The 56,514-nt window shown below is 60.5% G+C and carries 53 protein-coding genes and 1 pseudogene (1 of these 54 cut by a window edge); 24 read left to right on the top strand and 30 right to left on the bottom strand.

What is annotated here, in order from left to right; genetic code table 11:
* Positions 1-601 precede the first annotated feature (601 nt).
* Complete coding sequence (locus tag F8N80_RS32150) at positions 602-958, top strand: hypothetical protein (protein ID WP_150748262.1); 357 nt, start codon at positions 602-604, stop codon at positions 956-958.
* A 292-nt stretch (positions 959-1,250) separates the two neighbouring features.
* Here the strand turns inward: F8N80_RS32150 and F8N80_RS13015 are convergent, their stop codons facing one another.
* The 7 genes from F8N80_RS13015 to F8N80_RS12985 are packed head-to-tail and all read right to left on the bottom strand — an operon-like array spanning position 1,251 to position 9,708.
* Entirely contained in the window at positions 1,251-2,252 is a 1,002-nt protein-coding gene (locus F8N80_RS13015) for a response regulator (RefSeq protein ID WP_150783988.1), read from the bottom strand.
* A 48-nt stretch (positions 2,253-2,300) separates the two neighbouring features.
* A complete protein-coding gene (locus tag F8N80_RS13010) occupies positions 2,301-3,311 on the bottom strand; it encodes a chemotaxis response regulator protein-glutamate methylesterase (RefSeq protein ID WP_150783987.1) in 1,011 nt (336 codons plus the stop codon).
* A complete protein-coding gene (locus F8N80_RS13005; RefSeq protein WP_150783986.1) occupies positions 3,308-5,605 on the bottom strand; it encodes a hybrid sensor histidine kinase/response regulator in 2,298 nt (765 codons plus the stop codon). The genes F8N80_RS13010 and F8N80_RS13005 overlap by 4 nt, the downstream gene beginning before the upstream one ends.
* Complete coding sequence (locus F8N80_RS13000) at positions 5,602-6,285, bottom strand: chemotaxis protein CheW (RefSeq protein ID WP_150783985.1); 684 nt, start codon at positions 6,283-6,285, stop codon at positions 5,602-5,604. The genes F8N80_RS13005 and F8N80_RS13000 overlap by 4 nt, the downstream gene beginning before the upstream one ends.
* Positions 6,282-7,553, bottom strand: coding sequence for a CheR family methyltransferase (locus F8N80_RS12995; RefSeq protein WP_150783984.1), 1,272 nt, complete (start codon positions 7,551-7,553; stop codon positions 6,282-6,284). Before F8N80_RS12995 ends, F8N80_RS13000 begins: the two co-directional genes overlap by 4 nt.
* Positions 7,550-8,086 (bottom strand): chemotaxis protein CheW, encoded by a 537-nt coding sequence (locus F8N80_RS12990; RefSeq protein ID WP_150783983.1) that lies wholly within the window; start codon positions 8,084-8,086, stop codon positions 7,550-7,552. The genes F8N80_RS12995 and F8N80_RS12990 overlap by 4 nt, the downstream gene beginning before the upstream one ends.
* Entirely contained in the window at positions 8,086-9,708 is a 1,623-nt protein-coding gene (locus tag F8N80_RS12985; protein WP_150748255.1) for a methyl-accepting chemotaxis protein, read from the bottom strand. The genes F8N80_RS12990 and F8N80_RS12985 overlap by 1 nt, the downstream gene beginning before the upstream one ends.
* An 88-nt stretch (positions 9,709-9,796) precedes the next feature.
* On the opposite strand from F8N80_RS12985, the gene F8N80_RS31165 reads away from it, so the two are divergent.
* Complete coding sequence (locus F8N80_RS31165) at positions 9,797-9,970, top strand: hypothetical protein (RefSeq protein ID WP_191632911.1); 174 nt, start codon at positions 9,797-9,799, stop codon at positions 9,968-9,970.
* Here F8N80_RS31165 and F8N80_RS12980 read toward each other — a convergent pair.
* Entirely contained in the window at positions 9,955-10,677 is a 723-nt protein-coding gene (locus F8N80_RS12980; RefSeq protein ID WP_150748254.1) for a tellurite resistance TerB family protein, read from the bottom strand. The genes F8N80_RS31165 and F8N80_RS12980 overlap by 16 nt on opposite strands.
* A gap of 299 nt (positions 10,678-10,976) precedes the next feature.
* On the opposite strand from F8N80_RS12980, the gene ydcS reads away from it, so the two are divergent.
* The 6 genes from ydcS to F8N80_RS12950 all read left to right on the top strand — a co-directional run bounded on the left by ydcS (position 10,977) and on the right by F8N80_RS12950 (position 17,631).
* Positions 10,977-12,128 (top strand): putative ABC transporter substrate-binding protein YdcS, encoded by a 1,152-nt coding sequence (gene ydcS, locus F8N80_RS12975; protein WP_150748253.1) that lies wholly within the window; start codon positions 10,977-10,979, stop codon positions 12,126-12,128.
* Positions 12,129-12,248: 120 nt separating this feature from the next.
* Positions 12,249-13,286 (top strand): ABC transporter ATP-binding protein, encoded by a 1,038-nt coding sequence (locus tag F8N80_RS12970; RefSeq protein WP_150748252.1) that lies wholly within the window; start codon positions 12,249-12,251, stop codon positions 13,284-13,286.
* The gene (locus F8N80_RS12965) at positions 13,287-14,234 is read left to right on the top strand and encodes an ABC transporter permease (protein ID WP_150783982.1); all 948 of its coding nucleotides are present in this window, start codon (positions 13,287-13,289) and stop codon (positions 14,232-14,234) included.
* Positions 14,224-15,033, top strand: a complete 810-nt coding sequence (locus F8N80_RS12960) for an ABC transporter permease (protein ID WP_150748250.1) — start codon at positions 14,224-14,226, stop codon at positions 15,031-15,033. The genes F8N80_RS12965 and F8N80_RS12960 overlap by 11 nt, the downstream gene beginning before the upstream one ends.
* A gap of 168 nt (positions 15,034-15,201) precedes the next feature.
* Entirely contained in the window at positions 15,202-16,626 is a 1,425-nt protein-coding gene (locus F8N80_RS12955; RefSeq protein ID WP_150748249.1) for a gamma-aminobutyraldehyde dehydrogenase, read from the top strand.
* Between the two features lie 492 nt (positions 16,627-17,118).
* A complete protein-coding gene (locus F8N80_RS12950) occupies positions 17,119-17,631 on the top strand; it encodes a BRO-N domain-containing protein (protein ID WP_150783981.1) in 513 nt (170 codons plus the stop codon).
* 124 nt (positions 17,632-17,755) lie between these two features.
* On the opposite strand, the gene F8N80_RS12945 is transcribed toward F8N80_RS12950, so the two are convergent.
* Positions 17,756-18,157 carry a type II toxin-antitoxin system VapC family toxin gene (locus tag F8N80_RS12945; protein ID WP_150748247.1) on the bottom strand — a complete coding sequence of 134 codons (402 nt, stop codon included), beginning with the start codon at positions 18,155-18,157 and terminating at the stop codon, positions 17,756-17,758.
* A complete protein-coding gene (locus F8N80_RS12940) occupies positions 18,157-18,408 on the bottom strand; it encodes an AbrB/MazE/SpoVT family DNA-binding domain-containing protein (protein WP_150748246.1) in 252 nt (83 codons plus the stop codon). The genes F8N80_RS12945 and F8N80_RS12940 overlap by 1 nt, the downstream gene beginning before the upstream one ends.
* 220 nt (positions 18,409-18,628) lie before the next feature.
* Between F8N80_RS12940 and F8N80_RS12935 the strand changes: the two are divergent.
* The 3 genes and pseudogenes from F8N80_RS12935 to F8N80_RS12925 form a co-directional block, all read left to right on the top strand.
* Positions 18,629-19,246, top strand: a pseudogene (locus F8N80_RS12935) (aldehyde dehydrogenase family protein); the annotation flags it as partial.
* Between the two features lie 308 nt (positions 19,247-19,554).
* Positions 19,555-19,803 carry a CopG family ribbon-helix-helix protein gene (locus F8N80_RS12930; RefSeq protein ID WP_150748245.1) on the top strand — a complete coding sequence of 83 codons (249 nt, stop codon included), beginning with the start codon at positions 19,555-19,557 and terminating at the stop codon, positions 19,801-19,803.
* Positions 19,781-20,071, top strand: coding sequence for a type II toxin-antitoxin system RelE/ParE family toxin (locus tag F8N80_RS12925; protein WP_150748244.1), 291 nt, complete (start codon positions 19,781-19,783; stop codon positions 20,069-20,071). Before F8N80_RS12930 ends, F8N80_RS12925 begins: the two co-directional genes overlap by 23 nt.
* A gap of 48 nt (positions 20,072-20,119) precedes the next feature.
* Here F8N80_RS12925 and F8N80_RS12920 read toward each other — a convergent pair whose 3' ends face one another.
* Positions 20,120-20,305 (bottom strand): hypothetical protein, encoded by a 186-nt coding sequence (locus F8N80_RS12920; protein WP_150748243.1) that lies wholly within the window; start codon positions 20,303-20,305, stop codon positions 20,120-20,122.
* A 410-nt stretch (positions 20,306-20,715) separates the two neighbouring features.
* Here F8N80_RS12920 and F8N80_RS12915 point away from each other — a divergent pair, with 410 nt between their 5' ends.
* Positions 20,716-22,341, top strand: coding sequence for a glucan biosynthesis protein D (locus tag F8N80_RS12915; RefSeq protein WP_150748242.1), 1,626 nt, complete (start codon positions 20,716-20,718; stop codon positions 22,339-22,341).
* 214 nt (positions 22,342-22,555) lie between these two features.
* On the opposite strand, the gene F8N80_RS12910 is transcribed toward F8N80_RS12915, so the two are convergent.
* From F8N80_RS12910 to F8N80_RS12900, 3 genes are all read right to left on the bottom strand, one after another.
* Positions 22,556-23,662: an NADH:flavin oxidoreductase/NADH oxidase gene (locus F8N80_RS12910; RefSeq protein WP_150783980.1), complete on the bottom strand. Its 1,107-nt coding sequence runs from the start codon at positions 23,660-23,662 to the stop codon at positions 22,556-22,558.
* 235 nt (positions 23,663-23,897) lie between these two features.
* A complete protein-coding gene (gene recJ, locus F8N80_RS12905) occupies positions 23,898-25,607 on the bottom strand; it encodes a single-stranded-DNA-specific exonuclease RecJ (protein ID WP_150783979.1) in 1,710 nt (569 codons plus the stop codon).
* A gap of 66 nt (positions 25,608-25,673) precedes the next feature.
* Positions 25,674-26,216, bottom strand: a complete 543-nt coding sequence (locus F8N80_RS12900) for a YaeQ family protein (RefSeq protein ID WP_150783978.1) — start codon at positions 26,214-26,216, stop codon at positions 25,674-25,676.
* A gap of 147 nt (positions 26,217-26,363) precedes the next feature.
* Between F8N80_RS12900 and F8N80_RS12895 the strand changes: the two genes are divergently transcribed.
* Together F8N80_RS12895 and F8N80_RS12890 are read left to right on the top strand one after the other, a co-directional pair.
* Complete coding sequence (locus tag F8N80_RS12895; protein ID WP_150783977.1) at positions 26,364-27,563, top strand: CaiB/BaiF CoA transferase family protein; 1,200 nt, start codon at positions 26,364-26,366, stop codon at positions 27,561-27,563.
* A complete protein-coding gene (locus F8N80_RS12890; protein ID WP_150748237.1) occupies positions 27,544-28,485 on the top strand; it encodes a TIGR02285 family protein in 942 nt (313 codons plus the stop codon). Before F8N80_RS12895 ends, F8N80_RS12890 begins: the two co-directional genes overlap by 20 nt.
* Before the next feature lie 170 nt (positions 28,486-28,655).
* On the opposite strand, the gene F8N80_RS12885 is transcribed toward F8N80_RS12890, so the two are convergent.
* The 10 genes from F8N80_RS12885 to ffh all read right to left on the bottom strand — a co-directional run bounded on the left by F8N80_RS12885 (position 28,656) and on the right by ffh (position 37,829).
* The gene (locus tag F8N80_RS12885) at positions 28,656-28,943 is read right to left on the bottom strand and encodes a DUF3509 domain-containing protein (RefSeq protein ID WP_150748236.1); all 288 of its coding nucleotides are present in this window, start codon (positions 28,941-28,943) and stop codon (positions 28,656-28,658) included.
* A 254-nt stretch (positions 28,944-29,197) separates the two neighbouring features.
* Positions 29,198-30,607 carry a threonine synthase gene (thrC, locus tag F8N80_RS12880; RefSeq protein WP_150783976.1) on the bottom strand — a complete coding sequence of 470 codons (1,410 nt, stop codon included), beginning with the start codon at positions 30,605-30,607 and terminating at the stop codon, positions 29,198-29,200.
* Between the two features lie 64 nt (positions 30,608-30,671).
* On the bottom strand, positions 30,672-31,976 hold the full coding sequence (locus tag F8N80_RS12875; RefSeq protein ID WP_150748234.1) for a homoserine dehydrogenase: 1,305 nt from the start codon (positions 31,974-31,976) through the stop codon (positions 30,672-30,674).
* Positions 31,977-32,109: 133 nt separating this feature from the next.
* Complete coding sequence (gene dsbC, locus F8N80_RS12870) at positions 32,110-32,841, bottom strand: bifunctional protein-disulfide isomerase/oxidoreductase DsbC (protein WP_150748233.1); 732 nt, start codon at positions 32,839-32,841, stop codon at positions 32,110-32,112.
* Positions 32,842-33,097: 256 nt separating this feature from the next.
* Positions 33,098-33,994, bottom strand: a complete 897-nt coding sequence (gene xerD, locus F8N80_RS12860; protein WP_150746864.1) for a site-specific tyrosine recombinase XerD — start codon at positions 33,992-33,994, stop codon at positions 33,098-33,100.
* Between the two features lie 263 nt (positions 33,995-34,257).
* Positions 34,258-34,608 carry a 50S ribosomal protein L19 gene (gene rplS / locus F8N80_RS12855; protein WP_003175895.1) on the bottom strand — a complete coding sequence of 117 codons (351 nt, stop codon included), beginning with the start codon at positions 34,606-34,608 and terminating at the stop codon, positions 34,258-34,260.
* Positions 34,609-34,653: 45 nt separating this feature from the next.
* Complete coding sequence (gene trmD / locus F8N80_RS12850; protein WP_090188015.1) at positions 34,654-35,406, bottom strand: tRNA (guanosine(37)-N1)-methyltransferase TrmD; 753 nt, start codon at positions 35,404-35,406, stop codon at positions 34,654-34,656.
* A 2-nt stretch (positions 35,407-35,408) separates the two neighbouring features.
* The gene (gene rimM / locus F8N80_RS12845; RefSeq protein WP_007944873.1) at positions 35,409-35,945 is read right to left on the bottom strand and encodes a ribosome maturation factor RimM; all 537 of its coding nucleotides are present in this window, start codon (positions 35,943-35,945) and stop codon (positions 35,409-35,411) included.
* A 5-nt stretch (positions 35,946-35,950) separates the two neighbouring features.
* The gene (gene rpsP / locus F8N80_RS12840) at positions 35,951-36,202 is read right to left on the bottom strand and encodes a 30S ribosomal protein S16 (protein WP_003198088.1); all 252 of its coding nucleotides are present in this window, start codon (positions 36,200-36,202) and stop codon (positions 35,951-35,953) included.
* 250 nt (positions 36,203-36,452) lie between these two features.
* Positions 36,453-37,829 carry a signal recognition particle protein gene (gene ffh / locus F8N80_RS12835; RefSeq protein ID WP_150746865.1) on the bottom strand — a complete coding sequence of 459 codons (1,377 nt, stop codon included), beginning with the start codon at positions 37,827-37,829 and terminating at the stop codon, positions 36,453-36,455.
* Positions 37,830-38,039: 210 nt separating this feature from the next.
* On the opposite strand from ffh, the gene F8N80_RS12830 reads away from it, so the two are divergent.
* From F8N80_RS12830 to F8N80_RS12820, 3 genes are all read left to right on the top strand, one after another.
* Positions 38,040-38,852, top strand: coding sequence for a cytochrome C assembly family protein (locus tag F8N80_RS12830; protein ID WP_150746866.1), 813 nt, complete (start codon positions 38,040-38,042; stop codon positions 38,850-38,852).
* 12 nt (positions 38,853-38,864) lie between these two features.
* Positions 38,865-40,100 (top strand): transporter associated domain-containing protein, encoded by a 1,236-nt coding sequence (locus F8N80_RS12825; RefSeq protein WP_150783975.1) that lies wholly within the window; start codon positions 38,865-38,867, stop codon positions 40,098-40,100.
* 346 nt (positions 40,101-40,446) lie between these two features.
* Positions 40,447-41,763: an MFS transporter gene (locus F8N80_RS12820; protein WP_150746868.1), complete on the top strand. Its 1,317-nt coding sequence runs from the start codon at positions 40,447-40,449 to the stop codon at positions 41,761-41,763.
* A gap of 133 nt (positions 41,764-41,896) precedes the next feature.
* On the opposite strand, the gene purT is transcribed toward F8N80_RS12820, so the two are convergent.
* The 4 genes from purT to F8N80_RS12800 all read right to left on the bottom strand — a co-directional run bounded on the left by purT (position 41,897) and on the right by F8N80_RS12800 (position 44,580).
* Positions 41,897-43,078 (bottom strand): formate-dependent phosphoribosylglycinamide formyltransferase, encoded by a 1,182-nt coding sequence (gene purT, locus F8N80_RS12815; RefSeq protein ID WP_150746869.1) that lies wholly within the window; start codon positions 43,076-43,078, stop codon positions 41,897-41,899.
* A gap of 102 nt (positions 43,079-43,180) precedes the next feature.
* Positions 43,181-43,393 (bottom strand): DUF1289 domain-containing protein, encoded by a 213-nt coding sequence (locus F8N80_RS12810; RefSeq protein WP_150746870.1) that lies wholly within the window; start codon positions 43,391-43,393, stop codon positions 43,181-43,183.
* Positions 43,390-43,914 (bottom strand): gamma carbonic anhydrase family protein, encoded by a 525-nt coding sequence (locus tag F8N80_RS12805; protein ID WP_150746871.1) that lies wholly within the window; start codon positions 43,912-43,914, stop codon positions 43,390-43,392. The genes F8N80_RS12810 and F8N80_RS12805 overlap by 4 nt, the downstream gene beginning before the upstream one ends.
* A 66-nt stretch (positions 43,915-43,980) precedes the next feature.
* Positions 43,981-44,580, bottom strand: a complete 600-nt coding sequence (locus F8N80_RS12800) for a CoA pyrophosphatase (RefSeq protein ID WP_150746872.1) — start codon at positions 44,578-44,580, stop codon at positions 43,981-43,983.
* 146 nt (positions 44,581-44,726) lie between these two features.
* Here F8N80_RS12800 and F8N80_RS12795 point away from each other — a divergent pair, with 146 nt between their 5' ends.
* From F8N80_RS12795 to nagE, 7 genes are all read left to right on the top strand, one after another.
* Positions 44,727-45,278 (top strand): NUDIX hydrolase, encoded by a 552-nt coding sequence (locus tag F8N80_RS12795; RefSeq protein ID WP_150746873.1) that lies wholly within the window; start codon positions 44,727-44,729, stop codon positions 45,276-45,278.
* Between the two features lie 52 nt (positions 45,279-45,330).
* Entirely contained in the window at positions 45,331-45,834 is a 504-nt protein-coding gene (locus F8N80_RS12790) for a L,D-transpeptidase family protein (protein ID WP_150783974.1), read from the top strand.
* 293 nt (positions 45,835-46,127) lie between these two features.
* The gene (locus F8N80_RS12785) at positions 46,128-46,859 is read left to right on the top strand and encodes a GntR family transcriptional regulator (protein WP_150746875.1); all 732 of its coding nucleotides are present in this window, start codon (positions 46,128-46,130) and stop codon (positions 46,857-46,859) included.
* Positions 46,860-46,913: 54 nt separating this feature from the next.
* On the top strand, positions 46,914-48,020 hold the full coding sequence (gene nagA / locus F8N80_RS12780) for an N-acetylglucosamine-6-phosphate deacetylase (RefSeq protein ID WP_150783973.1): 1,107 nt from the start codon (positions 46,914-46,916) through the stop codon (positions 48,018-48,020).
* Positions 48,001-49,023 (top strand): SIS domain-containing protein, encoded by a 1,023-nt coding sequence (locus tag F8N80_RS12775; RefSeq protein ID WP_150746877.1) that lies wholly within the window; start codon positions 48,001-48,003, stop codon positions 49,021-49,023. Before nagA ends, F8N80_RS12775 begins: the two co-directional genes overlap by 20 nt.
* Positions 49,024-49,192: 169 nt before the next feature.
* The gene (ptsP, locus tag F8N80_RS12770) at positions 49,193-51,709 is read left to right on the top strand and encodes a phosphoenolpyruvate--protein phosphotransferase (RefSeq protein ID WP_150783972.1); all 2,517 of its coding nucleotides are present in this window, start codon (positions 49,193-49,195) and stop codon (positions 51,707-51,709) included.
* A 29-nt stretch (positions 51,710-51,738) separates the two neighbouring features.
* Positions 51,739-53,454, top strand: coding sequence for an N-acetylglucosamine-specific PTS transporter subunit IIBC (gene nagE, locus F8N80_RS12765; protein WP_150746879.1), 1,716 nt, complete (start codon positions 51,739-51,741; stop codon positions 53,452-53,454).
* Between the two features lie 197 nt (positions 53,455-53,651).
* Here nagE and F8N80_RS12760 read toward each other — a convergent pair whose 3' ends face one another.
* Both F8N80_RS12760 and purL read right to left on the bottom strand, forming a co-directional pair.
* Positions 53,652-53,963 carry a Nif3-like dinuclear metal center hexameric protein gene (locus F8N80_RS12760; protein ID WP_150746880.1) on the bottom strand — a complete coding sequence of 104 codons (312 nt, stop codon included), beginning with the start codon at positions 53,961-53,963 and terminating at the stop codon, positions 53,652-53,654.
* Positions 53,964-53,968: 5 nt separating this feature from the next.
* On the bottom strand, positions 53,969-56,514 hold the 3' portion of the coding sequence (gene purL, locus F8N80_RS12755) for a phosphoribosylformylglycinamidine synthase (RefSeq protein WP_150783971.1). 1,351 nt of this gene lie beyond the right edge of the window; the window shows 2,546 of its 3,897 coding nt (coding positions 1,352-3,897); the start codon falls outside the window, past its right edge; it ends in the stop codon at positions 53,969-53,971.

The following is a 56,514-nucleotide window of genomic DNA, read 5'->3' as shown; positions in this document are numbered from 1 at the left end:
GGTGCTGAAATGGCGGGCAAATTCACATATGGTTAACGCCAAGATATCAATCTGAAATATCCAACCATATATCTGAACACACGTCATCAACATGCAATGACGGGATTAGTTATAGACCCCGCAACACAATTGATCAATATATTTCCACGTAGTACCGAGACTATATATAAGAAGGAATATTCCTACATCACAGAGATAGTTATCAACAAGCCACAAACAAAACTCTTACCCCTAACGTATTCCTATAGCTCCTGGCGTCAGGATAATTTGTCGTCTCACCGAATTTTCCTGAAATTCATATGGGGTGCGGAAAGCGATTGATCGTGCCGTGTTTTTCACCTAAACGTAAAGCAGCATTGCTCAGGATGCTGCTTCCACGCGTAACCGGTCGAAGGCCGAGATTTCCCGACGCGAAGGGATCAGCGAAATTCTTTGTCCAAGTGGAGCAAGCAGCTCAGTTCTGAATGAAGTGCAGTGTTCGAAAACAAACCGTTGAACGAGAACTGGTCAGCCGAAACCAAGCTTACTGTCGTGCTTAAAGCCGCCGGCTTGTCCATGATCGATCTGAGCGAGTATTGCTGTCGCAAAGGCCTTTCTCTCGATGAATACGGCCTCGCGACCAGCCTTCATCACTGGCCAAAAATCGAAAAAAAACCGGCCAAATGAAGATCGGGAGCAGTCTCGCAAAGCTAAGAAACGTGTTCAGGAACTTGAGTGCGAATTGCGTCGCAAAGACAAGGCAATCGCTCAGATAGCCGCGTGGTTGGTGCGGCAGGAAAAGCGCAACGACTATTGGGGACCAACAAAGAGGACAAGTGACGTCTTTATGAAACGGCAGTTACTCGTGACATGTCGAGCGAAACCGTTGCAGCAAGGAGCAAAAAAACCGGGTCTGCCAGCAGGTCTGGCCTGTCACTCAAAACTTTGCAGCGATGGACTGAAAACAGATGTTATCTAGACCGATATCCGAACGACTGTTACACGAAACCGCAGCCTACCGCGTCAATGCCGCAACCAAGTTGCTGAAAAATCTCGCGATGCGCGAGGAAATCCGCAACGACGTGGTCGTCCTGCACGACTGCTCGTGTACTTACCATCCCGCTGCCAGACAGCTGCGATTGAAGGACGTCATTGGGCGGCGAACGCAGGCGCAGAGTCCGTAAAACATACGAATAGCTGACAGGTTTATTTTTACTCCATCAAAAATAAGCTTGTCAGCTATTTCTAATCAACCATAGGTGCGTTTGCCCCTACTCAATCCCCACCTGATTACGCCCATTGTTCTTCGCCAGGTACAACCCCTTGTCCGCCGCCAGGATCAATTGACGGCAGTCGCCGCCCGGCTGCGGGGTGATGGTCGACAGGCCGATGCTGATGGTCAGGCTCGAACCTTCGGCCGGGAAAATGTGCGCAATCTTCAGTGCGGCCACGGATTGGCGCAGTTTTTCCGCCACCAGCCGCGCGCCGCCCGGCGAGGTGTTGGGCAGGACCAGGGCGAACTCTTCGCCGCCGTAACGGGCCGGCAGGTCCGACGGCCGGGCGCCGGCGTCACGGATAGCCGTGGCCACCTTGCGCAGGGCTTCATCGCCGTCCAGGTGGCCAAAGCTGTCGTTGTAGGACTTGAAGTAGTCGACATCGATCATCAGCAATGACAGCTGACTCTGGTCGCGCAGGGAGCGGCGCCACTCCAGTTCCAGGTATTCATCGAAATGCCGGCGGTTCGACAGCCCGGTCAGGCCGTCGGAGTTCATCAACCGCTGCAGCACCAGGTTGGTGTCGAGCAACTGCTGCTGGCTGACCCGCAGCGCCCGGTACGCCGCGTCACGCTGCAGCAGGGTCATGTAGGAACGCGAGTGATAGCGGATGCGCGCCACCAGCTCGATGTTGTCCGGCAGCTTGACCAGGTAATCATTGGCCCCGGCCGCAAACGCCGCGCTCTTGATCAGCGGGTCTTCCTTGGTCGACAGGACGATGATCGGAATGTCCTTGGTCGCCGGATGATTGCGGTATTCGCGCACCAGGCTCAGCCCATCGAGACCGGGCATGACCAGGTCCTGCAGGATCACCGTCGGCTTGATGCGAATCGCCTGGGCGATGGCCTGGTGCGGGTCGGCGCAAAAGTGGAAGTCGATATTGCCTTCATTCGACAAGCCGCGGCGCACCGCCTCGCCGATCATTGCCTGGTCGTCTACCAATAACACCATGGCGGCGTTTTCGTCGGTTTTTGAGCCGTCGAGCTGTAAGTCATTCATGTACGGTCACCTGAGTACTGCTTGGGCCGGGATTGCTGCTAAAGAGGGTCATTGGCTGAAAATCTCCAGCAATCGCGGCGCGATCTTGTCCAGCGGACGAATTTCCACGGCAGCGTCGATGGCGACAGCCGCCTTCGGCATGCCATACACCGCACTGCTGAGTTGGTCTTGGGCGATGGTCAGGTAGCCCTGTTGGCGCATGAGTTTAAGTCCCTGCGCACCATCGCGCCCCATGCCGGTCAACAAAACACCCACGGCATCGCCGCTCCAGTAATGGGCAACGCTCTCGAAAAACACATCGATCGAGGGCCGATAGATCTCGTCGACCGGTTCGGCGGTGTAGGCCAGCGTGCCGTTTTTCAACAAGCGGATATGGTGGTTGGTGCCGGCCAGCAACACCGTACCGGGCTGCGGCGGCTCGCCTTCCCGGGCCAGGCGCACGTTCAGGCCGCTGGCGCTGCTCAGCCATTCGGCCATGCCGGCGGCGAATACCTGGTCGACATGCTGCACCAGCACGATAGCCGCCGAAAAATTCGGCGGCAGGCCCTTGAGCAATACTTCCAGCGCCGCCGGCCCGCCCGCGGACGAACCAATGGCGATCAGGCGCTGACGCGAAGCCGAGTTGCGCAAGGGGCTCGGGGTCGCCCGCTCTCGATTGCCCCGGTCACCGATCAGCCAACCGATATTGATGATCTTGCGCAGCAGCGGTGCGGCCGCATCCTGCGCGTTACCTGCACCCAGTGCCGGAGTGTCGACGACATCCAGCGCGCCGTAGCCCATGGCCTCGAACACTCGATGGACATTCTGCTGGCGGTCGACCGTGACGATGACGATCGCGCAAGGGGTCTCGGCCATGATTCGCCGGGTCGCTTCCACGCCGTCCATCACCGGCATGATCAGGTCCATAAGAATCAGGTCCGGGGTGAATTCGGCGCAACGTTGCACCGCCTCGGCCCCGTTGCCGGCGACCCAGACCACCTCGTGCGCCGGTTCGAACGCCAGGGCGCGGCGCAGGACCTCCACCGCCATGGGCATGTCGTTGACGATGGCTATCTTCATGCGCGCGCTCCTCCGATGAGCTCCACCACTGCATCGAGCAGGGCGTCGTCATGAAAACTGGCTTTGGCCAGATAATAGTCGGCTCCGGCGTCCAGTCCACGACGGCGGTCTTCTTCGCGATCCTTATAGGACACCACCATGACCGGCAGGGATTGCAGGCGATTGTCCCGGCGCAATAAAGACACCAATTCGATACCGTCCATGCGTGGCATATCGATGTCGGTGATCAGCAGATCGAAATCCTCCGAACGCAGGACGTTCCAGCCATCCATGCCGTCCACCGCCACGGCCACGTCATACCCGCGATTGCGCAACAACTTGCGTTGCAGCTCGCGCACGGTCAGTGAGTCGTCGACCACCAGAATCCGTTTGCGAGCCGCTCCGACCGCTTGGCTGCCCTGACGCGCGATACGCTCCAGGCGCCCGGTGTTGAGCAGTTTGTCCACCGAACGCAACATGTCTTCTACGTCGACGATCAGCACCACCGAACCGTCGTCGAGCAAGGCCCCGGCAGCAATGTCCTGCACCTTGCCCAGTCGTTCGTCCAGCGGCAATACCACCAGCGTCCGCTCGCCGATAAAACGCTCGACGGCCACACCGTAGATCGCCTCGCGCCCACGAATGATCACCACCTTGAGGGTCTGCTGACTGTTCTGACTCGCCGGGCGCTGCAATAACTGGCTGGCGGCGACCAGCCCGACGTGCCGGCCTTCGTGCCAGAAGTGCTGACGGCCTTCGACCTGCACAATGTCCGCCGGCTCCAGTTCGCGCATGCGCTCGATGTGAGCCAGTGAAAACGCATAGGCCTCGTCACCGACTTCCACCACCAGGCTGCGCACCACCGACAGGGTCAGCGGCACTTCGAGGTGGAAATGACTGCCCTCGCCCACCGCTTGTTCCAGCACGACCGCGCCGCGCAATTGCCGGACCATGTGTTGCACCGCGTCCAGCCCGACCCCGCGGCCGGACACTTCGGTGACCGTGTCCCGCAAGCTGAAACCCGGCAGGAACAAGAACGTCAGCAGTTCCTCTTCGCTCAATTGCGCGGCGGTATCAGCCGGGGACAATTGCCGCTCGATGATGCTGCGGCGGACCTTTTCCAGATCGACGCCATGGCCGTCATCGCTCAACTCCAGCACCAACAGTCCGGCCTGATGCGAGGCGCGCAGACGGATCAAGCCTTCAGCCGGTTTGCCGGCCAGCAGTCGTTGTTCCGGGGACTCGATGCCGTGGTCCACGGCATTGCGCAGCAGGTGCGTCAGCGGCGCTTCGAGTTTTTCCAGGACGTCGCGATCGACCTGGGTTTTCTCGCCCTCGATCTCCAGACGCACCTGCTTGCCCAGGCTACGGCCAAGGTCGCGGACCATCCGCACTTGCCCGGTCAACACATCGGCAAACGGGCGCATACGACACGCCAGCGCCGTGTCGTACAACACTTGCGCCCGTTGACTGGCCTGCCAGGCGAACTCATCCAGCTCGGCGTTCTTTTCCACCAGCAATTGCCGGGATTCGGCCAGCAGCCGACGGGCATCGTCGAGAGCCTCCCGGGCCTCCAGGCTCAAGGCATGCTCCTTGAGATGGACGTTGAGGTTTTCCAGGGCCCGCAGGCCGTTGTTCTGCAGGCGCTTGAGCCGCTGCATGGTGGCCAGGTGCGGTTTGAGCCGCAGGGTTTCCACCAGGGACTTGCTTGACAGGTCGAGCAGGCTGTTCAAGCGTTCGGCGGTGACCCGCAGGACGCGCTCACCGTTTTCGGTGCTGCGTCTGGCCTTGGCTGCTGGCTCGACGGATGCGTCGGGTTGCGGTTCGACCTCCAGCATCGGCATCGGCAGCACAGCCCTGGGGGTTTGCAGCAGATCCTCGGCCATGAGCGGCGCTGTGGGGGTGCTGATCGGGACGGCAAGCGCCAGCGGATCCAGCAATCGAGCCATCAACGCCACATAGGCTTCGATATCCGCAGGAACCGGATTGTTATCGGGCGTTGCGATGCGCACCAACAGATCGGTGCCCTGCAATAACGCATCGATGTGCTCGGGGCCCAGGTACAGGTGCCCTTCCTGCGCGCTGACCAGACAATCTTCCATCACATGAGCAACGCTGACGCCGGCATCGACACCGACGATCCGCGCGGCGCCCTTGAGCGAGTGCGCCGCGCGCATGCACGACTCGAGATGATCGGCCTGGGTCGGATCGCGCTCCAGCGCCAGCAGACCTGCGCTCAGCACTTGCGTCTGGGCTTCGGCTTCCAGGCTGAACAGTTCCAGCAAAGAGGCGTCGCGCATTTGCTCGGGGGTCATGTGAGGCTCCGGGTCACGGCGGACAGCAGCTGTTCTTCATCCAGCCAACGCAGGCTGCGACCTTTGAATGGCAACACACCACGGGTGTACCTCGCGCTGGCCTGGGTGCCGGAACGGGATGCCGCCTCGAGGATGCGCTCGTCGATGGCATGGATCCCGTCCACCTCGTCCACCGGCACCACCACCGGCCCGCCGTGGGCGGCGATGATCAGCATCCGCGGCATGACCCGCGCGCCGGATGCCACGCTACCCGCCCCATCGAGGCCGAGCAATTCGACCAGGGACAGGCATGCCACCAGGGCACCGCGCACGTTAGCCACGCCGAGCAAGGCCCGGGATCGCTGGTGCGGCAAGGAGTGAATCACTTGCAATGGCGCCACTTCCACCAGACTGCGGGTGGCCAGGCCCAACCATTCTTCGCCCAGACGGAACATCAACAGCGAACGGGTTTGCACATCGCTCTCGACCGCTGTCGACAGGTGCCCGCGATCTTCCTGCTGCAACGCATAACGGTCGAGCAGGCGCGTCGCGGCAGTCGAATACACCGCACAGTTGCGGCAGTGAATGTGTTCGCTCAGCAGCGGGCAGGACTTGTCGCCGTGGACACCGATGCGGTTCCAGCAGTCGTCGATGGCCTGGGCATCTCTATGGATGAGGCTAAAGTCGTCGGTGGCGATCATCGTTTACGCTCACTGTCAGCGGCGCGCTCGCCACGGGCGGCGCGGTCCTGCAATCGCCTGGCACCCGCGGTGTCGCCCAGAGATTGCAGCAAGGCGGCCAGGTGCATCAGCGCGTCCGGGTGTTGCGGTTCGAGGTACAACGCTTTGCGGTAATAACACTGGGCTTGGAGGGCACTGCCGGCGACGTCGCTGAGCAGCCCCAGCCAGTAGAAGACCTGGGCCACCGGTTCGTGGCTGCGCAAATAGCTTTCGCACGCGGTGCGGGCCTCAAAGCTTTTGCCTGCGTTGGCCAGCGCGGCGATGTTCGCCAGCAATGCAGCGGCGTCCGGGTTGGCCGATCGGGTCATGACAGGTCGTGGCGCCACCGTTGCAAACGGCCGGCTGCGAACCGGTGGTGGTGTCACGCTGCGCAGCGGTTGGCGCACGGGCAGCGATGCTGGAGCAAAAGTCCCCCATGACGCCGGCTCCGGCGCACGCTGACGACTGAACGCAAAGGACTGCGGGATGCCGATCGAGTGCATGCCAAAGCGCCCCAGCAGACTGCCCTCCGCGGGGCCGATGAACAGCAAGCCGTCAACATGGGTCAGACGCTTGAGCACTTCAAAAACCTGCTGTTGGGTCGGCAGGTCAAAATAGATCAACAGGTTGCGGCAGAACACGAAATCATAGGGTGGTTCATTGGCCAGCAAGGCCGGATCGAGCACGTTGCCGACCTGCAGGCGCACTTGCTCAAGCACTCGCTCGCCGAGGCGATAGCCGTCGCTGTCGGCGCTGAAATGCCGGTCGCGAAACTCGAGGTCCTGACCACGAAATGAGTTTTTGCCGTACAGCGCACGCTTGGCCTTTTCCACCGACATCGGACTGACGTCCATGCCCTCGACCTTGAACTGATGCGGCTTGAACCCGGCATCGAGCAGCGCCATGGCGATGGAATAGGGTTCTTCACCGGTGGAACACGGCAGGCTGAGAATCCGCAGGGCGCGCATGTGGTTGATATCGGCCAGGCGCTTGGCGGCCAGTTTCGCCAGGGTGACGAACGATTCCGGGTATCGGAAAAACCAGGTTTCGGGAACGATCACCGCTTCGATCAGCGCCTGCTGCTCATCCCGCGAGCCTTGCAGGGTGTGCCAGTACTCATCGGCCGTCTGTGCTCGGGAGGCTGCGCGGCGCTGGCGCACAGCACGCTCGATGATCGCCGGACCCACCGAGGTCACGTCCAGACCGATGCGTTCCTTGAGGAAATCGAAGAACCGTTGATCACTGCTCATGGGCGCGCCTCAAGCAGCGCCGGATCCAGCGGCGGTGACGGAAACAGCAGCGCGCGAACCGGCTCGCTCAACAGGTCGGCGACCCGGACCCATTGCAGCAGCCCTTGCGCGTCTTCACGAACAGGCCCGAGGTAGGGCGCCTGGCGATTATCCAGGCCATAGGGCTGAAAATCTGCCGGATTGCAGCGCAAGGTGTCGGTGGCCTGTTCCAGGATCAGTCCGAGCAATTGCGCCCGGGCGGTCTCATCCGGACGGTAATTGATCAGCACCAGGCGGGTGCTGGTGCGAGCCTGGGCAGGTGTACCGAACGTCAGCGCGCTGAGGTCGATCACCGGCACGACCGCGCCGCGATAGGCGAACACCCCGGCCACCCAGGCCGGTGCTTGGGCAATCGGCTTCAATGGCAGGCGCGGCAGCACCTCCGCCACCTCGATGGCCTGCAAGGCATAGCGCTCGTTACCGATGCGGAACACCAGGAACAACATGTGCAACGCCGGCTTCACAGGGGCGCGTTTGGCCGTGAGTTCGCTCATCAGACTTTGAATCGCGATACGCCGCTACGCAGCCCTACAGCGACCTGGCTCAGTTCGTCGATGGCGAAACTGGCCTGGCGCAGGGACTCGACGGTCTGGCTGCTGGCATCGCCCAGCTGCACCAGCGCATGGTTGATCTGCTCGGCACCGGTGGCCTGCGCCTGCATGCCTTCGTTGACCATCAACACCCGTGGCGCCAGCGCCTGGACCTGATGGATGATCTGCGACAGTTGTTCGCCGACCTGCTGCACCTCGGACATGCCGCGGCGTACTTCTTCGGAGAACTTGTCCATGCCCATGACCCCGGCCGACACCGCCGACTGGATCTCGCGCACCATCTGTTCGATGTCGTACGTGGCAACGGCGGTCTGGTCCGCCAGACGGCGCACTTCGGTCGCCACCACGGCGAACCCGCGGCCATATTCTCCGGCCTTTTCCGCCTCGATGGCGGCGTTCAGCGACAACAGGTTTGTCTGGTCTGCCACCTTGACGATGGTCACCACCACCTGGTTGATGTTGCCGGCCTTCTCGTTGAGGATCGCCAGTTTGGCGTTGACCAGATCCGCTGCGCCCATGACCGAGTGCATGGTCTCTTCCATCCGCGCCAGGCCCTGCTGTCCGGAACCGGCCAGCACCGAGGCCTGATCGGCGGCGGTGGAGACTTCGGTCATGGTGCGCACCAGGTCGCGGGAAGTGGCGGCGATTTCACGGGACGTTGCACCGATTTCCGTGGTGGTGGCGGCGGTTTCGGTGGCGGTGGCTTGCTGTTGCCTGGAGGTGGCGGCGATCTCGGTCACCGAGGTGGTGACCTGCACCGACGAGCGCTGGGCCTGGGACACCAGGGACGTCAGCTCGGCCATCATGTCATTGAAGCCGGTTTCCACCGCGCCGAATTCGTCCTTGCGGGCCAGGTCCAGGCGACGGCTGAGGTCGCCGGTACGCATGATTTCGAGTATTTCAACGATCCGGTTCATCGGCGCCATGATTGCGCGCATCAACAGCAGGCCGCAGAGGCCGGCGGCCAACACCGCGACCAGCAGGGAAATGCCCATGATGAATTTTGCTGTGAGCACCGCGTCATCAATCGCCATGATGCCCTGGTCCGCCACCGCTTTGTTTTCGCGCAGGATGTCATTGAGTTTCATGCGACCTGCGGTCCAGGCCGGGGTTAGCTGTTCGTTGAACAACTTGATGGCTTGCGCGTCCTCATTGCGCTGACGCAAGTCGAGCACCGCCGCCAGGACCTTGTGGTAATGCTCATTGTATTTTTCGAAGGTAGCGAATTCGACCTTGTCTTCATCCGTGGTGACGGTATCGCGATAGTTACCTATCTGCCCTTGCAGACGAGACTCGATGGATTTGAAGTCGGCGGCATCCTGAGTACTGAAGCCCTGCCCCTCCTTCAAGCCAAGCATTTCCTGGATCCGCAGATAGCTGTCGGACCAGGCACCGCGAATCATCGAGCTGTAATACACCCCGGGAAGTGCATCTTCACGAACGCTGGCTTCGCTTTCTTCGATCTTCAACAGCCGTGAGTACGAGACGACGACCATCAGCAGCATGATGGCGATAATTACCGCAAAGCTCGCCAAAATCCGTTGGCGCAACGTCCAGTTCTTCACAGTCAGTCCTCGAGGTGTTTCCAAATGCTGCGGAGTATAGCCGAGGGCGGTGTTTCATTTATAAGACGGTTGCGCGGCACGTCTCGCCATGGCAAATCGAGGATGTGACTGGACTGAAAATCCCCCTGTAGGAGCCAGGCTTGCCGGCGAAGACGTCTTCATGGGCGGTGCAGGACTCAAGGCCGCCTTCGCGGGCAAGTCGGATCGCCGCACCGCTCGCTCCTACAGCGAAGGCGGTTTGAAGGTTTACACCGAAGCCTGACGCACCTGCTTCTCCAGCTCGGCTTTCAACCCCGGCTCCAGCTTCAGCTGACGCGCCAGTTCATCCAGGTAGGACTTCTCCATGAAGTTCTCCTCGTCCACCAGCATCACACTGGCGATGTACATCTCGGCGGCCATTTCCGGGGTGCTGGCGGCACGAGCGACGTCGGCGGGGTCCAGGGGCTTGTTGAGTTCGGCGTGCAGCCAATGTTGCAGTTCCTGATCGTTGTCGAGCTTGCTGAACTCACCTTCGATCAATTCGCGCTCCCGTGCATCGACGTGGCCGTCAGCCTTGGCTGCCGCCACCAGTGCCTTGAGAATCGCCTGGCTGTGCTGCTCGACCTGGGTGGCCGGCAAGCGGTCGATGGTTTGTGGTTCGGTCGTCGGTGCAGCGCCCTGCTGAGCCTGCCAATTGCCATACGCCTTGTAGGCAATCACTCCCAGCGCTGCCAAGCCGCCGTAGATCGCGACCTTGCCGCCGACTTTGCGCACCTTTTTGTTGCCTAGCAGCAGGCCCATGGCCCCGGCTGCCAGGGCTCCACCGCCAGCGCCGGAGAGCATCCCTCCCAAGCCGCCCGAGCCACCGGCACCGCCGAGCAGACCGCCCAGCCCACCGGCAGACGATTTGTTCCGCGGCCCGCCGTTCTTGTTCTGCAACAGATCCTGGCCGGACTTGAGTAGCTGATCGAGCAATCCACGGGTGTTCATGTTCCGCCTCCAAAAGGGGTTATCCGGATCAATAAGGCCACCAGCCTAGATCGAAAGTGCCCGACAAACGTCCGCGAGAGTGCTTCCAGATGTTGCTTGATCCATCGCGGCGTCAAGCGCACCGGCTACGGCAAGGACATGCCCGGTGAGTCGCCGCAGGGCCACCGTGTTGTGCGGCAATCCGGCTCGCTACGGACAGCAATTATAAAAGCGCACTACGCTAACAATTAGCCGTACCGGTATTGGCTTCACCACGTTCAGAAACAGCCCCGACCATAATTAAAGAAGAGGGAAACACCATGTTCGTGCACAAGACCGCACTGCTCAGTGCAATCACCACCGCGCTGCTGACCAGTGCCAGCATCCAGGCGGCGGAACCGCTGAAGGCCGTCGGTGCCGGCGAAGGCCAGCTGGATATCGTGGCCTGGCCTGGCTACATCGAACGTGGCGAGAGCGACAAGGCCTACGACTGGGTGACCGGTTTCGAAAAGGAAACCGGCTGCAAGGTCAACGTCAAGACGGCCGCCACTTCCGACGAGATGGTCAGCTTGATGACCAAGGGCGGTTATGACCTGGTCACCGCGTCTGGTGATGCATCCCTGCGACTGGTCGCCGGCAAACGTGTGCAGCCGATCAACACGGCGTTGATTGCGAACTGGAAGAACATTGACCCTCGTCTCAAGGATGGCCCGTGGTATGTCGTCGATAAAAAGACCTACGGCACTCCGTACCAATGGGGTCCGAACGTGTTGATGTACAACACCAACGTATTCAAGACAGCCCCCGACAGTTGGGGGGTGGTATTCGAGGAACAGACGTTGCCGGACGGCAAGTCCAACAAGGGCCGGGTCCAGGCCTACGATGGTCCGATCTATATCGCCGACGCAGCGCTCTACCTCAAGGCGAAACGGCCGGAACTGGGGATCAAGGACCCGTACCAGCTCAACGAAGAGCAATACAAGGCGGCACTGGACCTGCTGCGCAAACAACAGCCATTGATCCACCGCTATTGGCATGACGCAACCGTGCAGATGAGCGACGTCAAGAACGAAGGCGTCGTGGCATCCAGCACCTGGGGCTACATGGTCAATGGGCTGGTGGCGGACAAGCAGCCGGTTGCCTCGGTCATTCCCAAGGAAGGTGCAACGGGCTGGGCCGACACCACCATGCTGCACGCCGAGGCCAAGCATCCCAATTGTGCCTACAAGTGGATGGACTGGTCGCTGCAACCGAAAGTCCAGGGCGACCTCGCGGCATGGTTCGGTTCGCTGCCGGCGGTTCCCACAGCGTGCCAGGAGAGCGAATTGCTCGGCGCCGAAGGTTGCAAGACCAACGGTTTCGACCAGTTCGAAAAGATCGCCTTCTGGAAAACCCCGCAGGCCGAAGGCGGCAAGTTCGTGCCGTACAGCCGCTGGACCCAGGATTACATCGCGATCATGGGCGGTCGTTAAGCCCTCTTCGCGAGCAGGTCGGATCGCCGCACCGTCGCTCCCACAGGTGATCGCACTCCAATGTGGGAGCGAGCCTGCTCGCGAAGCTTTTAAAGATTCTGTTCTTCGGAGCACCGCACCATGACGCTTGCCGTCCAGTTCACCAACGTTTCCCGTCAATTCGGCGAAGTTAAAGCCGTTGACCGGGTTTCCATCGATATCCAGGACGGCGAGTTCTTCTCCATGCTGGGCCCTTCCGGCTCGGGCAAAACCACCTGTCTGCGCCTGATCGCCGGTTTCGAACAGCCGAGCGCAGGCTCCATTCGTATTCATGGTGTCGAGGCCGCCGGGGTGCCGCCTTATCAGCGTGACGTCAACACCGTATTCCAGGATTACGCGCTGTTCCCGCACATGAACGTCCTCGACAACGTCGCTTATGGTTTGAAAGTCAAAGGTGTGGGCAAGGCCGAACGGCGCAAACGTGCCGAAGAAGCCCTCGACATGGTCGCCCTCGGCGGCTACGGCGAACGCAAGCCGGTGCAACTGTCCGGCGGACAACGCCAACGTGTGGCCCTGGCCCGCGCGCTGGTCAATCGCCCTCGGGTGCTGCTGCTCGACGAACCCCTGGGTGCACTCGACCTCAAGCTGCGCGAGCAAATGCAGGGCGAGTTGAAGAAGCTGCAACGCCAGCTCGGCATTACCTTCATCTTCGTCACCCATGATCAGACCGAAGCACTGTCGATGTCAGACCGCGTGGCCGTGTTCAACAAGGGTCGCATCGAGCAGGTCGACACGCCACGCCACCTGTACATGAAACCGGCGACCACTTTTGTCGCTGAATTCGTTGGCACCTCCAATGTGATTCGCGGTGATCTGGCGCGACAGTTGAGCGGCAATCCACAGCCGTTTTCGATTCGTCCGGAACACGTGCGTTTCGCCGAAGGCCCGCTGGCCAGCCACGAGATCGAAGTCAACGGTTTGCTGCACGATATCCAGTACCAGGGCAGCGCCACGCGCTATGAACTGAAGCTGGAAAACGGCCAGACCCTGAACATCAGCCAGGCCAACAACCAATGGCTGGATGTCAGCGCCCGGCACCAGACCGGGCAACGCGTCAGTGCCCGCTGGGCGCGAGAAGCCATGGTGGCGCTACACGACGACGTTGTCGGCGGGGTGTGAATGAACACCGTGACAGCTCCACAACCCCCAGCCAACGGTTCGCCATTGCGCAGGTTTTCCAACCTGCTGTATCGCCGGCCCAACCTGTATCTGTCGATGCTGCTGATACCGCCACTGCTGTGGTTCGGCGCGATCTACCTCGGTTCGCTGCTGGTGCTGCTGTGGCAAGGTTTCTACACGTTCGACGACTTCACCATGGCGGTCACGCCCGACCTGACCCTGGCGAACTTCGCAGCGCTGTTCCAGCCGTCGAACTTTGACATCATTGTGCGCACCCTGAGCATGGCCGTCGTCGTGTCGATCGCCAGCGCCGTCGTGGCCTTCCCGATTGCCTACTACATGGCGCGCTACACCACCGGCAAAACCAAGGCGTTTTTCTACATCGCGGTGATGATGCCCATGTGGGCCAGCTACATCGTCAAGGCGTATGCCTGGACCTTGTTGCTGGCCAAGGGCGGCGTCGCGCAGTGGTTCGTTCAACACTTGGGACTGGAGCCTGTGCTGCAGTGGGTGCTGGGCATTCCGGGGGTGGGCGGCAGCACCTTGTCGACCTCGCACCTGGGGCGCTTCATGGTCTTCGTCTACATCTGGCTGCCATTCATGATCCTGCCGATCCAGGCTTCACTTGAACGTCTGCCGCCGTCGCTGTTGCAAGCCTCGGCCGACCTCGGGGCGACGCCGCGCCAGACCTTCATGCAAGTGACATTGCCACTGTCGATTCCGGGCATTGCCGCCGGTTCCATCTTCACTTTTTCCCTGACCCTGGGCGATTTCATCGTGCCGCAATTGGTGGGCCCGCCGGGTTATTTCGTGGGCAGCATGGTTTACGCCCAGCAAGGCGCCATCGGCAACATGCCCATGGCCGCGGCGTTCACGCTGGTGCCGATCGTGCTGATCGCAATCTACCTGTCAATCGTCAAGCGACTGGGGGCTTTCGATGCGCTCTGAAAAAGCTTCCTTGGGACTACGCATCGCAGCCTGGGGCGGGTTGGTGTTCTTGCACTTCCCGATCCTGATCATCTTCCTGTACGCCTTCAACACCGAAGACGCGGCGTTCAGTTTTCCGCCCAGGGGCTTCACCTTGAAGTGGATCGGCGTGGCGTTCTCGCGGCCCGACGTGCTGGAAGCGATCAAGCTGTCATTGCAGATAGCAGCCGTTGCTACACTTATTGCACTGGTCCTTGGCACGTTGGCGTCGGCGGCGCTATACCGCCGGGATTTCTTCGGCAAGCAAGGCATCTCGCTGATGTTGATCCTGCCGATCGCCTTGCCGGGAATCATTACCGGTATCGCGCTGTTGGCGACGTTCAAGACGCTGGGCATCGAACCGGGGATGTTCACCATTATCGTCGGTCACGCGACCTTCTGCGTGGTGATCGTCTACAACAACGTCATCGCCCGGTTGCGCCGCACCTCGCACAGTTTGATCGAAGCCTCGATGGACCTCGGCGCCGACGGTTGGCAGACCTTTCGCTACATCATCCTGCCGAACCTCGGCTCGGCGTTGCTGGCCGGCGGCATGCTCGCCTTTGCGCTGTCGTTCGACGAGATCATCGTCACCACCTTTACCGCCGGCCATGAACGCACCCTGCCGCTGTGGCTGCTCAACCAGCTCAGCCGCCCACGGGACGTGCCGGTGACCAACGTCGTCGCGATGCTGGTGATGATGGTGACCATGCTGCCGATCCTGGGCGCCTATTACTTGACCCGTGGTGGAGAAAGCGTGGCCGGTAGCGGCGGGAAATAACTGACATCTCATTTCCCGAACCGAACTCCTGTAGGAGCGAGGCTTGCCCGCGAAGGCGGAGTGTCAGCCAACATCAATGTTGAATGTGGTGGCCTCTTCGCGGGCAAGCCTCGCTCCTACAGGAATCCGGTTCCGACAGAAAAACAATGATTCGAAGAGGACCATGCCATGCAAACCCAACTCTTGATCAACGGCCAGCTGCTCGACGGCGAAGGCCCGGCCCAGCCGGTGTTCAACCCGGCGCTGGGCCGCGTACTGGTGGAGATCAACGAAGCCAGCGAAGCCCAGGTCGATGCCGCCGTGCGCGCCGCCGACAGCGCCTTCGAAACCTGGTCGCAAACCACGCCGAAAGAGCGTTCGCTGCTGCTGCTCAAACTCGCCGACGCCATCGAAGCCCATGGCGAAGAACTGGCCAGACTCGAATCCGATAACTGCGGCAAACCCTACACTGCCGCGCTGAACGACGAGATTCCGGCGATTGCCGACGTGTTCCGTTTCTTCGCCGGCGCCAGCCGTTGCATGGGCGGTTCGGCCGGCGGTGAATACCTGCCCGGGCACACCTCGATGGTCCGTCGCGATCCAGTGGGCGTGATCGCCTCCATTGCACCGTGGAACTACCCACTGATGATGGTCGCCTGGAAAATCGCCCCGGCCCTGGGCGCCGGTAATACCGTGGTGCTCAAGCCGTCGGAACAAACCCCGCTGACCGCGATGCGTCTGGCACAACTGGCGTCGGAAATTTTACCGGCCGGCGTGCTTAATCTGGTGTTCGGCCGTGGCCCGACGGTTGGCAGCCCCCTGGTCACGCATCCGAAAGTGCGCATGGTGTCGCTGACCGGCTCGATCGCGACGGGCTCGAACATCATTTCCAGCACCGCCGAAAGCGTCAAACGCCTGCACATGGAACTGGGCGGCAAGGCGCCGGTGATCATCTTCGACGACGCCGACATCGACGCCGCCGTGGAAGGCATTCGCACCTTCGGCTTCTACAACGCCGGCCAGGACTGCACCGCCGCGTGCCGCATCTATGCGCAGGAAGGCATTTACGACAGGTTCGTCGACAAGCTCGGCGAAGCGGTCAGCACCCTCAAGTACGGCGTGCAGGATGATCCGTCGACCGAGCTGGGCCCGCTGATCACCGCGCAACACCGCGACCGTGTGGCCGGGTTCGTCGAGCGCGCCGTGGCGCAGCCGCATATTCGCTTGATCACCGGTGGCAAGGCGGTGGAAGGCGATGGCTACTTCTTCGAGCCGACGGTGCTGGCCGACGCGCAACAGGATGACGAAATCGTCCGCCGCGAAGTGTTCGGGCCGGTGGTGTCGGTGACCCGATTCACCGATGAGGCGCAAGTGCTGGCCTGGGCCAACGATTCGGACTACGGCCTGGCATCGTCGGTCTGGACCTCGGACGTCGGTCGCGCGCATCGCCTTTCGGCCCGCTTGCAGTACGGCTGCACCTGGGTCAACACGCACTTCATGCTGGTCAGCGAAATGCCCCATGGCGGGCAGAAACTGTCCGGGTATGGCAAGGACTTGTCTTTGTACGGGCTGGAGGACTACACCGTGGTGCGGCATGTGATGTTCAAGCATTAAAAGCTTCGCGGGCAAGTCGGATCGCCGCAGTCCCTGTGGGAGCGGCGGTGCGGCGGTCCGACTAACCCGCGATGGCGTCAACGCTGAATCAAGAAAGACACCGGCCAGATGCACCGTCAGGTCCAGCCCACAGAAGCCAAAACAAAACCCATTTCTACAGATCAAGCCTTCCGATAAAAACGCCGTTTCCTACAACAAACGTCCCCAGAGTAGACTTGGCGCCGCGAGCGCCTGAACGATAGGCTTTACCTCGTCGCTGCCAAATCAGCGACCCGGGGTCGAAGCCGGAATTTCATCAACATGGCGCATCCGCGCCCCCATATGAACTGGGGCATTTTTTTGCCTTTTAGTTTCGCTTTATGGTGGGCTGTGTGGCGCGGGCCTCTCGGCTTCCATGTTGATCGAGAATGTTCCGACTTCGAACGCCACACGGTCCGCCACCCAAATCTGTCGAAGGATTAGTGGCGGCTCTTTTCAACATGGAGTCGAAAAATGCTTGAACACTCGCTAAATCCGTCTGAAATCCAGCCTCATTTCACCCCAATCCTCTTCACCCGCCACAACCGCTTCCTCCATGCTTTCATGCAAGACAACCAAGCCTGGTTCTGCGTCCGCGATCTTGGTCGACTGATGGGACGCCCGATGGACCAACGACTCACCCTGAAACTCGATCCGGATCAGCGCCGTTACGTCTGGTTGCTCAAGAACGGTAAAACCATCGAGTCGCTGATGGTCAGCGAGTCAGGGATGTATGCCCTTCTCGTTCACCATTTCGTCCCGGAAAACCGAAACCTGCGCCAGTGGCTGAGCAACGAAGTCATACCAACGCTGCGCGATTCGAAAACCGCATCTGTGGAAAACCTACCAAGCCTGAGTTCGTTGCACTGGGCCGGGATCTCGGTGCCGCTATTGCACTGGCAGCATCAGGCGTGGATTAAGTGGCGAGACATGCCTGATCTGATGCAGGCACAGCGGCCGTTCACGATCGTAGGCACTTGCAGTTGAAGGAGGGTGAATAAATAAAAAAGGGGCAGACTTCACAGTCCGCCCCTTTTTGCCAGCCTCGCGCTCAAACCTCCACAAGTAACCATCTTGCTTGGAAGGCATATCCTCTGAATCACAAAAAATCTCAGGCAGGCACTATTAACTCGACTGAAGGAAAATAGTTGCGATAGCGTCTGGCATCCCGCGTCAGCAGCGGCAACTTTTTTACGGCGGCGTGAGCGCCGATGAAGAAGTCGGCCAAAACATTGCTTTTCCCGCCACCCACTTTCCGATAACGAACGAAGGCCTTGCCCGCCAGAAACAAAGCCGGCCTCGGGACTTCCTGCATGGCCAACCCGAGCTGGGTCACCACATCATCCAATGCTTCAAAAGTGGAAAACGTCTGAGAGAGTTCGGCGTAAATAATCGGATTGATGGCTAACTCATGAATCTGGGACTGAGCACGTAACTGTTGTATGGACCAATCAGCCCAAACGGGGTCATCTTCCAGAACATCAATCAACACATTCGTGTCGACCAATATCATCAGTCCTCACCTCGCAGTAACGCCATCAAATCGTCAGTTCGCCATTTGATATCAGCCTTACCACGCACCGCCTCGAATCGATCAGGGGTGACTGCCTTGCTGGTGTCGTCTTTTGCCTTTCGGCCATGCAACACTACCTCGCCTTGCGCGTTGACGCTGAACTCGATGGCCGAACCCGGTAACAGGTGCAGTGCATCACGAATAGGCTTGGGAATAGTGACCTGCCCTTTGCTGGTCATGGTTGTTGTCATGATTCTCTCCTCAAGTATTACTATTAATATGAAAGTAATACTTCACAGACAAGTTCGCAACCGCCGCTCATCGTAGGCATTTTCGTCTCAACCTGAAGGATCCGACCGTGACACCATGCCACGGCCAAATCCAATACCTCCTCAAAACCGCGAAACACTCCGCATCGCGTCCACCAGATAGCGCATGGCAATCCGGTCGCTCTCCGACAACTCGCGATAGCGCTCCACCAGCTTCTACAACGCCGGCCAGGACTGCACCGCCGCGTGCCGCATCTATGCGCAGGGTATTTACGACAAGTTCGTCGACAAGCTCGGCGAAGCGGTCAGCAGCATCAAGCACGGCGTGCAGGATGATCCGTCGACCGAGCTGGGCCCGCTGATCACCGCGCAACACCGCGACCGTGTGGCCGGGTTCGTCGAGCGCGCCGTGGCGCAGCCGCATATTCGCTTGATCACCGGTGGCAAGGCGGTGGAAGGCGATGGCTACTTCTTCGAGCCGACGGTGCTGGCCGACGCGCAACAGGATGACGAAATCGTCCGCCGCGAAGTGTTCGGGCCGGTGGTGTCGGTGACCCGATTCACCGATGAGGCGCAAGTGCTGGCCTGGGCCAACGATTCGGACTACGGCCTGGCATCGTCGGTCTGGACCTCGGACGTCGGTCGGGCGCATCGCCTTTCGGCCCGCTTGCAGTACGGCTGCACCTGGGTCAACACGCACTTCATGCTGGTCAGCGAAATGCCCCATGGAGGGCAGAAACTGTCCGGGTATGGCAAGGACTTGTCTTTGTACGGGCTGGAAGACTACAGCGTGGTGCGGCATGTGATGTTCAAGCATTAAAGCGCAAAGATCGTAGCCTGCGGCAGCTGGGGGGCTGCGGACTGTGCGATATCTAAGGTTCTTGCGATCGATGCAGGAGCTGTCACGGGTTGAAATCTTTTGACGAATCCATCGACAGGAGTGTTCGCCCCTGCGCAATCGACGGTATGGGGCATCTATGCATTTCGAAATACATCCAGGCTGTTTGTTTTGTTCTCGCCCGCTAGAGTTTCCTCAATCCAATGCACGCCATATTGGTTGACGAAAATGAGGGTTAGGCTTAGTGTGTTTACACAGTTTACAGTGTATACATCTTTAGGAGAGCCACCATGGCCTCGCCAGTTTTATCCTTTCGCGTTGAAGAGCTGCTGGCCCAACAACTGGATCAGTTGGCTGCAGCCACCGATCGTGACCGTCAGTACCATCTCAAGCGTGCGTTGGTTCGATATGTAGAAGCCGAGTCATGGCATCTGCAAGCCATAAGTGACGGCATAGCGGATGCCGACGCGGGAAAACTTACCGATCTTGACGCCGTGAAGGCTAAGTGGGCAAAACGTGCCGAGTGTAGTACTGACTGAAAAAGCTGAAAGCGACCTCGAGGCCATTCACGAGTACTACCAAGGTGTTATGGGTGCTGAGGCTGCGACAGAGATCATTTCGTCGATTTTGCAGTCTTTCCATCAGCTGGAACAATTCCCGGGATCGGGCAGGCCCTCTGTCATGCCTGATGTCCGTGAACTGGTATTGGGTCAGTATCCATTTATCGCTCCTTATCGATTGATGCATGGCCAAATCCAAGTGTTGCGGGTTCTACATCAGCGTGCAGAACGACCGCAGGATTGGTAGGCGCCATCCAGCCGCAGCACAATCACCACCGCTGGATGCCGCACCTCCTCAAAACCGCGAAACACTCCTCATCGCGTCCACCAGATAGCGCATGGCAATCCGGTCGCTCTCCGACAACTCACGATAGCGCTCCACCAGTTTCATTTCCTCGGAATTGAGCCGGCGCCTCCTTCGCCCGGTGACCAGGCACGGAAAGATTCCCAACAGTTCGGTGATGCCTTGTACTTTCGACATGGACGATGTCCTTCTATACGTCAGAGAAAACTTGAAAAGCCGCATCGCCCTACCCTTTTTCAGCGGTCACCTTGTGCCAACTGAATCCCACCGGCCTGAGGGCAGAAACCGGTCATGTCCATAGAATAGGAAGTTATTCAGGCTGAAAAGCAATTTTTAGAGTAATTAGTCGAAAAAAGCAGAAATGCCCTGTAAATCAGAAATCTCTGTCGGACATTTTTCCTGACATGTCTTGTTTCATTGCCACGCCATCGTCACGCCATCAATCATTTTTTCTCTGCGACCGAACGGTTTAAGCTATTTGGCATCTGTTTAAAGTCCGTTGCGTTTGGCCGAAGGCATGTCCGAACCTCCATTTTTGATCCAATGTGCCAGGAACGGTACGGGATTGTTCACGACAGGTTGTACTTATGCACCGCAGGAATTTGCTCAAAGCGTCCATGGCCATCGCGGCTTACACCGGTCTCTCGGCCTCCGGCCTGCTGGCCGCTCGAGCCTGGGCCGGTAATGGAGCGGCCGATGGCGAGGCTCAGGCGTTCGACTTCGAAGCCTTGAAGATCCAGGCCAGGCAACTGGCCGGTAACCGCTACCAGGACACCAAACAGCTGCTGCCGCCGACCCTGGCGACCATGACTCCGCAGAACTTCAACGCGATCCGCTACGACGGCAACCACTCCCTGTGGAAAGATCTGAACGGTCAACTGGATGTGCAGTTTTTCCACGTCGGCATGGGTTTCAAACAGCCGGTGCGCATGTACAGCGTCGACCCCAAGACGCGTCAGGCGCGCGAGGTGCATTTCCGCCCATCCCTGTTCAACTATGAAAAAACCACGGTCGACACCAAGCAACTCACCGGCGACCTGGGGTTTTCCGGGTTCAAGCTGTTCAAGGCCCCGGAGCTGGACAGGCACGACGTGTTGTCGTTCCTTGGGGCCAGTTATTTCCGCGCGGTAGACGCCACTGGCCAGTACGGTCTGTCGGCTCGCGGCCTGGCGATCGATACCTATGCCAAAAAGCGCGAGGAATTCCCGGACTTCACCAAGTTCTGGTTCGAGACGCCGGGCAAGGACAGTACTCGCTTCGTGGTCTACGCCCTGCTGGATTCGCCGAGCGCCACCGGCGCCTACCGTTTCGACATCGATTGCCAGGCCGAACGCGTGGTGATGGACATCGATGCTCACATCAATGCGCGCACCGCCATCGAACAGTTGGGCATCGCGCCGATGACCAGCATGTTCAGCTGCGGCACCCATGAGCGCCGCATGTGCGACACCATTCATCCGCAAATCCACGACTCCGATCGCCTGGCGATGTGGCGTGGCAATGGCGAGTGGATCTGCCGTCCCCTGAACAACCCGGCCACCCTGCAATTCAATGCCTTCGCCGACACCGATCCAAAAGGTTTCGGCCTGGTACAGACCGATCACGAGTTCGCCAATTATCAGGATACCGTCGACTGGTACAGCAAGCGCCCAAGCCTGTGGGTAGAACCTACGACTGCCTGGGGCGAAGGCTCGATCGATCTGTTGGAAATTCCTACGACCGGCGAAACCCTGGATAACATCGTTGCCTTCTGGACCCCGAAAAAACCGGTGGCGGCCGGTGACTCGCTGAACTACGGCTACAAGCTCTACTGGAGCGCGCTGCCACCGGTGAGTACACCGCTGGCGCGGGTCAATGCGACCCGTTCGGGCATGGGCGGCTTCATCGAAGGCTGGGCGCCTGGTGAGCATTACCCGCCCGTCTGGGCGCGACGGTTTGCCGTGGACTTCACGGGCGGCGGTCTTGATCGCTTGCCGGAGGGTGCGGGGATCGAGCCTGTGGTCACTTGCTCGAACGGTGAGGTGAAAGACTTCAACGTGTTGGTTCTGGATGCCATCAAGGGCTATCGGATCACGTTCGACTGGTACCCGACCAATGACAGCGTGGCGCCGGTGGAGCTGCGGTTGTTCATTCGCACCAATGACCGGACCTTGAGTGAAACCTGGTTGTACCAGTACTTCCCGCCGGCGCCGGAGAAGCGTAAGTACACCTGAAGGTAAGTGGCTGTCTGGGCGGGCCCCTTCGCGGGCAAGCCCGCTCCCACAGTTGACCTCGTTCATCCAGAAGGAATGCGATCAAGTGTGGGAGCGGCGGTGCGACGATTCGACTTGCCCGCGAAGACGGCCGAGCCGGCAACAAACATTCCGGCACAGATATGCAAAAGCCCCGATCAACTCGACCGGGGCTTTTTTGTTTTTACAGCCTCACTCAGTCCCGCAAATCCGACTCATGAATCGGCTGCTCCCGATGGGTGGCCCGCTGATACTGCGCCGGCCAGATGGCCTTGCGCCCACCCAGGTCGTCATCGGCATGCAATGGCCAGTACGGATCGCGCAACAGTTCCCGAGCCAGGAAGATGATGTCGGCCTGACAGGTGCGCAATATGTGCTCGGCCTGAGCGGGCTCGGTAATCATTCCTACAGTGCCGGTGGCAATGCCTGACTCCTTGCGCACACGTTCGGCGAAGCGGGTCTGATAACCCGGCCCTGTGGGAATCTCGGCGTTGACCGCCGTACCACCCGACGACACGTCGATCAGGTCCACGCCCAAAGCCTGAAGGCGCCGCGCCAGTTCGACGGTTTCATCGGGGTTCCAGCCGTCTTCCACCCAATCGGTGGCCGACACCCGCACAAACAGCGGCAACTCCTCGGGCCATACAGCACGCACCGCCTCGGTGACTTGCAGCACCAGCCGAATTCTATTTTCGAACGAACCGCCATATTGATCCCGTCGCTGATTACTCAGGGGCGACAGGAACTGGTGCAACAGATAACCGTGGGCGGCGTGTATTTCGACCACTTTGAAACCGGCGGTCAGCGCCCTCTTGGCCGAGTCGACAAAGGCCTGAATGATGTCGGCGATCTGGCCTTCATCAAGCTGTCTGGGTTGGGTGTGCTGTGGATCGAAAGCGATCGGCGAAGGACCGACCGGCGTCCAGCCACCGGCATCGGGCTTGACACTGCCATGCTTGCCCAGCCACGGCCGCCAGGTGCTGGCCTTGCGTCCGGCATGGGCCAACTGAATACCGGCCACGGCGCCTTGGGCGGTGATGAAGCGGGTGATACGTTGCAGGGGTTCGATCTGTTCGTCGTTCCACAGCCCGAGGTCATCGGCGGTGATCCGTCCGTCGGCAGTGACCGCCGTGGCTTCGGTAAACACCAGGCCGGCACCGCCGACAGCGCGGCTGCCAAGGTGGACCAGGTGCCAGTCATTGGCCAGGCCATCCACGCTCGAGTACTGGCACATCGGCGAGACCGCAATGCGGTTGAGCAGGGTCAATTGGCGAATGGTGTAGGGTTCAAGCAGCAGACTCATGGGGCACCTCTCGAATCAGTGGGCAGGCTCCAGGGTTCTGTTTGAAAGTCGACGAGTGACAGGAAAAAAGCTGCAGCACCCGCCCCCGCGGGCAAAAATTTCGACAAGACGTCACAAGGATTATCAAGCAGTGCTTAGAGCCTAGTCGACATCGGGGGACGGTGGAGGGTTCCGGGGATATTGGGCGTCAGGAAGATCGCCTTCGCGGGCAAGCCTCGCTCCTACAGCGAAGGGCTCAACGCGGTTCGATATGGACAATCATCAGCTGCACCGTCTCATTCCCGCGAAACTCGTTGAGATCGAGCTTGTAGGCCAGTTCCACCCATTTGATGGTCGGATTCGGCCAGATATCGCGGTCGATGCCAAAGGCGATGCCATCGAGTTTCACCGAGCCACATTCGCTTTTGAGCACCACCTTGAGGTGCCGCTCGCCGACGACGCGCTGCTCGACCAACTGGAAAACCCCATGAAACAGCGGCTCCGGAAAGTGCTGCCCCCAAGGACCGGCATGACGCAGGGCACGGGCCAGTTCCAGGTGAAATTCCTCGACTGCCAGGGTGCCGTCCGACAGCAGCCGACCGGTCAGGTCCTCTTCGCGCAATTGCCGACGCACTTCGGCATCGAAGGCTTCGGCGAACAACGGAAAATTCGCTTCCGGCAGTGTCAGGCCTGCCGCCATGGCATGGCCGCCGTATTTGCTGATCAGATGCGGATGCTGCGCCGCCACCACGCTCAAGGCGTCACGAATATGAAACCCCTGGACCGAACGCCCCGAGCCCTTGAGCAGGCCATCGCCTGCATCGGCAAAGGCGATGGTCGGACGGAAATAGCGTTCTTTCATACGCGAGGCGAGGATGCCGATGACGCCTTGGTGCCACTCGGGATCGAACAGGCACAGGCCAAACGGCATCGATTCAACCGGCAAGTCCTTGAGTTGGGCCAGCGCCTCGCGCTGCATGCCCTGCTCGATGGATTTGCGATCCTGGTTCATGCCGTCGAGCTGTGCTGCCATTTCACGCGCGATCCCGACGTCTTCAGTGAGCAGGCATTCGATGCCCAGGCTCATGTCATCCAGCCGGCCGGCCGCATTCAGGCGTGGCCCGACAATGAACCCCAGATCGGTGGAGGTAATGCGCGCAGGGTCGCGCTTGGCCACTTCGAGGATCGCCTTGATCCCCGGTCGAGCACGTCCGGCGCGAATGCGCTCCAGGCCCTGATGCACCAGAATCCGGTTGTTGGCGTCCAGCGGCACCACGTCGGCGACGCTGCCGAGCGCCACCAGATCCAGTAACTCGCCGATATTGGGCTGCGGCGTGCTCTCGTACCAGCCCAGGCTGCGTAAACGCGCGCGCAAGGCCATCAACACATAGAAAATCACCCCGACACCGGCCAACGCCTTGCTCGGGAACTCACAACCCGGCTGGTTGGGATTGACGATGGCATCGGCCAGCGGCAGCTCATCGCCAGGCAAGTGGTGGTCGGTGACCAGGACCTTGAGCCCGGCCTTTTTCGCCGCTGCCACGCCTTCGACGCTGGAGATGCCGTTATCCACGGTAATCAGCAGTTGAGGGTCGCGGGTCAATGCGACTTCGACGATTTCCGGAGTCAGGCCATAACCATATTCAAATCGATTCGGCACCAGATAGTCGACATGAGCCGCGCCCAACAGCTGCAACCCCAACTTGCCCACGGTACTGGCCGTCGCACCATCGGCGTCGAAGTCACCGACGATCAGAATCCGCTGGCGCTGCTCCAGCGCCGCCACCAGCAAATCCACCGCGCCCTCGATGCCCTTCAGCCGCTGGAACGGAATCAGCCGCGCCAGGCTCTTGTCCAGCTCGGCTTCGCACTGCACCCCCCGCGCCGCGTACAGGCGGGTCAACAGCGGTGGCAGATCACCGAGCGATGGCAGGGGGTCGGGCAACAGGCGAGGTTCGATGCGCATGGGGTGACGGGGGCTTCTCTTGGATAAGTGGGACAAAACCGGTTGATGCGGTACAGCGCAGATTAATCAGCCGCGTTCGCCACTCAGCCACTGCAGCTGCACTTCGTGCTGACCACGGTCGTCGGTGACGAAAATCGTCCCTTCGCTGATCATCACATCCCACTTGACCACGCGTGGCATGTCTTTGGCCAGGGTCTCCAGGACTTCCTGAGGTACCGCGGCGATATGCACGTTTTTCAGGTTCTTGATCGCCGGGATCACTTTGGTTTCCCAGACGCGCAGGCTGCCGTAGGCCAGCAGGCTGGTGCGCTCGGTGCGGCGCGAGCACCAGGTCAGGCGATCGGCGTCCGGCTGGCCGACTTCGATCCAGTGCAGGACACGGTCGTCCAGGCTCTTTTCCCACAGGGCTGGTTCATCGACGTCTGACAGACCGCGACCAAACGACAGCTGCTCGTTGTACCAGAAGGCGTAGGCCAGCAGGCGCACGGTCATGCGTTCTTCGGTTTCCGAAGGGTGCCGGGCGATGGTCTGCTTCACGCTCTCGTAGATGCTGCGGTCGAGGTCGGTGAGGTTCAGTTCAAACTTGTAGGTCGTGGACGGCTGGGCCATGAACGGGCTTCTTGATACGTGGAAAGGCGGCAAGTCTAACCGATGCAACAGGCAATCAACGAATTGAAGGCGAATCAACCTTGGGCGGCTGACGCCGGGCTATGCTAAAACGCTCTACCCGTTAAGCCATGTCCTACAGGATCCAGTATGCCGTTCACCGCCAAACCGCTCTCAGGTCTGAAAGTCATTGAATTGGGCACGTTGATCGCCGGGCCGTTTGCCTCGCGCATTTGTGGTGAATTCGGTGCCGAAGTGATCAAGATTGAATCCCCGGACGGTGGTGACCCATTGCGCAAATGGCGCAAGTTGTATGAAGGCACCTCGCTGTGGTGGTTCGTTCAGGCACGCAACAAGAAATCCCTGACGCTGAACCTCAAGCATCCGGAAGGTCTGGCGATTTTGAAAAAGCTGCTCGGCGAAGCGGACATTCTGATCGAGAATTTTCGCCCGGGCGTCCTGGAAAAACTCGGCCTGGGCTGGGAAGTCCTGCACGCACTGAACCCGAAACTGGTGATGGTGCGTCTATCGGGATTCGGTCAGACCGGACCGATGAAAGATCAACCAGGGTTTGGCGCCGTCGGCGAATCCATGGGCGGCCTGCGCTACATCACCGGTTTCGAAGACCGACCACCGGTGCGCACCGGAATCTCCATCGGCGATTCGATTGCCGCACTCTGGGGTGTGATTGGTGCGCTGATGGCCCTGCGTCATCGCGAAGTCAACGGTGGTCTGGGCCAAGTGGTCGATGTGGCGCTGTATGAAGCGATCTTCGCCATGATGGAAAGCATGGTCCCGGAGTTCGACGTGTTCGGTTTCATCCGCGAACGCACCGGCAACATCATGCCCGGCATCACCCCCTCCTCGATCCACACCAGCGCCGACGGCAAACATGTGCAGATCGGTGCCAACGGCGATGCCATTTTCAAACGCTTCATGCTGCTCATTGGCCGGGAAGACCTGGCCAACGACCCGCTATTGGCCAGCAACGATGGGCGCGATAGCCGTCGCGACGAGATTTATGGGGTGATTGATCGCTGGGTCAACTCACTGCCGCTGGACGCCATCATCGAGCAGTTGAATCAGGCCGAGGTACCGGCCAGCCGGATCTTCAGTGCCGAGGACATGTTCAGCGACCCGCAGTACCTGGCCAGGGAAATGTTTCTCAAGGCCAAGCTGCCGGACGGCAAGGATTTCAAGATGCCGGGGATCGTGCCGAAACTCTCGCAGACACCCGGCTCATCGGAATGGGTTGGGCCGCAGTTGGGTGAACACAATGCGCAGGTACTGAACGATCTTGGTTACGACAAGGAACAGATCGCAAAGCTGCGTGAAGACGGCGCCATCTAAGCTGCAACGCCTGTCTGCGCGACTCATCAACCACTGCCTGTCGTCTGGCGGACGAGCGCTGTGCGCATGGGCGGTTTTCCTCTTGCTCGCCGGTCAGGCTCAGTCGACACTGGCGCAGCCCAAGGAAACTCTGGTCTGGCTGTTGCGCGATCTGCCACCGCTGATGATTTTCGAAGGACCGGAAAAGGGCCAGGGCGTCATCGATCAACTGCTGCCGTTGCTGATAGCGCGCATGCCGCAATACGAACACACCCTGATGCGGGTCAATCGCGCTCGCGGCTTGCAGATGCTCCACGAACCCTCCCTCACGTGCGATGCGGCGCTGAACTGGAGCCAGGAACGCGCCAGCTGGATGGCGTTTTCCACCCCGGTCTTTCGGGCCATTAGCAATGGCCTGGCAGTGCGGCGCGTCGATCGGGAGCTGCTGACGCCTTTTATCAAGGACGGCGAAGTGGACCTCGCGGCCCTGCTGGCCGGCGGCGGTGAGAAGCTGGGAATCATTGCCGAGCGCAACTACGGCGAGTCTCTCGATGCACTGCTAAAACAGGCACCCGCCGATGCGCTGACGCTCCACTACGGCAACGACGCGTTGGGCAGCCTGTTGCAGATGCAACGCCTGGGACGCTTGCGACTGCTGTTGGGGTACCGCTCGGAGATCCGCTACCAGGCTCGGCAGCAAGGGATCGCGGACGACGAATTGCAGTTCTACCCGATTCGCGGCACGGGCAAATACCTGTCCGGTTACATCGGCTGTACTGACACCCCCCAGGGCCGGCAGGCAATCATCGAGATCAACCAACTGCTGCGCAACCTGCCCCACGAGCGCTTGAGCGAGGCCTATGCCGCCTGGCTGGACCCGGACAGTCGCAGCGAGTACCTGGAAGCCAGCAAGGCATTTTTCAGCCAGCAGGCCGGGCAATGACAAATCGCGGACAAAAAGAAACCCCGAGAAGTGGGGAGACGACTCGGGGTTAAACGTGGCCTACATAAAGACCAGTAACAGCAAGCTACAAGCACCGGAGCACAATGCTTGATCCTGCTGTTATATGTTCTGACCGACCTTGGGGCAGGAAGGTTCCCACAAAAAACAATTCATTTTCGGCTGACCAGGGTCTTGCCCTGAGCAGCATTGCGTAACGCTGCGATAACGCAGGGTTCCAGACGCCCTTCGGCAATCAGCACATCGCGATGCAACCCGTCGACCACATCCGTCAGCAGACGCTTATCGGTCAACTGTGCCTGATTGAATTCCCGTTCGACCACCATGGCGCCAGTCGAATTTTTCAGGGTCACCAGGCATTCGCCCTGGGGTCCCGACGGGGTCAACGTTACCTGATACGGGCTCAGAGCCTCACCGAGCAATAGACTGATACTTTCCATCTCGATCACCACTCAATAGTCCGAAAACAAAGTGCCTGGGGCGTGTCCACTGTAAATGACCGCTGGCCTTGGAGGAAAGTTCTTGGGTGCCGATTGCAGACGCATCGGCGTCTCTGGTTGATGGAGCATGCATGGCAAAGATGACAAAGATAAAACAGAGGCGATTCCTCATGCTCGAGACACGACAAGTGTGACACCCGAATACGAGAAAGCCCGTCAGGTGACGGGCTTCAATATGTGACAGCTTATGCCGGTTACAGGGGCTTGCCGCGGTTACCATGCAGACTGACAAAGGCCTGCACGGCTTTCAGGTCATTCGGCAACACCGTGCAGCGCTCATCTCGCTCGAACAAATCAGCAAGATGTACAGGCAGTTCGAGCGCTTTTCCTACGCCAGCTTTTTCCACGGCGTCCGGGAATTTGACCGGGTGGGCCGTGCCCAGGATCACCATTGGAATATCCAGGCTGCGACGGCATTCGCGCGCGGCCTTGACGCCAATGGCCGTGTGCGGATCCAGCAGCTCACCGGTCTGCTCGTAGACTTCAGCGATGGTTTCGCAGGTTTGTGCGTCATCCACGGCCAGGGAGTCGAACAGCTTGCGGGCTTCGGTCCAGCGTTCCTGCTCGACGCTGAAACCGCCACCTTGCTTGAAGGTGTCCATCAAGCCGGCAATCGCCGCGCCATTGCGCCCGTGCAGGTCGAACAACAGACGTTCGAAGTTCGACGACACCATGATGTCCATGGATGGCGACAGCGTGGCGTGCAGGGTTTCCTTGACGTACTGATTGCCGCTCATGAAGCGGTGCAGGATGTCGTTGCGGTTGGTGGCGACAATCAACTGGTTGATTGGCAGGCCCATGTTGCGTGCCAGGTAACCGGCGAAGATGTCACCGAAGTTGCCGGTCGGCACCGAGAACGATACCGAGCGCGCCGGGCCGCCCAACTGCAGGGCGGCGTGGAAGTAGTAAACGATCTGGGCCATGATCCGCGCCCAGTTGATCGAGTTCACCGCTACCAGACGCGTGCCCTTGAGGAAGCTCTGGTCGGCGAAGCTGGCCTTGACCATTTCCTGGCAGTCATCGAAGTTGCCTTCGATGGCAATGTTGTGGATGTTTTCGCCAAAAATGGTCGTCATCTGGCGACGCTGCACTTCGGACACGCGGTTGTGCGGGTGCAGGATGAAAATGTCGACGTTTTCGCAGTGCTTGCAGCCTTCGATGGCAGCCGAACCGGTATCACCGGAGGTGGCGCCGACGATCACTACGCGCTCGCCGCGCTTTTCCAGCACGTAGTCGAGCAAGCGACCGAGCAGTTGCAGGGCGAAATCCTTGAATGCCAGGGTCGGGCCGTGGAACAGCTCCAGCACCCATTCGTTGCCATTGAGCTGACGTAGCGGCGCCACGGCGTTGTGCGAAAACACGCCGTAAGTCTCTTCAAGTATCTTTTTGAAATCGGCATCGGGGATGCTGCCGGTGACAAACGGGCGCATCACCCGGAAAGCCAGCTCGTGATACGGCAGGCCGGCCCAGGAAGCGATTTCCTCCTGGGTGAAGCGTGGCAGGTTTTCCGGCACGTACAGGCCGCCGTCAGTGGCCAGACCGGCCAGCAGGACGTCTTCGAAATTCAGGGCCGGTGCCTGGCCGCGGGTACTGATATAACGCATGACTGGCTCCAATAGACAGTGTTCGCAAAACCGGGCCCTCGGGGGCCCGGCGAACGATAACGGCTTAGTTCAGGTGCTCGACGCGGATTCGTACGACCGGGCCGACCACACCTTCCAAGGCTTCCAGGGCGGTGATCGCGTCGTTCATGTGCTGCTCCAGCACACGGTGGGTCAGCAGGATCATCGGCACCAGACCGTCATGCTCTTCGACTTCTTTCTGCATGATCGATTCGATGTTGATGCCACGCTCCGACAGGATGCTGGCGACCTGAGCCAACACGCCCGGGTGATCCTTGGCCTGAATTCGCAGGTAGTAGGCGCTTTCGCAGGCATCGATCGGCAGGATCGGGTGGGCCGACAGCGAGTCTGGCTGGAAGGCCAGGTGCGGCACACGGTTTTCCGGGTCGGAAGTCATGGCGCGAACCACGTCTACCAGATCGGCGATTACCGAGGAAGCGGTCGGCTCCATGCCGGCGCCCGCGCCGTAGAACAGGGTCGAACCGGCGGCGTCACCGTTGACCATCACCGCGTTCATCACGCCGTTGACATTGGCGAGCAGACGATCGGCCGGGATCAGCGTCGGGTGTACACGCAATTCGATACCGGCGGCCGTGCTGCGTGCCACGCCCAGGTGCTTGATGCGATAGCCCAGTGCTTCGGCGTAGTTCACGTCGGCGGTGGTCAGCTTGGTAATGCCTTCGGTGTAGGCTTTGTCGAATTGCAGCGGAATGCCGAATGCGATGGAGGCCAGGATCGTCAGCTTGTGGGCGGCATCGATGCCTTCAACGTCGAAGGTCGGATCGGCTTCGGCGTAACCCAGGGCTTGCGCCTCGGCAAGCACGTCTTCGAAGTTGCGGCCCTTTTCGCGCATTTCGGTGAGAATGAAGTTACCGGTGCCGTTGATGATCCCGGCGACCCAGTTGATGCGGTTGGCGGACAGGCCTTCACGGATCGCCTTGATCACCGGAATGCCACCGGCCACCGCCGCTTCGAACGCCACGATCACGCCCTTCTCGCGGGCCTTGGCGAAAATTTCATTACCGTGAACGGCAATTAGCGCCTTGTTCGCGGTCACCACGTGTTTTCCGTTCTCGATCGCTTTGAGTACCAGCTCGCGGGCAACGGTGTAGCCGCCCATCAGCTCTATGACGATGTCGATCTCAGGGTTCGTGGCCACTTCGAAGACATCGTTGGTAATCGCAATACCGGTCGTCTGGAACTGAGGCTTTGGCGTGCGCATGGCAATTTGTGCCACTTCGATTCCACGCCCGGCACGACGAGCAATTTCCTCGGCGTTGCGCTGAAGTACGTTGAAGGTTCCGCCACCGACGGTCCCTAACCCACAGATGCCTACTTTGACCGGTTTCACTGTGAACTCCCCATAAAACGGCCGACTCGAGGCCGGCCGTGAAAACAACCGCATACTCGCGGTTCTCTATTGATGGTCAGGCGACTGACCGCCCGACCATGATCGTCAAAGGCTGACCGTGACGATACGAACTTTATTTCGCACCCAGCGCCAGTTTGGCGACTTGTGGCGCTGGCTGGTAGCCCGGAATGACCTGGCCATCAGCTAAAACGATGGCCGGTGTGCCGTTCACGCCAATCGACTGGCCGAGAGCGAACTGTTTGGACACCGGGTTATCGCACTTGGCGGCCTTGATGTCCTTGCCATCGACCATTTTATCCATGGCGGCTTTCTTGTCTTTCGAGCACCAGACCGCTTGCAGCTGTTCGTCACCCGGCGAGCCCAGCCCCTGGCGCGGGAACGCCACGTAACGCACTTCGATGCCGCGCTTGTTCAGCTCAGGCACTTCGGCGTGCAGTTTGTGGCAGTACGGGCAGGTGGTGTCGGTGAACACGGTGATGTGGGATTTGGTTTCGCCGATCGCCGGGTAAACCACGGTTTCCGCTACCGGAATCGCGTTGACCAGTTTCGAAACGCCCAGCCGCTCGGTCTTCTCGGTCAGGTTGACCGGCTTGCCGTCCTTGAGCTGGAACAGGTAGCCCTGAACCACGTATTGACCGTCGGCGCTGGCATACAGTACACGGCTGCCTTTGAGCCTGACTTCGTAGAGGCCAGGCAGCGGACTGGCGGTGATGGTTTCAACGGGAACTTCGAGCTGGAGGTTTTCCAGGCTTTTTCGAATGGCCTTGTCGGCCGCGTCATCGGCGACGGCAAAGGTGCTGACCAACGCAATGGCTGCGGCGGCGAAAATCTGGGTCAGACGCATGAGAACTCCTGAAGGCGGACAAATGGGACGATCAGAACGCCCGTGCCGAAACACCGGGTCATAACCACCCATCGTACAAACCGGCAAAGCCTACCACATAAGGCTCCTGTGGCCGAATGCGCCTGACGCAACACATCATGGTGGCGCTTGCTTTTATGTGGGAGCGGGCTTGCTCGCGAATGCGGTGTGTCAGTCGACATCATCTTTGACTGATACACCGCATTCGCGAGCAAGCCCGCTCCCACAGGAACCGTGTTCAGCCGCGGGGGTGGTGTTTGGCGTGCAGGTCTTGCAGGCGCGCCCGGGCGACGTGGGTGTAGATCTGCGTGGTAGATAGATCGCTGTGGCCGAGGAGCATTTGCACCACGCGCAGATCGGCGCCGTGGTTGAGCAGGTGCGTGGCGAAGGCGTGACGCAGCGTATGCGGCGACAGCGACTTGCCGATCCCGGCAACCTTGGCCTGGTGCTTGATCCGGTGCCAGAACGTCTGGCGGGTCATCTGCTCGCCACGCTGGCTGGGGAACATGACATCGCTCGGACGCCCGCCCAGCAGCTCGTTGCGGCCATCGCGCAGGTAGCGCTCAACCCAGACGATCGCCTCCTCGCCCATCGGCACCAGTCGCTCCTTGCTGCCCTTGCCCATCACCCGCAGCACGCCCTGGCGCAGGTTGACCTGCTCCAGGGTCAGGCTGATCAGCTCCGTCACCCGCAAACCGCACGCATAGAGCACTTCGAGCATGGCGCGGTCGCGCTGGCCGATGGCTTCGCTCAAGTCCGGAGCTTTCAACAAGGCCTCCACATCGGCTTCTGACAGGGATTTTGGCAACGGCCGACCGAGCTGGGGCATATCGACGCGCAATGTCGGATCGACGGCGATCAGCTTTTCCCGCAATAAATAGCGATAAAACCCACGCACGCCGGAAAGGAATCGCGCGGTTGAACGGGGTTTGTAGTTTTGCTCCAGGCGCCAGGCCAGGTGATCGAGGATCAATTCGCGACCGGCGTTGATCAGCTCCAGCCCTTTTTCCTGTAACCAGCCGTTGAACAGCGCCAGGTCGCTGCGATAGGCGTCGCGGGTGTTATCGGAAAGGCCTTTCTCCAGCCACAGGGCGTCGAGGAATTGGTCTATCAGGGGATGGTCGATGGCGGGCATAGAGGCTCAGGCAGCGGGAATCTGAGGGTAAGTCTTTCATAGCAGGACAGGGCTTCACAGTGCCTGATGCAATTGCAGTGACGACGTCGTGATCTCCTGTAGGAGCGAGGCTTGCCCGCGAAGACATCCTATCAGCCAACATCAATGTTGAATGTAAGTCCGTCTTTGCGGGCAAGCCTCGCTCCTACAGGTTTGTATCAGGTAAATCGCGGGCAACAAAAAAGCAGCCCGAAGGCTGCTTTTTTCTGCATCGGAAGCTGGACTTAAGCCAGTTTTTCCTTGATGCGAGCTGCTTTACCGGACAGGTCACGCAGGTAGTACAGCTTGGCTTTACGTACGTCACCGCGACGCTTGACGGCCATGCTGTCGATTTGCGGGCTGTAGGTCTGGAAAGTACGCTCTACGCCAACACCGTTGGAGATTTTACGCACGGTGAAAGCACTGTTTACGCCGCGGTTACGCTTGGCGATAACAACACCTTCGAACGCTTGCAGACGCGAACGGTCGCCTTCCTTCACTTTCACCTGAACGACAATGGTGTCGCCCGGGGCAAAGGTAGGGATCTCTTTGGTCATCTGCTCTGCTTCGAGTGCAAGGATGATTTTGTTAGTCATGCTGTGCTCCTAAGGTAAATCGTCGGATCTACCATCGATACGTTGTTAACTATCGTCCCGCTCGCGGATGTATTCCTCGAGCAGCTTCTTCTCTTCTCCAGAAAGCGAGCGGCTTTCCAGAAGATCGGCGCGTCGTTCAAAGGTCCGACCAAGGGACTGCTGTAAACGCCAACGCCGGATATGCGCGTGATTGCCACTTAGCAATACGTCGGGAACACGCTGATCCGCATACACCTCCGGTCGGGTGTAGTGCGGGCAATCCAGCAAACCATCCGTAAAGGAATCTTCCTCGGCGGAGTCCGCATGCCCTAAAGCTCCGGGCAGCAGTCGTGTAACCGCATCGATCAGGACCATCGCCGGCAGCTCGCCGCCAGACAGTACATAGTCGCCAATCGACCACTCTTCATCGACATGAGCTTCAATAAAACGCTCGTCAATGCCTTCATAGCGGCCGGCAATCAGGATCAATGCATCCAGATTCGCCAACTCGCGTACCGCCGACTGATTAAGTTGACGGCCTTGGGGGGACAGGTAAATCACCTTCGCCGCCTCCCCGGCTGCTGCCTTGGCCTGAACCAGAGCATCTTCCAGGGGCTTGATCTTCATCACCATGCCCGGACCACCGCCAAATGGGCGATCATCCACAGTGTGATGTCGATCCGTCGTGTAGTCTCGCGGATTCCAACAGGTGAGCTGCAAGAGCCCCTGTTTCACCGCACGACTGGTGATGCCGTACTCGCTGATGGCAGAGAACATCTCGGGAAACAAACTGATCACTTCTACGCGCAAGTTAGCCACGCTTAGAAATCCGCGTCCCAATCCACCTTCATCTCGCCTGCCGCCAGGTCGACAGCCAACACGCATTGCTCCGTATAGGGCAACAGGCGTTCGCGATCATCCAGGCTGCCAGCGCAAGGCTTGACCACCATTACATCATTGGCGCCGGTTTCCAGAAGATGATCGATTTTCCCGAGCAATTGCCCGAGTTGATCAATAACCTTCAGACCTTCCAGCTGGTACCAGTAGTACTCGCCGTCGGTCAATTCAGGGAACAGGTTGCGCGGCACGCAGATCTCATAACCGGCCAGAAGACGAGCTTCTTCACGATCATCGAGACCCTTGAGCTTTGCGACCAGGAACTTGTCGTTCCCACGTCCGCTGACCAGCTCTACCTGTTTCACATTACCTTCGCGCTTGAGCGTCCAGGTTTTGTACTGCAACAGGTTTTCAGTCGGATCAGTAAAGGAATACACCTTCACTTCGCCGCGAACGCCATGAACAGAATAAATTTTGCCAATAACGATCAAATCATCGGCAACAGCTGGCGTCGCGTTCATATTGCTCAGGCCGCAGCCTTAGCAGATTCCTTCAACAACTGAGCAACGCGCTCAGAAGGTTGTGCACCAACGCTCAGCCAGTAGGCTACGCGCTCTTGGTTCACGGACAGACGAACTTCCTGACCACGGGCAACAGGGTTGAAGAAACCAACCTGTTCCTTGTGCGAACCGTCGCGCGGGTTGCGGCTGTCGGTTACGGTCAAGTGGTAAAACGGGCGCTTTTTGGAGCCGCCAAGGGCAAGACGGATTGTTAGCATGTGAACATCGTTCCTGTAGTCGGTGCTGCAAATCTAAAGGCACAGCGGGCATAGGTGCCCGAAAGGCCGCATATTCTAAGGAATATCCGGACTTTTGCAAATGTCTTTTTCCGGCGGCCTATCGGACGCCATCCAGATTTGCTATAGAGCCGTCGTTGAAAACGGCCAGTCAGCTCCCGCCAAGTGCGGGTTTGCTGTTGATCCCACTTCCATGTGGGGCTGCGCAAGAGCAAGCCCTTGCGCGGATTCTTTACATTTTTGGCATGCCGCCGCCGGGCAACATACCGCCCATGCCGCGCATCATTTTGGCCATTCCGCCTTTCGCGGAGAATTTCTTCATCATCTTCTGCATCTGCTTGTGCTGCTTGATCAAGCGGCCGATGTCCTGCACCTGGGTGCCGGAGCCCATGGCGATCCGGCGCTTGCGCGAACCGCTGATCAGCTCAGGGTCGCGGCGCTCGGCCGGGGTCATGGAATTGATGATGGCTTCCATCTGCTTGAATTGCTTCTCTGCCGCGCCCTGGGCGTTGCCCATCTGCGCCAGGTTCACGCCGCCCATGTTCGGCAGCTTGTCCATGAGGCCGCCGAGGCCGCCCATGTTTTTCATCTGTTGCAGCTGATCGCGGAAGTCTTCGAGGTCGAAGCCCTTGCCCTTCTTCAGCTTCTTGGCCAGCTTGTCGGCCTTGTCCTTGTCGAGGGTCTGTTCGGCCTGCTCGATCAGGCTGAGCACGTCGCCCATGCCGAGGATGCGCGAAGCGATACGCTCAGGGTGGAACGGCTCGAGCGCTTCGCTCTTCTCGCCCATACCGATGAACTTGATCGGCTTGCCGGTGATGGCTCGCACCGACAGGGCGGCACCGCCACGGGCATCGCCGTCGACCTTGGTCAGGATCACGCCGGTCAGCGGCAGCGCGTCGCCAAAGGCCTTGGCCGTATTGGCGGCATCCTGACCGGTCATGGCATCGACCACGAACAGGGTTTCGACCGGGCTGATCGCGGCATGCAGCGCCTTGATCTCGCCCATCATCTCTTCATCGATGTGCAGGCGACCGGCGGTATCGACGATGACCACGTCGATGAACTTGAGCCTGGCTTCTTTAATAGCCGCTTGCGCGATATCGACCGGCTTCTGGCTCAGGTCGGACGGGAAAAACGTCACGCCGACTTCACCGGCGAGCATTTCCAGCTGCTTGATCGCCGCCGGACGGTAAACGTCCGCGGAGACGACCATCACCGACTTCTTCTTGCGCTCTTTAAGGAAGCGCGCGAGTTTGCCGGCGGTGGTGGTTTTACCCGCGCCCTGCAAACCGGCCATCAGCACGACGGCAGGCGGCACGGCGCTCAGGTTCAAGTCTTCGTTGGCCGCGCCCATCAGGCTTTCGAGTTCGGCCTGAACAATCTTCACAAAGGCCTGGCCCGGCGTCAGGCTGCGCGACACCTCGGTACCGACAGCGCGCTCCTTGACCGAGTTGACGAAGTCTTTGACCACCGGCAAGGCGACGTCGGCTTCGAGCAACGCCATGCGCACTTCACGCAGGGTGTCTTTGATGTTGTCCTCGGTCAGCTTGGCCTTGCCGGTGACATGGCGCAGCGTCTGCGAGAGACGGTCGGTTAAGTTTTCAAACATTGCGCGATCCTTTCAGGCCCTGTGTAGACCGGGATAATGGCGGCCCGGACCGGACTAAACGTGTGCTCGGCGAGCCTGCGGCGTGGGCAGGTCGCGGATTATAGCGAAGACTGCGTCTGGCGGACACCTCGTCGTCAGCTTGCATGGTCTTTCGTGCTGCGTGGGTTCTATGCCAAACTCAGTGCCTTTCGGGCTTGCCTAACAGGATTTATGCTCCCCTTGTCACCCAGCTTGCTTACCACTCTCGCCGCCGCCTGCTTGTATGCCGCTGCGACCCTCTATCAGGGCACTCGTCTGGCCACCGGCGCCAAGGCCAACAAGCGCCTGCTGGTCACGCTCGGCGTAATGGCCGTGCTGGCCCATGGTGCCAGCCTGTTCACCCATCTGTTGACGCCAATCGGCCTGGGCCTGGATTTTTTCAGCGCCGCCAGCCTGATCGCCGCGGCGGTCATTGCCCTGACCCTGCTGGCCTGCTCGCGAATTCCGGTGCAGAACCTGCTGATATTGCTGTTCCCGCTGGGCCTCGCGACCGTGTTGCTCGCGCAGTTCGCCCCCGCGGGCACGGTGCAGATCATCGACGAGGAGCCAGGCATCCTCGCCCACATCCTGCTGTCGATCCTCGCCTACGGCATGTTCACCATTGCGGTGTTCCAGGCGTTGCTGTTGTTGGTTCAGGACCATCAACTCAAGCACAAACACCCGTCCGGACTGATCAAGAACTTCCCGCCGCTGCAAACCATGGAAAGCCTGCTGTTCGGCTTCCTCTGGGCTGGCTGGACCCTGTTGTCGTTGTCGCTGATCTCCGGCTGGCTGTTCCTCGACAACCTGTTCGCCCAGCACCTGGTGCACAAGACCTTGCTGGCGTGCCTGGCCTGGATCGTCTTCAGCGTGCTGCTCTGGGGCCGCAACCGCCTGGGCTGGCGCGGACACAAGGCCATTCGCTGGACCCTCGCCGGTTTCTGCCTGCTGATGCTGGCGTACTTCGGCAGCAAGCTGGTCCGCGAATACATCCTGCACATCTGACGGGCGGCATCAATGGACGAATTGCCCATAGGGCCGATGCTTGCTGTAATGGCCCTGCTGATTTTATGGTCGGGGCTGTTTACCGCCATCGAAGCGGCACAACAATACTTGCTGGCCCAGCGCACCGCCTCGCGCGCCAGTGACAAACCCGTGGCGAAACTGAGTTTCCCGCTCAATAGCCTGATCCTCTGCAACACCCTGTGCCGCGCGCTGGTGGTGGTCATCAGCACGTTGCTGGCGATTTTTACCTGGGCTGAAAACGGTCCATGGGCCGCTTGCGTCGGGGCCGGCGCCATCCTGCTGGTGTTCGCCGACTACCTGCCACGCACCCTCGCCGCTCGCTACCCGGACGCGGTCCTGACGCTGGGCAACACCTTGCTTGGCGCGCCACTGAAAATCATCTACCCGGCCGCCTGGTTGCTCAATGGCATCAGCCAGTTGTTGATGCGACCGTTCGCCCGCAAAGCCAAAGTGGTGCAACAGAGCGAAGATGAAGCGCCGAACGATCGACACGACGATCACGAACACGCCGTTTGCCGCCCGCACCCGCTCTCGGGTATCCACGCGCTGGACAACATCACGGTCAACGACATTCTGGTTCCGCGCAGTGACGTCGACGGGATCAACCTCGACGACGCTCTCTCGGACATCATCGAACAACTGCGCCACAACAAACGCACGCGCCTGCCGGTGTTCCACAGCGATATCAACCAGGTCGAAGCGGTGCTCAATACCCGGCAGATCCGCCACTTGCTGCCTGACGGCAGCCTGACCATGGAATCGCTGTTGGCGGCCAGTCGCGAGCCGTACTTCGTGCCTGAAAGCACGCCACTGCAGCTGCAACTGCTGAATTTCCACAAACAGCAGCGACGCCTGGGCATGGTGGTCGACGAGTACGGCGAAGTGCTCGGCATCGTGACCCTGGAAGACATTCTCGAAGAAATCGTCGGCGAGTTCGAAAGCCAGCACAGCCTGGATAACCCGCATATTCATCCCCAGGCCGATGGGCGACTAGTCATCGATGGCGCGGCATCGATTCGCGACCTGAACAAGAGCCTGGGCTGGCACCTGCCCAGCGATGGCCCGAAAACCCTGAACGGTTTGGTCACCGAGGCGCTGGAGACGATTCCCGAGAGCGCGGTGTGCCTGAAGATCGGGCGGTATCGCCTGGAAATCCTGGAAACGGAAGACAACCGCGTGACTCGCGTGCTGATCTGGCATACGGCCACAGTGCAAACCCCGGCCTGAAATGACTGTAGGAGCCAGGCTTGCCGGCGAAGGCGTCCTTGAAAACGCCTTCGCCGGCAAGCCTGGCTCCTACAAAAAGCGAAGGCGTCCTTGAAAACGCCTTCGCCGGCAAGCCTGGCTCCTACAAAAAGCGAAGGCGTCCTTGAGAACGCCTTCGCCGGCAAGTCGGATCGCCGCACCGCTGGCTCCTACAGGAAATGTTACCGACCGTGGCATAATCGATACCGCTTACCCAAGCCTCGCCATACCCCCGTGCTACCCGCACTCTGTATTAAAACCCACATCCCTGGGTGTTCGACCATAATAATTAGCTCCACTGGAGCACATGACTGTCAGGGATTACCGCATGACGACCAGCACGACTTATAACGACAGCACGCCTGCACAACCGACGAACTCCGCCACCCGGGTGGCCACCGCGAGCTTCATCGGTACCGCCATCGAATTCTACGACTTCTACGTCTATGCCACTGCGGCAGCGCTGGTGATCGGCCCGGTGTTCTTTCCGCAGACCGACGGCACCGCGCAGATGCTTTCGGCGTTCCTCACCTTCGGTATCGCGTTCCTTGCCCGACCGCTGGGCTCGGCGCTGTTCGGCCACTTCGGCGACCGCATCGGGCGCAAATCGACCCTGGTGGCCTCCCTGCTGCTGATGGGCGTATGCACCACGCTGATCGGCGTGCTGCCGGGTTACGACAGCATCGGGGCCTGGGCGCCGATCCTGCTTTGCGTGTTGCGCTTCGGCCAAGGCCTGGGGCTGGGCGGTGAATGGGGCGGCGCCGCGCTGCTGGCGACGGAGAACGCGCCCAAAGGCAAGCGCGCCTGGTTCGGCATGTTCCCGCAGCTCGGCCCTTCGATCGGCTTTCTCGCGGCCAACGGACTGTTCCTGACCCTCGCCATGACCCTGGACGACGAGCAGTTTCGCTCCTGGGGCTGGCGGATTCCGTTCCTGCTCAGTGCCGCACTGGTGGTGGTCGGCCTGTACGTACGCCTCAAGCTCCACGAAACGCCGGTGTTCGCCAATGCGATGGCTCGCCAGGAACGGGTGAAGATTCCGCTGGTGGAGCTGTTCAGCCAATACTGGGCGCCCATGCTGTTGGGGGCCGCGTCGATGGTGGTGTGCTACGCGCTGTTCTACATCTCGACGGTGTTTTCGTTGAGCTATGGGGTGTCGACACTCGGCTACACCCGCGAAACCTTCCTCGCGCTGCTGTGCTTCGCTGTCCTGTTCATGGCCGCCGCTACGCCGTTGTCGGCCTTGGCCAGCGACCGTTATGGGCGCAAACCGGTGCTGATCATCGGTGGCGTGCTGGCGATTCTGTCCGGATTCCTGATGGAACCGCTGCTGACCCAAGGATCAACGTGGGGCGTGGCGCTGTTCCTGTGCATCGAGCTGTTTCTGATGGGCGTGATTTTCGCGCCGATGGGGGCGTTGCTGCCGGAGTTGTTTCCGACTCACGTGCGCTATACCGGCGCTTCGGCAGCCTATAACCTGGGCGGGATCGTCGGGGCCTCGGCGGCGCCGTTCTTTGCGCAGAAACTGGTGGCGATGGGTGGTTTGAGTTATGTCGGCGGGTATGTGTCGGGGGCCGCGGTGCTGAGCTTGATAGCGGTGCTGTGCCTGAAGGAGACGCGTCACAACGATCTGAATCGGGTGGCCTGAAGCAAAAGCAAAAGCACCGCAACAGCAACAGCAACAGCTTCGCGAGCAAGCCCGCTCCCACAGGGGACCGCGTTCTAACAGAAAGAATGCAGTCAATGCGGGAGCGGGCTTGCTCGCGAATGCCGCGCCGCGGTTACAGCTCAATAACAACGGCTTGGGAAGCACGGGTCGCTTTCGCACGAGCCGCCTCGATCGACTCATCCCGCGCCAACGCCACACCCATCCGACGCTGACCGTTAACTTCAGGCTTGCCGAACAGGCGCAACGCCGTATCCGGCTCGCTCAATGCAGCACCCAGGTTGGCGAAAGCAGTCTGGGTCGAGTGCCCTTCCACGAGAATCACCGCCGAAGCCGATGGCCCGAACTGACGGATCAACGGAATCGGCAGGCCCAGAATCGCCCGCGCATGCAGGGCGAACTGCGACAGGTCCTGGGAAATCAGGGTCACCAGGCCGGTGTCATGCGGACGCGGCGACACTTCGCTGAACCACACCTGATCGCCCTTGATGAACAGCTCGACGCCAAACAGACCACGGCCACCCAAGGCTTCAGTCACCGCCTTGGCCACGCGCTCGGATTCCGCCAGGGCAACCGGGCTCATCGCCTGTGGTTGCCAGGATTCCTGGTAGTCGCCCTTCTCCTGGCGATGACCGACGGGTGCGCAGAAGGTAGTACCGCCGACGTGACGCACGGTCAACAGGGTGATTTCGTAGTCGAAGTCGATGAAGCCTTCGATAATCACCCGCCCCTTACCGGCGCGGCCGCCTTCTTGAGCGTAATCCCACGCGGTTTTCACGTCATCGGCGTTGCGCAGCAGGCTCTGGCCTTTGCCCGAGGAACTCATGACCGGCTTGACCACACACGGGAAACCCAAGTCTTCGATGGCCTTGCTGTAATCCTCGAAGGTGTCGGCAAAGTGGTACGGCGAGGTCGGCAAGTCCAGTTCTTCGGCGGCCAGGCGGCGGATGCCTTCGCGGTTCATCGTCAGCTGCGTGGCGCGCGCAGTCGGGATCACGGTGAAACCTTGCGCTTCAAGCTCGACCAGGGTCGCGGTGGCGATGGCTTCGATTTCCGGCACGATGAAGTGCGGCTTCTCGGCCTCGATCACGGCACGCAGGGCAGCGCCGTCGAGCATGTTGATCACGTGGCTGCGATGGGCAACTTGCATCGCCGGCGCGTTGGCGTAGCGATCCACGGCAATCACTTCAACGCCCAGGCGTTGCAGCTCGATCACCACTTCCTTGCCCAACTCACCGCAGCCACACAGCAAGACGCGGGTCGCGGTTGGCGACAATGGAGTTCCGATACGGGTCATCTCAGGTCCTCTATGGAGCGGATCATCGAGGGTCGCGGCGCGCCTGGCGCGCTTCCCATGGGAAGAAAGCGCCGCATTTTACATGAACCCGAGGGGTTGGCTTCAGTCGGATTTCGCAGGGAGCATCCAGATAATCCCACTGGCCTTGGCCCGCTCATGACACAACCCCAACACCCTGCGCCGTTCCTCGTTGTCCATCCGGCTCCAGCGCGTGATCTCTTCCACCGTGCGTTGGCACCCGGTACAGACATCGTCCTCGTCCAGCGCACACACATTCACGCAGGGCGATCGAACCGGGCGTTCGGGGATGTTCATTGTTCCTGCTCAGCCAGATCGCGGGCATAACGCTGGGCGTTATGCACGTAGTGAGCGGCACTGGCCTCCAGCATTTTCTTCTGTCCTTCGGTCAACTCGCGCACCACCTTGCCGGGCGACCCCATGACCAGCGAGCCGTCCGGAATTTCCTTGCCTTCGCCGATCAGGGAGTTGGCGCCGATGATGCAGTTCTTGCCGATTTTCGCGCCATTGAGAATCACCGCGTTAATCCCGATCAGACTGTAATCACCGACAGTGCAACCGTGGAGCATGGCGTTGTGGCCAATGGTCACACCGGTGCCGAGGGTCAGCGGGTAGCCCATGTCGGTGTGCATCACCGTGCCATCCTGCACATTGCTGTTCTTGCCGATCAGGATCAATTCGTTGTCGCCACGCAGCACGGCGTTGAACCAGACGTTGGCGCCCTCTTCCAGCTTGACCTTGCCGACCAGCACGGCGTTGGGTGCGACCCAGCTCTGTGGATGGGTTTCGACGCGAGCGTCGCCCAGGCGGTATTTCATCTTTGTTCCCTCGAGGCTCAGGCAGGCTCACTTGCAAAAAAGGTTCGGCCATTTCGAACGATGGCTTCAGGTGTCGGTAAAACGCTTGGGCGGCTGGTGCAGACTGATTCTGGCGTCATAAAGCAGGTTGATCAACTCGACGATCATGATCGCGGTCAGGCCCCAGATCTTGTATTCGCCAAAACGATAACTCGGCACGTACCAACTGCGGCCCTGGTAATCGATGCGGTGGGTATGCTCCCTTGGGTCCTTGCGGAAGAATTCCAGGGGTACGCTGAACACCGCGGCAATCTCGGCATCGTTGGCCTGATAGTCGACGAAGTCCGGAATCACGCCGACATAGGGCGTGACCTTGATGCCGTGCAGGGAGATCAGCGGACTCAGCGGGCCGATCACTTCGACCAGCCCCGGCGGCAGGCCGATTTCTTCTTCGGCTTCGCGCAGAGCGGTGAAAACAAGGTCCGGGTCTTCGGGGTCGCGGCGACCGCCGGGAAAAGCGACTTCACCGCCATGGGTCGAGAGCCCGCTGGCGCGCAGGGTCAGAACCAGTTCAGGTTCATCACTGCGAGTGATGGGCACCAGGACCGCGGCCTCAGGGAAACGCTTATCGGTTTCCAGTGTGCGCGGGATGTGGTTGCTTACTCGATGCAGTAGCTCGTCCAGCATGAGACTTCTCGACTTATTCTCTACCTTGCATCATGCACCAATCGAACCGACCGCCCAACCCCATAACCACAGCATGTCGCTAAACGACAACTTGCCGACTGACACCGCCGCACGCCAAGATAGGCGCAGCATTCAGGAACCCAAGCATGAAATTTTGCAGTCAGTGCGGCAACCCGGTGACCCAGCGCATTCCAGAAGGCGATTCGCGCCTGCGTTATGTCTGCGATAGCTGCCATGCGATCCATTACCAGAACCCCAATATCGTCGCCGGTTGCGTGCCGGTCTGGGGCTCGAAGGTATTGCTGTGCCGACGCGCCATCGAGCCACGGCGCGGTTACTGGACCCTGCCCGCCGGTTTCATGGAGAACGGCGAAACCATCGAGCAGGCGGCGATTCGCGAGACCGCCGAGGAAGCCTGCGCCCGGGTGCGTGACCTCTGCATCTACACGTTGATCGACGTGCCGCACATCAGCCAGGTGCATGTGTTCTTTCGTGCCCAGCTGGTGGATCTGGATTTTTCCGCCGGCCCCGAAAGTCTGGAAGTGGCGCTGTTCGAAGAAGCCGACATCCCTTGGTCCGAGCTGGCTTTCCGCACGGTGGGCCGTACCTTAGAATGCTTCTTCGCAGACCGGCGGACCGAGACCTACCCCGTGCGGTCCGAATCGATCCCGCCGCTGGTTCAACCTGCGATCAGCTAAAAAACCTTCTATAAATAAAATAGTCGCGACACCTTTCAGGGATATCGTTTCAATGCGCTGGTTGCTTGCCGTGTTTTGCATGTCGTTCGTCGCTATTTCCCAGGCCTCCACGGCGGAAACCCTGGATGGCAAAGTCGTCGAAAAAATCCTGGTGCTCAAATCGGCGCATCAACTGCAATTGATCAACGACGGCAAGCCGCTCAGGACCTATCGCATTTCATTGGGAAAAAGACCTGTCGGTCCAAAACTCATGGAAGGCGACAAGCGCACGCCTGAAGGTTTTTACTGGGTGGACTGGCGCAAGACCAGCGACCGCTTCAACCTGTCGATGCACATTTCCTACCCGAACGTCAGCGACGCCGTCCGCGCCCGGCGCGAAGGCGTCGAGCCCGGGGGCATGATCATGATCCACGGCACTCCGGACACCGAGGACAATCCCGAAGCCCTGTTCCACACTCTGGACTGGACCGACGGCTGCATCGCCATGCGCAACATGGACATGCGCGAAGTCTGGGGACTGGTGCCGGATGGCACGATGATCGAAATCCGTCCGTAACGACTGACCTTTGGTCGCTCGTCGAAAAATAAAATCAAAAAATCGCAGCCTGCGGCAGCGCCTGCCGGGGTGATACCACTCCCCCATGCAGGCGCTGCCGCCGGCTGCGATCTTTGCCTTCAAAATCCCCATCACTAATACCACTTGAAGCCACCACCTGATCCCCATGCTCAACAGGTCCGGTTTTCCTGCGCCTGGAGCAAAGTGGTCCGATTGACATGGTATTCAAGTGGTATTAGTTTTCACTGCATTACCGGGCGACAACACTCCAATACCCGCATCGGACACCTTCTATGAATGACCTCCAGGCGCTACGCCCCGACGATACCCAGCCCACGCCGTTGTACCTGCAACTGGCGCGCAATCTGGAAGCGGCGATCCATGCCGGCCAGTGGAAAGCCGAGCAGGCCATGCCGTCGGAGCGCAATCTCAGCGAAACGCTGGGCATCTCCCGCGTCACGGCACGCAAGGCGCTCGAGGTGCTGTTCGAACAAGGGCTGATCCGGCGCCACCAAGGTTCCGGCACCTTCATTACCCCGCGTCTGGAGCAGCCGCTGTCGCGCCTTTCAGGCTTCAGCGAGATGTTGCGGCTCAAGGGCTTTGTCCCCGGTTCGCAATGGCTGGAGCGAGAAATCACCCCGCCGACCCACGAAGAGCTGATCCGTCTGGGTCTCTCGCCCAACGACAAGGTCGCACGGCTCAAACGCCTGCGCAAAGCCGACGACACGGTGATGGCGATCGAAATGAGCACCCTGCCCGCCACGATCATTCCCAGGCCGCAAGCGGTGGGCGATTCCCTCTACGAATACCTCGACGGCATCGGCAAACCGGTGGTCCGCGCCTTGCAGCACATCCAGGCGATCAACGCCTCGGACGAATTCGCCGCGCTGGTGGGAATCGCCCCCGGCACCGCGATGCTGCTGATGACCCGGGTCGGCTACCTGGAAGACAACACGCCGATCGAAGTCACCGACACCTACTGCCGCAACGATTACTACGATTTTGTCGCAGAGCTTCGTCGATAAAGAGCTCCGTCGATGAAGAGCTTCGCCGCAAGACAAAGCAACCGGGAACCGAAAATGTCCGAAGACAACATCCTCACCGCCCACGGCTGGGTTCGCGGCCGGCTGATTCATCAACACGGCAAGGTCGTGTCCATCGAAGGCCAGCCTTGCGATCCGGCGGACAATGACTTGCCTTACCTGCTGCCGGGCTTCATCGACCTGCACGTTCACGGCGGCGGCGGCAAAGACATCATGGAAGGTGCGACCGCCTTCGAGACCATCACCAGGACCCATGTGCGTTTCGGCACCACATCGCTGCTGGCCACCACCATGACGGCACCGAGTGAAGAGATCTCCCGTGTACTCAAGGACGTCGGCGAGTTCTGCGAGCAGCGGCCAAAGGGCAGCGCCCGGGTCCTCGGCGTACACCTGGAAGGCCCGTACATCAACCCCGGCAAACTCGGGGCCCAACCGAACTTTGCCCACACCGCGTTGATGGCCGAAGTCGAAGAATACCTGGCGCTGGCACCGATCCGCGTCATCACCATCGCCCCGGAAATTGCCGGTCACGACGCCTTGATCCGCACCCTCAGCCGTCGCGGTGTGCGCATGCAAATCGGCCACACCCTCGGCAGTTACGAGGAAGGCGTGGCCGCGCTGGAAGCCGGCGCGACCAGTTTCACCCACCTGTACAACGCCATGAGCCCGCTGCATCACCGCGAGCCGGGCATCGTCGGTGCGGCGCTGGCTCATGCGAAATATGCCGAGCTGATTCCCGACTTGCTGCATGTCCACCCCGGGGCCATCCGCGTGGCCCTGCGTTCGATCCCGTGCCTGTATTGCGTCACCGACTCCACCGCCGCCGCCGGCATGCCCGATGGTGAATACAAGCTCGGCAGCCACACCGTCACCAAATGCCTGGGCGGTGTGCGCCTGCCTGACGGGACCCTGGCCGGCAGCACCCTGACCATGGATCAGGCCCTGCGCAACCTGGTGAAGATCGGCCTGCCGCTCGCCGAGGCTTCGCAACGTCTTTCGCAATTTCCCGCCGACTACCTCGGCCTGCAAGAACGCGGCCGCCTGGTACCAGGCAGCTGGGCCGACTGCGTGCGGCTGGATCGCTCACTCACACTGACCGCCGTGATGGTCGAAGGAGAAGACATTGACTTCAAAAATGCTTGAAGAGGCGCTGTCCTCGTTCGAGGCCGTGCAAGCCCAACTGCAACACCTCGACCCGCAGATGATCGAGATCGCCGGACGCCTGCGTCGTCAGCCGCCGCAAGTGGCGATGACGGTCGCCCGCGGCAGTTCCGACCACGCGGCCAGTTACTTCGCCTACCTGACCATGCAGCAACTGGGCATTCCGGTGGCGTCGTTGCCGATGTCGGTGGTGACCATGCAACAGGCGCCGCTGAAGGTCAGCGGCCAGGTGGCCTTCGCTTTCTCGCAGTCCGGGCAAAGTCCGGACCTGGTGAACAGCCTGCGCCTGCTGCGCAAGCGCGGCGCCCTGAGCATTTCGATGGTCAACGCCGAGAGTTCGCCACTGGAAGCGGCCTGCGAGTTCAGCCTGCCACTGTGCGCCGGCATCGAAAGCAGCGTCGCCGCGACCAAGAGTTTCATAGCCACCCTCAGCGCCAGCGCCCGACTGGTGGCGCACTGGAAACAAGACGTGGAACTGCTGGAAGCGGGCCTGGCCCTGCCGGAAGGCCTGCGCGATGCGGCCCGACAGGACTGGAACCTGGCCATCGATGCCCTGCGCGATTGCCAGCGCCTGATGGTGATCGGCCGTGGCGCCGGTTTCGCCATCGCCCAGGAAGCGGCACTGAAATTCAAGGAAACTTCGGCGATCCAGGCTGAAGCCTTCAGCAGCGCCGAAGTCCGTCACGGCCCGATGGCCTTGATCGATGAGCACTACCCACTACTGGTATTCGCCCCGCGCGGTGCCGAGCAGGCCGGGTTATTGAGTTTCGCAGCCGACATGCGCCAGCGCGGCGCCCGGGTATTGCTGGCGGCTCCGGAGGATGTCACCGAACGCGACCTTACCCTGACCCGCGCAGAACACCCGGCCCTCGACCCGATCCTGGCGATCCAGAGTTTCTACGTCATGGCCGCCGGCCTGGCGCTCGCCCGCGGCATGGACCCGGACCAGCCGCGCCACTTGAGCAAAGTGACGCGCACCCACTGATTCGAATGGCGAGCGAATACCTCTGTAGGAGCGAGCTTGCTCGCGAAGGACGTTAACGATTACGCGTTCTTCCTGAACAAACGCGCCGGCCTCAAGTCCTTCGCGAGCAAGCTCGCTCCTACAGAGGCGCGCTGATCCGAACCGTTGTTTTTATTGATGAGACCGAGCCATGCACAACAACAATAAAGAGCTGATCCTCAGCGCCCCGCTCAGCGGCCCGGTGCTTACGCTCGCCAAAGTCCCGGACCCGGTGTTCGCCAGCGGCGCCATGGGCGACGGGATTGCCATCGATCCGTTGAACGACACCCTTCATGCACCCTGCGCCGGCATGGTGGTGCATGTAGCCCGTACCGGCCATGCCGTCACCCTGCGCGCCGACAATGGCGCAGAACTGTTGCTCCACTTGGGCCTGGACACGGTCGAGTTACAAGGCGAAGGCTTCTGCATGCTGGTCAAGGAAGGTGCGCGAGTTGCCACCGGCCAGCCGTTGTTGCGCTACGACCTGGACCAGGTCGCGCAGCAGTGCAAAAGCCTGGTCAGCCTGATGATCCTGACCAACAGCCAGGACTTTCAGGCGCGGCCGATCACCTTGAAATCGGTCAAGGTGGGTGAACCGCTGCTGCACATCATTCGCCGGCACGCACCGGGGGCTCAGGCTGAAGTCGACATGTCGGGAGAAGCAATCCACGGCCACATCCGCATTGCCCATCGCGGCGGATTACATGCCCGGCCGGCGGCGCTGATCAGACAGACTGCGCAAGGCTTCAAGAGTAAATCCCGGCTGCATTTCGGCGGAAAATCGGCTTCCTGCGACAGCTTGATCGGGCTGATGGGCCTGGCCGTCGGCGAGCAGGACGAGGTTCAGGTCAGTTGTCAGGGCCCGGACGCCGAAGCGGCCGTGCAAGCATTGTTGGCCGCATTGTCCACAGCGCTGGCCGAAGACAGCCATGCCATGGCGCCACCCCCCATTGCCCAGCGTAAACGCGCGGCAGAAGCGGGCGTGCTGCACGGTGTCTGCGCCGCTCCGGGCCTGGTCGGCGGGCCGTTGTTTCGCCTGAGTGCGATCAGTCTGCCGGTGGATGCCGGCCACCATGATCCCGAGCAACAACAGCAAGCCCTGGACGTCGCGCTGAGCCGGGTTCGCAGCGAAATCGACAGCACCCTGGCCCAGGCCAGAAAACACAAGCACACCGACGAAGAAGCGATCTTCGCCGCCCATCTCGCGTTGCTCGAAGACCCGGCATTGCTCGACGCGGCCAACCACTCCATCGACCAGGGCATGGCCGCGACCCATGCCTGGAGTCGATCGATCGACGCGCAGTGCGAAGTGCTGCAGCAACTCGGCAGCCCACTGCTGGCTGAACGCGCCAACGACCTGCGCGATCTCAAGCAACGGGTATTGCGCGCCCTGCTCGGTGAAGCCTGGCATTACGACGTGCCCGCCGGGGCCATCGTTGCAGCCCATGAACTGACCCCGTCCGACCTGCTGCAACTGAGCCAGCAGGGTGTTGCCGGGCTGTGCATGGCCGAAGGTGGCGCGACTTCCCATGTAGCGATTCTCGCCCGGGGCAAAGGCTTGCCCTGCCTGGTGGCACTGGGCGCGACGCTGCTGGATCAGCCACAAGGCCAATCGGTGGTGCTGGATGCCGACGGCGGGCGTCTCGAATTGCTGCCCAACGCTGAACGCCTGGCCGAAGTCCGTCAGGCGCAACTCGATCATCAACAACGTCGCGCCGAACAACAGACTCAGGCGCACACCCCGGCGCTGACCCTCGACGGCGTGCAGATCGAAGTCGCCGCCAACGTCGCCTCCAGCACTGAAGCGGCTGACGCCTTGGCCAATGGCGCCGACGGCGTAGGCCTGCTGCGCACCGAATTTCTATTTGTGGACCGCCACACCGCGCCGGACGAAGAGGAACAGCGCCTCGCCTATCAAGCCGTGCTCGATGCCATGGGCGACAAGTCGGTGATCATCCGCACCATCGACGTCGGTGGCGACAAACAACTGGACTATCTGCCCCTTCCCGCCGAAGCGAATCCGGTGCTCGGTTTGCGCGGCATTCGCATGGCACAGGTTCGGCCGGAACTGCTGGACCAGCAACTGCGAGCGCTACTGCATGTCAGCCCGCTGTCCCGTTGCCGGATTCTGTTGCCGATGGTTACCGAACTCGATGAGCTGCTGCACATCCGCCAGCGCCTCGACGCTCTGTGCTCTGAGCTTGGGCTCGCCCAGCGCCCGGAACTGGGGGTGATGATCGAAGTCCCGGCCGCTGCGCTGCTGGCCGAACAGCTGGCAGAGCATGCGGACTTCCTGTCCATCGGCACCAACGATTTGTCCCAGTACACCCTGGCCATGGACCGTGATCACGCCGGCCTCGCTTCGCGGGTCGATGCGCTGCACCCGGCGCTGCTACGGCTGATCGCCCAGACCTGTGCCGGTGCGGCGGTGCATAACCGTTGGGTCGGGGTCTGCGGGGCACTGGCCTCTGATCCCCTGGCCACTCCGGTGCTGATCGGCCTGGGCGTCAGCGAGTTGTCGGTAAGCCCGGTGCAGATCGGTGAAATCAAGGATCGCGTCCGCCACCTCGATGCTGCCGAATGCCGACGCATCAGCCAGGACCTGCTCAAGCTGAGCAGCGCCGCGGCTGTACGTCACGCCTGTCATCAGCAATGGCCTCTTGGCTGAACAACAAAAAGAACCCAGGGAGATCCGCCATGTACCAATATTTCATCGAAGGCCTGCAGCGCCTCGGCCGCGCGCTGATGCTGCCGATTGCGATCCTGCCGATTGCCGGCCTGTTGCTGCGTCTGGGCGACACCGACCTGCTGGACATCGCGATCATCCATGACGCCGGCCAGGTCATATTCGCCAACCTGGCAATGATCTTCGCCATCGGCATCGCGGTCGGGTTCGCCAAGGACAACAACGGCACCGCGGGCCTCGCCGGCGTCATTGGCTACCTGGTGATGATCTCCACCCTCAAGGTGCTCGACGCGAGCATCAACATGGGCATGCTCGCCGGGATCGTCAGCGGCTTGATGGCCGGCGCGCTGTACAACCGCTTCAAAGACATCAAGTTACCGGAGTACCTGGCGTTCTTCGGTGGCCGGCGCTTCGTGCCGATCGTGACCGGGTTCGCCGCCGTCGGCCTGGGCGTGGTGTTCGGCCTGATCTGGCCGCCGATCCAGCACGGCATCAATGGCTTCGGTACGCTGATGATGGAGAGCGGCAGCTTCGGCGCGTTCGTCTTCGGCGTGTTCAACCGCCTGCTGATCGTCACCGGGTTGCACCACATCCTCAACAACATGGCGTGGTTCGTCTTCGGCAACTTCACCGACCCGACCACCGGCGCCCTCGTCACCGGCGACCTGTCGCGCTATTTCGCTGGCGATCCGAAAGGCGGCCAGTTCATGACCGGCATGTTCCCGATGATGATCTTCGGCCTGCCCGCCGCCTGCCTGGCGATGTACCGCAACACCCTGCCGGAACGGCGCAAAATCATGGGTGGGATCTTCCTGTCGATGGCGCTGACTTCGTTTCTGACCGGCGTCACAGAGCCGATCGAATTTGCCTTCATGTTCCTCGCGCCGCTGCTGTTTTTGCTGCATGCGCTGCTGACGGGGTTGTCGATGGCCATCACCAACCTGCTGAACATCCACCTCGGGTTCACCTTCTCCGGGGGGTTCATCGACATGATTCTGGGTTGGGGCAAATCCACCAACGGCTGGCTGGTCATTCCGGTGGGACTGGCGTATGCGGTTATTTACTACGTGGTGTTCGACTTCTGTATTCGCCGGTTCAACCTCAAGACGCCCGGGCGTGAAGACGTACCGACGGGCGATAAAGTGGTGGTGGCCGAGCATGAGCGCGCCGGGGCTTACATCAAGGCGCTGGGTGGCGCGCAGAACCTGATCACCGTGGGCGCCTGTACCACACGGCTGCGCCTGGACATGGTGGATCGCAACAAGGCTTCGGATGCCGAGCTTAAAGCACTGGGCGCGATGGCGGTGGTGCGTCCGGGCAAGGGCGGCAGCTTGCAGGTGGTCGTCGGACCGATGGCGGACAGCATTGCCGATGAGATTCGCCTGGCGATGCCGGCGTTGGGCCGAGCGCTGGTCCCCACTCCTGCCGCTGTTGTTGATGTGCCGAAACCTGCCAGCGTGGCGACAACAGAAGCGCAGCAATGGCTGAAGGCGTTGGGCGGTAGCAACAATGTGCTGCAAATGGATTGCATTGCGATGACCCGCATTCGCCTGCAGCTGGCGGACGGCAAAACAGTGTCAGAGGATGATTTGAAGGCATTGGGTTGCCAGGGTGTCAGTCAGTTGGACGGCGGGGTCTGGCATCTGTTGATTGGCAACAAGGCAGCCAGTTTGAGTGAGGCGCTGGAGGTGTTGGTCAATCGCAGTGAGGTGAGTGCCAAGGTTTAGATGGATGGCGCCGTTTAGTCAGTCTTCGCGGGCAAGCCTCGCTCCTACGGGTTTTGGGTCAATCGCACAGTACGTGCCCGACACCATCCCCTGTAGGAGCGAGGCTTGCCCGCGAAGAGGCCCTCCCAAACACCAAAAATCCCAGAAAAAAAAACCGCTGACAAATCAGCGGCTTTTTCATTTCGGCAGCCGCGGAATCAGAAATCCTCCAACCGCCACACCTCATAAGCCGGCGTCTCATAGGGATGGCTGAGTTTCAACGCAGCCACCACGACCACGATCGACTCATCCGCCACCACCAGCTCAACTTTCCATTCCTCGACCTGCTCGACCTGCCCCGCTTCCCCAATAAACGGCTGACTGCCATCCAAAGGACGAAACTGGCCAAGGCCCAGCACTTGCCAGGCACAGTGGTCATAAGCCCCGACCCGCCCGCCACCGGCAGCGAATACGGCGCTCTTGACCACCTCGACATGGCTGTCGGGAACAAAGAAGCTGAGCTTATACACAGCGCTTAGTTCACCCAGACGCGGGCATTACGGAACATGCGCATCCACGGTGCATCTTCGTTCCAGTCTTCCGAACGCCACGAGTTCTGCACGGCGCGGAACACCCGCTCCGGGTGCGGCATCATGATCGTGACGCGACCGTCGCGACTGGTCAGCCCGGTGATCCCGCGCGGCGAGCCGTTCGGGTTGGCCGGATAGCTTTCGGTGACCTTGCCGTGGTTGTCGACGAAACGCATCGCCACGCAACCGGACAGGTCGGCTTCGAGCAATGCTTCTTCGCTGGCGAATTCGGCATGACCTTCACCATGGGCGATGGCGATCGGCATACGCGAACCGGCCATGCCCTGCAGGAAGATCGAATTCGACTCCTGGACCTGAACCATCGCCACGCGCGCTTCGAACTGCTCGGAGCGGTTGCGCACGAAATGCGGCCAGAATTCGCTGCCAGGGATCAGCTCGTGCAGGTTGGACATCATCTGGCAACCGTTGCACACGCCGAGGGTGAAGCTGTCGTTACGTTCGAAGAAACCCTGGAAGGCATCGCGAGCACGGCTGTTGAACAGCGCGGACTTGGCCCAGCCTTCGCCGGCACCCAATACGTCGCCGTAGGAGAAACCGCCGCAAGCGACCATACCTTTGAACTCGTTCAGGTCGACACGGCCGGCCAGAATGTCGCTCATGTGCACGTCGATCGCGTTGAAACCGGCGCGATCGAACGCGGCTGCCATTTCCACCTGACCGTTGACGCCCTGCTCACGCAGCACGGCAACCTGTGGGCGGATGCCTTTCTTGATGTAAGGCGCGGCGACGTCCTGGTTGACGTCATAGCTCAGCTTGACGCTCAGGCCCGGGTTGTCTTCTTCCAGCAGCACGTCGAACTCTTGTTCGGCGCAGTCGGCGTTATCGCGCAGACGCTGGATCTGGTAGCTGGTTTCAGACCACTGGCGTTGCAGCAGACGACGCTGGCCTTCGAACACGGTCTCGCCGTTGAAGGTGATGTCGATCTGGCCGTTGTTCATCGGTTGACCGACCACCGATACGCAGTCACCCAAACCGGCAGCACTGAACTGCGCGAGGATGTCCGGGGTAGCGTCCTGGCGAACCTGGATCACCGCACCCAGTTCTTCGTTGAACAGGATCGCGGCGATGTCGGCGGAGGTTTCTGCCAGGCCGTCGAGGTTCAGGCTCAGGCCGCAGTGGCCGGCGAAGGCCATTTCCACCACGCTGGTCAGCAGACCACCGTCGGAACGGTCATGGTACGCCAGCAGGTGACCGTCGGCGTTGAGGCCCTGGATCACGGCGAAGAAGGCTTTGAGGTCTTCGGCATCATCGACGTCCGGCGCTTGCGAGCCGAGCTTGCCGTGAACCTGGGCCAAAATCGAGGCGCCCATGCGGTTCTGGCCACGACCCAGGTCGATCAGGATCAGGTCGGTGGTGCCCTTGTCCATGCGCAGTTCCGGCGTCAGGGTCTGACGGATGTCAGCCACAGGCGCGAAACCGGTCACGATCAGGGACATCGGCGAGGTGACAGTCTTGTCTTCGCCATTGTCGTTCCAGCGCGTGGCCATGGACATCGAGTCCTTGCCCACCGGAATGGTGATACCCAGGTCCGGGCACAGTTCCATGCCGACCGCTTTCACGGTGTCGTACAGGCGCGCGTCTTCGCCCGGGTGACCGGCAGCGGACATCCAGTTCGCCGACAGCTTGATGTCGGAGATCTTGTTGATGCGCGAAGCGGCGATGTTGGTCAGGGTTTCGCCGATGGCCATGCGGCCCGACGCCGGAGCGTCCAGCAGAGCCAGCGGAGTGCGCTCGCCCATGGCCATGGCTTCACCGGTGTAGACGTCGAAGCTGGTGGCGGTGACGGCAACGTCGGCCACCGGAACCTGCCACGGGCCGACCATCTGGTCACGGGCCACGAGGCCGGTGATGGTGCGGTCGCCGATGGTGATCAGGAAGCTTTTGCTGGCCACGGCCGGGTGATGCAGGACGCGTTCGACGCAGTCGGCAATTTCCAGGGTCGACGGATCGAAGTCGTCGCCCAGTTCGTTTTCACGAACGGCCGAACGGTGCATGCGCGGTGCCTTGCCCAGCAGCACTTCCAGCGGCATGTCCACCGGGCTGTTGCCGAAGTGGCTATCCGTGACAGTAAGCTGCGGCTCGGCAGTGGCTTCGCCGACCACGGCAAACGGGCAGCGCTCGCGTTCGCAGATCGCCTGGAAGCGTTCGAAGTCCGCCGGGCCGACTGCCAGAACGTAACGTTCCTGGGATTCGTTACTCCAGATTTCGTGCGGGGCCATGCCCGGCTCGTCGTTTGGAATGTTGCGCAGTTCGAAGCGGCCGCCACGGTTGCCGTCGTTGACCAGTTCCGGGAAGGCATTGGACAGACCGCCCGCACCGACGTCGTGGATGAAGCTGATCGGGTTCTTGTCACCCAACTGCCAGCAACGGTCGATGACTTCCTGGCAGCGACGCTCCATTTCCGGGTTTTCGCGCTGTACCGAAGCGAAGTCCAGGTCCGCCGAGCTGGTGCCGGTGGCCATGGAGGAAG

The sequence above is a fragment of the Pseudomonas fluorescens genome (assembly GCF_902497995.1).
Taxonomy (GTDB): Bacteria; Pseudomonadota; Gammaproteobacteria; order Pseudomonadales; family Pseudomonadaceae; genus Aquipseudomonas; species Aquipseudomonas fluorescens_BK.
The sequence above is the reverse complement of the archived record's forward strand: the minus strand, read 5'-3'. Positions and strand labels throughout refer to the sequence as shown.

Excerpts from the sequence above, each read along its gene's own strand:
- F8N80_RS32150 (WP_150748262.1), top strand. The coding sequence starts at position 602 with ATGAATACGGCCTCGCGACCAGCCTTCATCACTGGCCAAAAATCGAAA.
- F8N80_RS13015 (WP_150783988.1), bottom strand. The coding sequence starts at position 2,252 with ATGAATGACTTACAGCTCGACGGCTCAAAAACCGACGAAAACGCCGCC.
- F8N80_RS13010 (WP_150783987.1), bottom strand. The coding sequence starts at position 3,311 with ATGAAGATAGCCATCGTCAACGACATGCCCATGGCGGTGGAGGTCCTG.
- F8N80_RS13005 (WP_150783986.1), bottom strand. The coding sequence starts at position 5,605 with ATGACCCCCGAGCAAATGCGCGACGCCTCTTTGCTGGAACTGTTCAGC.
- F8N80_RS13000 (WP_150783985.1), bottom strand. The coding sequence starts at position 6,285 with ATGATCGCCACCGACGACTTTAGCCTCATCCATAGAGATGCCCAGGCC.
- F8N80_RS12995 (WP_150783984.1), bottom strand. The coding sequence starts at position 7,553 with ATGAGCAGTGATCAACGGTTCTTCGATTTCCTCAAGGAACGCATCGGT.
- F8N80_RS12990 (WP_150783983.1), bottom strand. The coding sequence starts at position 8,086 with ATGAGCGAACTCACGGCCAAACGCGCCCCTGTGAAGCCGGCGTTGCAC.
- F8N80_RS31165 (WP_191632911.1), top strand. The coding sequence starts at position 9,797 with ATGGCAAATCGAGGATGTGACTGGACTGAAAATCCCCCTGTAGGAGCC.
- F8N80_RS12980 (WP_150748254.1), bottom strand. The coding sequence starts at position 10,677 with ATGAACACCCGTGGATTGCTCGATCAGCTACTCAAGTCCGGCCAGGAT.
- ydcS (WP_150748253.1), top strand. The coding sequence starts at position 10,977 with ATGTTCGTGCACAAGACCGCACTGCTCAGTGCAATCACCACCGCGCTG.
- F8N80_RS12970 (WP_150748252.1), top strand. The coding sequence starts at position 12,249 with ATGACGCTTGCCGTCCAGTTCACCAACGTTTCCCGTCAATTCGGCGAA.
- F8N80_RS12965 (WP_150783982.1), top strand. The coding sequence starts at position 13,287 with ATGAACACCGTGACAGCTCCACAACCCCCAGCCAACGGTTCGCCATTG.
- F8N80_RS12960 (WP_150748250.1), top strand. The coding sequence starts at position 14,224 with ATGCGCTCTGAAAAAGCTTCCTTGGGACTACGCATCGCAGCCTGGGGC.
- F8N80_RS12955 (WP_150748249.1), top strand. The coding sequence starts at position 15,202 with ATGCAAACCCAACTCTTGATCAACGGCCAGCTGCTCGACGGCGAAGGC.
- F8N80_RS12950 (WP_150783981.1), top strand. The coding sequence starts at position 17,119 with ATGCTTGAACACTCGCTAAATCCGTCTGAAATCCAGCCTCATTTCACC.
- F8N80_RS12945 (WP_150748247.1), bottom strand. The coding sequence starts at position 18,157 with ATGATATTGGTCGACACGAATGTGTTGATTGATGTTCTGGAAGATGAC.
- F8N80_RS12940 (WP_150748246.1), bottom strand. The coding sequence starts at position 18,408 with ATGACAACAACCATGACCAGCAAAGGGCAGGTCACTATTCCCAAGCCT.
- F8N80_RS12930 (WP_150748245.1), top strand. The coding sequence starts at position 19,555 with ATGGCCTCGCCAGTTTTATCCTTTCGCGTTGAAGAGCTGCTGGCCCAA.
- F8N80_RS12920 (WP_150748243.1), bottom strand. The coding sequence starts at position 20,305 with ATGTCGAAAGTACAAGGCATCACCGAACTGTTGGGAATCTTTCCGTGC.
- F8N80_RS12915 (WP_150748242.1), top strand. The coding sequence starts at position 20,716 with ATGCACCGCAGGAATTTGCTCAAAGCGTCCATGGCCATCGCGGCTTAC.
- F8N80_RS12910 (WP_150783980.1), bottom strand. The coding sequence starts at position 23,662 with ATGAGTCTGCTGCTTGAACCCTACACCATTCGCCAATTGACCCTGCTC.
- recJ (WP_150783979.1), bottom strand. The coding sequence starts at position 25,607 with ATGCGCATCGAACCTCGCCTGTTGCCCGACCCCCTGCCATCGCTCGGT.
- F8N80_RS12900 (WP_150783978.1), bottom strand. The coding sequence starts at position 26,216 with ATGGCCCAGCCGTCCACGACCTACAAGTTTGAACTGAACCTCACCGAC.
- F8N80_RS12895 (WP_150783977.1), top strand. The coding sequence starts at position 26,364 with ATGCCGTTCACCGCCAAACCGCTCTCAGGTCTGAAAGTCATTGAATTG.
- F8N80_RS12885 (WP_150748236.1), bottom strand. The coding sequence starts at position 28,943 with ATGGAAAGTATCAGTCTATTGCTCGGTGAGGCTCTGAGCCCGTATCAG.
- thrC (WP_150783976.1), bottom strand. The coding sequence starts at position 30,607 with ATGCGTTATATCAGTACCCGCGGCCAGGCACCGGCCCTGAATTTCGAA.
- dsbC (WP_150748233.1), bottom strand. The coding sequence starts at position 32,841 with ATGCGTCTGACCCAGATTTTCGCCGCCGCAGCCATTGCGTTGGTCAGC.
- xerD (WP_150746864.1), bottom strand. The coding sequence starts at position 33,994 with ATGCCCGCCATCGACCATCCCCTGATAGACCAATTCCTCGACGCCCTG.
- rplS (WP_003175895.1), bottom strand. The coding sequence starts at position 34,608 with ATGACTAACAAAATCATCCTTGCACTCGAAGCAGAGCAGATGACCAAA.
- rimM (WP_007944873.1), bottom strand. The coding sequence starts at position 35,945 with ATGAACGCGACGCCAGCTGTTGCCGATGATTTGATCGTTATTGGCAAA.
- rpsP (WP_003198088.1), bottom strand. The coding sequence starts at position 36,202 with ATGCTAACAATCCGTCTTGCCCTTGGCGGCTCCAAAAAGCGCCCGTTT.
- ffh (WP_150746865.1), bottom strand. The coding sequence starts at position 37,829 with ATGTTTGAAAACTTAACCGACCGTCTCTCGCAGACGCTGCGCCATGTC.
- F8N80_RS12830 (WP_150746866.1), top strand. The coding sequence starts at position 38,040 with ATGCTCCCCTTGTCACCCAGCTTGCTTACCACTCTCGCCGCCGCCTGC.
- F8N80_RS12825 (WP_150783975.1), top strand. The coding sequence starts at position 38,865 with ATGGACGAATTGCCCATAGGGCCGATGCTTGCTGTAATGGCCCTGCTG.
- F8N80_RS12820 (WP_150746868.1), top strand. The coding sequence starts at position 40,447 with ATGACGACCAGCACGACTTATAACGACAGCACGCCTGCACAACCGACG.
- purT (WP_150746869.1), bottom strand. The coding sequence starts at position 43,078 with ATGACCCGTATCGGAACTCCATTGTCGCCAACCGCGACCCGCGTCTTG.
- F8N80_RS12810 (WP_150746870.1), bottom strand. The coding sequence starts at position 43,393 with ATGAACATCCCCGAACGCCCGGTTCGATCGCCCTGCGTGAATGTGTGT.
- F8N80_RS12805 (WP_150746871.1), bottom strand. The coding sequence starts at position 43,914 with ATGAAATACCGCCTGGGCGACGCTCGCGTCGAAACCCATCCACAGAGC.
- F8N80_RS12800 (WP_150746872.1), bottom strand. The coding sequence starts at position 44,580 with ATGCTGGACGAGCTACTGCATCGAGTAAGCAACCACATCCCGCGCACA.
- F8N80_RS12795 (WP_150746873.1), top strand. The coding sequence starts at position 44,727 with ATGAAATTTTGCAGTCAGTGCGGCAACCCGGTGACCCAGCGCATTCCA.
- F8N80_RS12790 (WP_150783974.1), top strand. The coding sequence starts at position 45,331 with ATGCGCTGGTTGCTTGCCGTGTTTTGCATGTCGTTCGTCGCTATTTCC.
- F8N80_RS12785 (WP_150746875.1), top strand. The coding sequence starts at position 46,128 with ATGAATGACCTCCAGGCGCTACGCCCCGACGATACCCAGCCCACGCCG.
- nagA (WP_150783973.1), top strand. The coding sequence starts at position 46,914 with ATGTCCGAAGACAACATCCTCACCGCCCACGGCTGGGTTCGCGGCCGG.
- ptsP (WP_150783972.1), top strand. The coding sequence starts at position 49,193 with ATGCACAACAACAATAAAGAGCTGATCCTCAGCGCCCCGCTCAGCGGC.
- nagE (WP_150746879.1), top strand. The coding sequence starts at position 51,739 with ATGTACCAATATTTCATCGAAGGCCTGCAGCGCCTCGGCCGCGCGCTG.